The sequence below is a fragment of the Pseudomonas sp. 2822-17 genome, assembly GCF_002742485.1.
In the GTDB taxonomy this organism is placed as follows: domain Bacteria; phylum Pseudomonadota; class Gammaproteobacteria; order Pseudomonadales; family Pseudomonadaceae; genus Aquipseudomonas; species Aquipseudomonas cyclaminis.
On record NZ_LJRZ01000250.1, the window covers coordinates 1 to 57,671 of the forward strand.

Consider the following 57,671-nt stretch of genomic DNA (forward strand, 5'->3'; position numbering starts at 1 on the left):
AGAAAGCCTCCTCAGGAAAAGTGAGAACCTCAGTAGTTTAGACCTGAGGTTCTCGCCGGGCTGACCATCTCATTAGGTCTTCGCCCCACCACTCGGTGCCTCGCCTAGGCTCGGCATGCCCGGAATCCGACATTGATTTGGGGGGCCGCCGCCACGCGCCATCCATGGCGCAGGGCGGCTAAACCGGCATCCCTGCCGGTTTACCCCCCAAATCAATATCGAATTCCGGCCAGCGTGGTTGACGGGGCGATTCCCGATCAAAAGCAAGAGCGCGGCGGCCTTAGAGCCGACCGGGTTTTTAAGTCGAACTCCGTCTAAATGTGGGAGGGAGCTTGCTCCCGATAGCAATGTGTCAGTCACAGATGCAATCAGCTGACACTCCCTCATCGGGGGCAAGCCCCCTCCCACATTTCGATCTCCATATATCAGATAGATCTCAGCCTGCTTTGGATCTGCTTTTGATCTGGCTCTTACATCCTTTTCGCTGACGAAGTCAGCGGTCTTTTGATCTGCGCTTTTGATCTTGATCTTAGGCGCCCCGTTAAACACGCTGGCCGAACGCAGGCTTGAATCCGTGGGTAACCCGGCAGGACGCCGGGTTAGCCGCGCTGGGCCAAGGATGGCCCATCGCGGCGGCCCACGGATTCAAGCCGGAGTGAGGGCACACCGAGCCTAGGCGAGGTGCCGAGTGTTGGGGCAAGAGCCCTTTGGTTACTTTGGGGCTCTTTTCCAAAGTGACCCGCCGTAAGGGCGGAACCAATATCAGCCATTACTCAAATAACGGATATGTCCCCAACCCAACCCAACCCAACCCAGCCCGACTACCGGCTCTTGTAAGAAATTTCCCACAAGAGTACAAATGTACTCCATGACAACCCTGACCCCCCGCCGCACCGCCATCCTGACCTTCATCCGCGACCGCATCGCGCAACAAGGCCAGCCCCCCAGCCTCGCCGAGATCGCCGAGGCGTTCGGCTTCGCCTCCCGCAGCGTCGCGCGTAAACACGTCGTAGCCCTGACCGAAGCCGGCTTCATCGAGGTCAACCCCAACCAGGCGCGCGGTATTCGCCTGCTCAACCAACCCGCGCGCCCAGAATGGCTGGACGTGCCTGTGCTCGGCCGAGTCGCCGCCGGCCTGCCCATCGGCGCCGATGCCGAAGTGCACAGCCGCTTGCAACTCGACCCAGGCACCTTCGCGAAAACCCCCGATTACCTGCTGCGCGTGCAGGGCGATTCGATGATCGAAGACGGTATCCTCGACGGCGACCTGGTCGGCGTACGCCGCGGTGCCGAGGCGTTGAACGGGCAGATCGTGGTGGCGCGCCTGGATGGCGAAGTCACCATCAAGCGTTTCGAACGCAGTGGCGACCGCGTGCGCCTGCTGCCGCGCAACCCCGCGTATCAACCCATCGTGGTGGGCCCTGACCAGGACCTGGCCATCGAAGGGGTGTTCTGCGGCCTGGTGAGGCAAGGCTGATGGGTGCCGTCGTTGCCCTGGATGCGCTGTTCAATGGCGGCCGCGTCTGGAAGGGCCGGCCGGTCGCGCCTGCGGCCAGTGTTCATCCCACCGGGCTGGCTGCGCTGGATGCGGTGCTGCCCAGCGGCGGCTGGCCGGAATCGGCCTTGAGTGAAATCCTTATGGCCAAGGAGGGCATCGGCGAACTGCAACTGGTGCTGCCGACCCTGGCACGCTTGTCAAAAGCGGGGGAGCGGATTGTGCTGGTGGCGCCGCCCTACACGCCGTATCCCCACGCGTGGCAGAACGCCGGCGTGGATGTGCGTCAGCTCTCGGTGATCCAGGCCGAGGAGCGCGATGCGCTGTGGGCCGTGGAGCAGTGCCTGCGCTCCGGCAGTTGCGGCGCGGTGCTGTGCTGGCCGCGCAAGGCCGATGACCGGGCGTTGCGGCGCTTGCAGGTGGCGGCGGAAACCGGCCAGACCCTGGCGTTTGCCTGGCGCGCCTTGAGTGAGGCGATCAACGCATCACCTGCGGCCCTGCGTCTGGCGGTCGAGGCAAAACCCGCGCAAGTGCGGGTGATCAAGTGCCGTGGCGGCTTGGCCCATCCGGCGCCGATTGCGCTGGCCGGGCATTGAGGTTGCCATGCGCTGGGTGTGTATTGTCTTCCCGCAATTGGCGCTGGACGGGGTGCAGCGTGTGCACCCCGAGCCCGACCAACCCCTCGCACTGCTGGCCGGTACGCCGCAGCGGCGCGTGCTGCAAACCGTCAACGAGGCTGCCCGCGCCTTGGGCCTGCGTCCGGGCCTTTCCCTGACGGCGGCCCATGCCCTGGCCAAGACCTTTGCCAGCGCCGAATACGACCCCGTGGAAATCGAACGCTGGCAGCAGTTCCTGGCAGCCTGGGCCTATCGCTTCAGCTCCCAGGTCAGTGTGCATTACCCGCGTGCGTTGCTGTTCGAGATCGAATCGAGCCTGGGCCTGTTCGGGCCCTGGCCGCAGTTTGAAGCGCGCTTGCGCAAGGAGTTGACCGAACTGGGCTTTCGTCACCGCATCGTCGCCGCGCCCAACCCGGCGGCGGCGCGGGTGCTGGCCAATATCTACGATGGCATGGCCATCGACGATGAGGCGTTGATGCAGGCCCTGGCACCGCTGCCCATCGACCGCGCCGGCCTTGAACCTCAGGCCGCTATCGCCTTGTCACGCATGGGCCTGCGTACCCTGGCCCAAGTGCAAGCCTTGCCCCGGCACACCCTGGCGCGACGGTTTGATGCCGGCCTGCTCAAACACCTGGATGCATTGACGGGGCAACGCCCGCTGGCCCTGGGGTTTTACCAGCCGCCGGACCAGTTCGATGCGCGCATCGAATTGAATTTCGACGTGCAGTCCCACCAGGCGCTGCTGTTCCCGCTGCGACGCTTGACCGGTGATCTATCCGCCTTCCTCTGCGGACGCGACAGTGGTGTGCAGCGTTTCGACCTGCACCTGGAACACGCCCAGATCCCCGACAGCGTGATCAAGGTCGGCCTGCTCAGCGCCGAGCGCGAACCGGCGATGCTGTTCGAACTGGCCCGTGGGCGCCTGGAGCAGGTGCAAGTCAGCGCACCGGTGCGCGGCTTTCGCCTGGTGGCCCAGGACCTGCCGGTGTTTGTGCCGCAGCGCCAGGACCTGTTCGACGACCGCCCGCAACAGACCCTGCCCTGGGAGCAACTGCGCGAACGCCTGCGCGCACGCTTGGGGGATGAGGCCGTGCAAGGCCTGCGTTTTCATGCCGACCACCGCCCCGAGTGCGCCTGGCAAGCCACCGCTGACAGTCGCCCATGCCCGACCTTGAACAAGGCGCAACGCCCCGGCTGGCTGCTCAGCGCACCCACCTTGCTGGCCGAGCAGGGCGTGCAGATCCTGATGGGCCCGGAACGTATCGAGTCCGGCTGGTGGGACGGCGCCGATATCCGCCGCGACTATTACCTGATCCAGACCCGCGCCGGCCAGCGTGGCTGGGCCTATCGCAGCGTGGGGCAGGGCGATGGCTTGTGGCTGCAAGGCTGGTTTGCATGAGCTACGCCGAGCTGCATTGCCTGTCCAACTTCAGTTTTCAGCGCGGCGCGTCCAGTGCGCTGGAGTTGTTCGAGCGGGCCAAACGCCAGGGCTACAGCGCGTTGGCGATCACCGATGAATGCACCTTGTCGGGCATCGTGCGGGCCTGGCAGGCGGCGAAGGCGGTGGAGTTACCGCTGATTATCGGCAGCGAAGTGCGCATCGAAAACGGCCCGAAACTGGTGCTGCTGGTGGAAAACCTCAGCGGCTACCAGCAACTATGCCGCTTGATCACCCTGGCGCGACGGCGTGCCGAAAAAGGCCACTATCGCCTGCTGCACGAGGACTTCGATCAACCCCTCAATGGCCTGCTGGCGCTCTGGGTCGCCGACGACAGCGACACCCAGGCCTCGATTCAATGGCTGCGCCGCACCTTCGCCGAGCGCCTGTGGCTGGCGGTGCACCTGCATTGCGGCCAGGACGATGCGCGCTATCTGGAGCAGCGCCTGCGCCTGGCCGCCAGCCTGGATATCCCGGCAGTGGCCTGCGGCGATGTGCATATGCATGCGCGCGGCCGCCGCGCCCTGCAAGACACCATGACCGCCATCCGCCATCACGTCCCGGTGGCCGAAGCCGGTACGCGCCTGCACCCCAATGGCGAGCGGCATCTGCGCAGTCTTGAGGCCCTGAGTGCGCTGTACCCCCAAGCCTTGCTTGATGAAACCCTGGCCATCGCCCGCCGCTGCACCTTCGACCTCGGCCAGTTGCGTTATCACTACCCGCGAGAGCTGGTGCCCGCAGGGCATGACGCCAAATCCTGGCTGCGCGCCGTTACCGAAGAAGGCATCGTCCTGCGCTGGCCTCACGGTATCGACGCCAAGACCTTGCAGCAGATCAACAACGAACTGGAACTGATCAGCGAGCTGGGCTACGAAAGCTACTTCCTCACGGTGCATGACATTGTGCGTTACGCCCGCAGCCGCTCGATCCTGTGCCAGGGCCGTGGTTCGGCGGCCAACTCGGCGGTGTGTTTTGCCTTGGGCATCACCGAGATCAACCCGAGCCTGACGAATATGTTGTTCGAGCGCTTCCTGTCCCGCGAGCGCAACGAGCCGCCGGATATCGACGTGGACTTCGAACACGAACGCCGCGAAGAAGTGTTGCAGTACGTGTTCCAGCGCTATGGCCGCACCCGTGCGGCGCTGACGGCGGTGGTCAGCAGCTACCACGCCGCCGGCGCAGTGCGCGATGTGGCCAAGGCCCTCGGGTTGCCGCCGGACCAGATCAACGCGCTGGCCGACTGCTGCGGGCGCTGGAGTGACGATGCGCCGCCGCTGGAACGCCTGCGTGAAGGCGGCTTCGACCCGGACAGCCCGATCCTGCGCCGGGTGCTCACGCTCACCCGGCAACTGATCGGCTTTCCCCGGCACCTGTCCCAGCACCCTGGCGGTTTCGTGATTTCCGAATACCCGCTGGACACCCTGGTGCCGGTGGAAAACGCGGCCATGGCCGAGCGCACCATCATTCAATGGGACAAGGACGATCTGGATGCCGTGGGCCTGCTCAAGGTGGATATCCTCGCCTTGGGCATGCTCAGTGCGCTCCGCCGCTGCTTCGATCTGCTGCGCCGCCATCGCAACCTCGACCTGGCGCTGGCGACAATCCCCAAGGAAGACCCGGCCACCTACGCGATGATCAGCAAGGCCGACACCATCGGCGTGTTCCAGATCGAGTCGCGGGCGCAGATGTCGATGTTGCCCCGGCTCAAGCCGCAGACTTTTTATGATCTGGTGATCGAGGTCGCTATCGTCCGGCCTGGGCCGATCCAGGGCGGCATGGTGCATCCGTATCTACGACGGCGTAACAAGGAAGAGCCCACCACTTATCCATCGCCGGAATTGAAAACGGTGCTGGAGCGCACCTTGGGCATTCCATTGTTCCAGGAACAAGTGATGCAGATCGCCATGGTCGCCGCCGATTACGGTCCTGGCGAGGCCGACCAGCTGCGCCGTTCCATGGCCGCGTGGAAACGTCACGGCGGCCTGGAGCCGCATCAGGCGCGCTTGCGCACCGGCATGCTGAAAAACGGCTACACCGAAGAGTTTGCCGCGCAGATTTTCGAGCAGATCAAGGGTTTTGGCAGCTATGGCTTTCCCGAGTCCCACGCGGCCAGTTTCGCCTTGCTGACCTACGCCAGTTGCTGGCTCAAATGCCACGAGCCCGCGGCATTTGCCTGTGCGCTGATCAACAGTTGGCCCATGGGGTTCTACAGCCCGGACCAGATCCTGCAGGACGCACGGCGCCATCGCTTGCAGATTCGCCCGGTGGATGTGCAGGCCAGCGACTGGGATTGCAGCCTGGAACCCATCGACGGCCAGCAACCGGCGATCCGCATGGGCTTGCGCATGATCGCGGGGTTTCGTGAGGAGGATGGGCGACGCATCGAGGCTGCGCGCCAACGCCAGCAGTTCAGCGATATTGCCGACCTGGACGAGCGCGCCGGGTTGGATGCCCGCGCCCAGGCCTTGCTGGCCGACGCCGGCGCCTTGCGCGCCTTGGCCGGCAACCGGCACCAGGCGCGCTGGGACGTGGCGGGGGTGCACAAACAGTTGGGGCTGTTCGCCGGGCTGCCCAGCCCTGACGAAGCTGTGGTCGCGTTGCCCGCGCCGACGGTCGGCGAAGACGTGCAGGCCGATTACGCCACCGTCGGTACCACCCTCGGCCCACATCCGCTGGCGTTGTTGCGCGAGGAATTGCGCCAGCGGCGTTGTCGCAGTTCCCGCGAGCTGATGGCGGTGGAGCATGGGCGCAATGTGAGTGTCGCGGGGTTGGTCACGGGGCGGCAGCGCCCAGGTACCGCCAGCGGTGTGACCTTTGTGACCCTGGAGGACGAGTTCGGCAACCTCAACGTGGTGGTCTGGCGCGACCTGGCCGAACGTCAGCGCCAGGCGCTGGTGGGGTCACGGCTGCTCAAGGTGGACGGGCGCTGGGAAGCGGTCGGCGAAGTGCGGCACCTGATTGCCGGGCGTCTCACCGACCTCACGCCATTGCTGGACGGCATGCACGTGCGCAGCCGGGATTTTCACTGAGGTGCTCCCAAATTTATACCAGATGAAACCATCTGCGCCGTGTAAGCTCCAAAAATGGCGACTGTCCTCTCTTCTGCACTGAGCCGAACCATGCAATTTCTATCCAACCCCCATGGCTGTGACGGTTGGGCCGGTGAAATGGCCCAGCGTATTCGTACGTTCGATTGGTCGACCACCGACCTTGGCCCCATTGACCAGTGGTCCACCAGCCTGGCCTGCACCGTGCAGATGATGCTCGCGTCGCCGGTACCCATGGTGATGTTGTGGGGGCGGGCCGGTTACATGATTTACAACGACAGCTATTCGGCGTTTGCCGGTGGCCGGCACCCGTACCTGCTGGGCACGCCGGTGGAGCTGGGCTGGCCGGAAGTGGCCGACTTCAACCGCCACGTGGTGGACACCTGCCTGGCCGGCGGCACTCTGTCGTTCAATAACAAAGACCTGGTGCTGCTGCGCAATGGCCAGCCGGAAACGGTGTGGCTGGACTTGTATTACAGCCCCGTCGCCGGCGATAACCAGCAACCGGCCGGGGTGCTGGCGATTGTGGTCGAGACCACCGAACTGGTGAAGTCTGAACAGGTGCGCCAGGAACTTACCCATAACCTCGAACAACGGGTGGTCGCTGAAGTGCAGGCCCGCTCCGCTGCCGAGGACCAGTTGCGCCAATCGCAAAAACTCGAAGCCATCGGCGGCCTCACCGGCGGCGTGGCCCACGACTTCAATAACCTGCTGCAAGTGATCGCCGGCAACCTGCACCTGCTGGCTCGCCATGAGCCGGACAACGCCCAGGTGCAGCGCCGCGTCAGCGCGGCCATTGCGGCGGTGGAGCGCGGGGCCAAATTGTCGGCGCAGTTGCTGGCCTTTGCCCGGCGCCAGCCGTTGTCGCCGGCGGTGTACAACCCGCAACGCATCTATGCTGGCCTTGGCGAACTGTTGCAGCGTGCGCTGGGTGAAACCATTCATATCGATGTGCAATTGCCCCAGGATTCCTGGCACATCAACGTCGACCGCAACCAGTTGGAAAATGCGCTGCTCAACCTGGCGATCAATGCCCGCGATGCCATGAAAGGCGAGGGCGTGATCCGCATCAGTGGCGAAAACATCATCCTTAACCCTGGCGATTGCATCGGCAAAAGCATCAGCCCCGGCGAATATGTGCGCCTGGCGGTCACCGATACCGGCGTGGGCATGCCGCCGTCGATCCAGGCCAAGGTGTTCGAGCCGTTCTTCACCACCAAGCGCGACGGCCACGGCACCGGCCTGGGCTTGAGCATGGTGTTCGGTTTTGTGCGCCAAAGCGGTGGCCATGTCGATGTCCGCAGCGAAGAAGGCCAGGGCACCGTGGTGCAGTTGTACTTCCCGCGCTGCCTGGGCGAGGAATGCCTTGAGGCGTCAGTCGAGCCGGTCGAATCGGTCGGCGGCCAGGAAACCATCCTGGTGGTCGAAGACAACGAAGGCGTGCGCCTGACCGTGGTGGATGTGCTCGAACAATCGGGCTATACGGTCATCACTGCCGAGGATGGCGACCAGGCCATGTTGAAGCTTAAAACCGGCCTGCAACCCGAGCTGATTTTTACCGACGTGGTCATGCCCGGTCGCGTTAAAAGCACCGACCTGGCCGCCTGGGCACGCGCACAAACCCCTCCAGTGCCGGTGCTGTTCACCTCCGGCCACACCCGCGACATCCTCTCCAGCAACCATCTGCTGAGCCCCGACATTCATCTGCTGAGCAAGCCCTACAGCCCCGAAGCCCTGACGCTACGGGTGCGCAGCGTGCTCACCGCACGATAAGGTTGACCATGACTTCACAGCGCAACATCCCTGCGATCACTGCCCAGCGCCCAGGCTTTGTCAGGGTGCGCGGCGCCCGCGAGCACAACCTGCAAAACGTCGACGTGGACATTCCCCGGGATGCCCTGGTGGTGTTTACCGGCGTGTCCGGTTCGGGCAAGTCGTCCCTGGCATTTTCCACGGTGTATGCCGAGGCCCAGCGGCGCTACTTTGAGTCGGTGGCGCCCTATGCGCGGCGCCTGATCGACCAGGTCGGCGTGCCCGACGTGGACAGCATCGAAGGCCTGCCACCCGCCGTGGCCCTGCAACAGCAGCGTGGCACGCCGAGTGCGCGGTCTTCGGTGGGCAGCGTCACCACCTTGTCGAGCCTGATCCGCATGCTCTACTCCCGCGCCGGCAGCTACCCGGCGGGGCAAGCGATGCTGTATGCCGAGGATTTTTCGCCGAACCTGCCCCAAGGCGCGTGCCCCGAGTGTCACGGCCTGGGCCGCGTGTATGAAGTGACCGAGGCGCTGATGGTGCCCGATCCTGCGTTGACCATCCGCCAGCGTGCGGTGGCGTCCTGGCCGCTGGCGTGGCAGGGCCAGAACCTGCGCGACATCCTGGTGACCCTGGGCTATGACGTGGATATCCCATGGCGCGACCTGCCGAAAAAACAGCGCGACTGGATCCTCTTCACTGAAGAAACCCCCACTGTGCCGGTGTATGCCGGGTTCACCCCGGAGCAAACCCGCGAGGCGCTTAAACGCAAGCTGGAGCCCAGTTACCAGGGCACGTTCAGTGGCGCACGGCGCTACATCCTGCACACCTTCAGCCACACCCAAAGCGCACTGATGAAAAAGCGCGTGTCGCAGTTCATGCAGGGCAGCGCCTGCCCTTTGTGTGAAGGCAAACGGCTGACCCAGGCGGCGCTGTCAGTGAAGTTTGCCGGGGTGGATATTGGCGAGTTATCCCAGTTGTCGTTGGCGCAGTTGGCCGACCTGCTGCGGCCGGTGGCGGCGGGGCAGGACACGATGAAGCTGTCGGTGGAGAAACGCCTGGCCGCCCAGCGTATCGCCCAGGACCTGCTGGAGCGGGTCAGCACCTTGATCGAACTGGGCTTGGGTTATCTGTCCCTGGAGCGCAGCACGCCGACCTTGTCGTCCGGGGAGTTGCAGCGTCTGCGCCTGGCCACCCAATTGGGCTCGCAGTTGTTTGGGGTGATCTATGTGCTGGATGAGCCCTCGGCGGGCTTGCATCCGGCGGATGGCGAGGCGTTGTTCAGCGCGCTTGAGCGCCTGAAGGCCGCAGGCAATTCACTGTTTGTGGTGGAACATGACCTGGAAACCATGCGCCGCGCCGACTGGCTGATCGACGTCGGCCCGGCTGCCGGTGAGCATGGCGGGCATGTGCTGTACAGCGGGCCGCCTGCGGGGTTGGCGGATGTGCAGGCGTCCCAGACCCGTGAGTATTTGTTTGCCGAGCGGCGCGCGGTAGATCCAGCTCGCCGCGAACCCAACGGCTGGTTGAAATTGGAAGGCGTGACGCGCAATAACCTCAACGACCTGAGCGTGGATTTTCCCTTGGGTTGCTTCACCTCGGTGACCGGGATTTCCGGCTCGGGCAAGTCCAGCCTGGTCAGCCAGGCGCTCCTGGAATTGGTAGGCAGTGGCCTCGGGCGCGTGGTGGAAAACGACGAAGAACCGAGCCTGGAAGATGACACGCCGCACACCAGTGGCGGGCAGATCAGCGCCGGGCTGGAACAGATCCGCCGCCTGGTGCAGGTGGATCAGAAACCCATTGGCCGCACGCCGCGCTCGAATCTCGCGACTTACACCGGGCTGTTCGACAACGTGCGCAAACTGTTCGCCGCCACGCCGGCAGCCAAGAAGCGCCAGTACGATGCGGGTCAGTTCTCCTTCAATGTTGCCAAAGGCCGCTGCCCGAACTGCGAGGGCGAAGGTTTTGTCAGCGTCGAGTTGCTGTTTATGCCCAGCGTGTACGCACCGTGCCCGACCTGCCACGGCGCACGCTACAACCCCGAGACCTTGGCGATCAAATGGCAAGGCCTGAGCATCGCTCAGGTACTGGGTTTGACCGTCGAGCAGGCCGTCGAGGTCTTTGCCGAGCAGCCAGGGGTGTTGCGCTCGTTGCAGGTGCTGCGGGATATCGGACTGGGTTACCTGAGGCTGGGCCAGCCGGCCACCGAACTGTCCGGTGGTGAGGCGCAGCGCATCAAATTGGCCACCGAGCTGCAACGCAATGCCCGTGGCGCGACCTTGTATGTGTTGGATGAGCCAACGACCGGGCTGCATCCACGGGATGTGGATCGCCTGCTCAGCCAGCTCAATCATTTGGTGGATGCAGGGCACACCGTGGTGGTGGTCGAGCATGAAATGCGCGTGGTGGCCCAGAGTGACTGGGTAATCGATATCGGGCCTGGGGCAGGGGATTTGGGCGGGCAAGTCGTTGCCAGCGGCACGCCGCAAAAAGTTGCCAAGAGCAAGAAGAGCCGGACCGCGCCGTTCCTCGCCCGCGAGTTGACCTAACCGCTATCGGGGCATAGGTATCTACACAACTCTCAAAGGCTTACACATAGCACTGTGGTGAGCGGGACAAGCCCGCTCACCACAACAGCCCATTTGCCATAGATTCAGCATCCACTGGAAGTTGTGTAGATACCTATGGCCATCGGGGGCAAGCCCCCTCCAACAGGGTGATCAGTGGCCGGCCAGGTCGATTTGTTGCTTGGCCTGGTTCACCACATGCTCAACCGTAAACCCAAACTTCTCCTGCAACTTGGCCAACGGCGCCGACGCCCCGAAGCTGTTCATCACCACCTTGGCGCCGGTCTGGCCGACATAACGGTCCCACCCCAAAGGCCCGGCCTGTTCCACCACTACCCGCGCTTTCACCGCTGGCGGCAACACGCTGTCGCGATAGGCCTGGTCCTGTTCTTCGAACAACTCCCAGCTCGGCATCGAGACCACCTGCGCGGCAATCCCGTCCTTCTTGAGTTGCTCATAAGCGGCTACTGCAAGGCTGACTTCACTGCCCGTGCCGATCAGGATCACCTGGGGTTCATCCGCCCCCGCCAGCACATAAGCGCCTTTGGCGGCTCCGCAGGCCGAGGCATAGTGCGTGCGATCCAGCGTCGGCAGCGGCTGGCGCGACAGCACCACACAGCTTGGCCGGTGGGTTTGCGCCAGGGCAACTTTCCATAGCTCCAGGGTTTCATTGGCATCGCCCGGTCGCAGGGTCAGCAACCCCGGCGTGGCCCGCAACTGCGTCAGGTGTTCGATGGGCTGGTGCGTCGGCCCATCCTCACCCACGCCGATGGAGTCGTGGGTAAACACAAACACCACCGGCAGTTCCATGATTGCCGCCAGGCGGATCGGCGGTTTCATGTAGTCGCTGAACACCAGGAAGGTCGAGGTGTACGGGCGCAGGTACGACAGTGCCATGCCATTGGCGATGGCGCCCATGGCGTGTTCGCGAATACCGAAATGCAGGTTGCGCCCGCTGTAGTCATCGGCGCTGAAACGCCCGGCGCCGTCGAAGGTCAGGTTGGTCTTGGTCGACGGTGACAAGTCCGCCGAGCCACCGAGCAGCCAGGGGATTTGCTGGGCGAAGGCATTCAGCACTTCGCCGCCCGCCGCCCGGCTGGCGACGCCCTTGGCATCGGCGGAAAAACCCGGCAGGTCAGCCTGCCAGTGCTTGGGCATCTCCCCGGCGCGCATCCGCTGCAGTTCATCGGCCAGTTGCGGGTCGAGACGCGACAGGGTCTGGTTCCACTGCTGGAACAACGGTTCGGCGCGGGCGTGCAGCGCATCCCGCAACAGCGTGCGCGCCTCATCCGGCACCAGGAAACTGGAATCCTGCGGCCAGCCATACGCGGCCTTGGTCAGGCGGATTTCCTCGTCACCCAACGGCTCGCCATGGGCGGCGGCGGTGTTGTGCTTGTGGGGCGAGCCGTAGCCGATCACGCTGTCGACCACGATCAGGGTCGGCGCGCCAGTGTTCGCCTGGAAGGTCTCCAGGGCCGCGCTCAGTGCCTGCAAGTCATTGGCGTCGGTGACGTGCAAGGTGTGCCAGCCATAGGCCTGGAAGCGCTTGATCACGTCTTCGCTGAACGCCAGTTCGGTGTGGCCTTCAATGCTGATGGTGTTGTTGTCGTAGATCCAGCAAAGGTTATCCAGCTTCAAATGCCCGGCCATCGACGCCGCTTCGCTGCTGATGCCCTCCATCATGTCGCCGTCGCCGCACAGGGTGTAGACGTTGTAGTCGAACACCACCTGATCGTCGCGGTTGAAACGCTCAGCCAGCCAGCGTTCGGCCATGGCCATGCCCACACTGTTGGCGCACCCCTGGCCGAGGGGGCCGGTGGTGGTTTCCACGCCGGTGGTCATGCGGTATTCCGGATGGCCTGGGGTCTTGGAGTCGGCCTGACGGAACTGCTTGATATCGTCCAGGCTGATTGCCGGCTGCCCGGTGCGCTGGCCATGGGCATCAATCTCCACCACACCGGCCAGGTGCAGCAGCGAATACAACAGCATCGACGCATGCCCCACCGACAACACAAACCGGTCGCGGTTGGGCCAGTCGGGATGCTCGGGGTGATAGCGTAAAAACCGGCTCCACAGGGTGTATCCCACCGGCGCCAGGCCCATGGGCGTGCCTGGGTGGCCGGAGTTGGCCTTCTGCACGGCGTCCATCGCCAGGGTGCGCAGGGTGTTGATGCATAGGGTGTCGACGGTGGTTGCGGCATGAGTCATGAAACCGGTCTCCCTCAAGTGACGATCTACAGTGGAGGGCAGTGCGTGGCGAAGGTTTGATCCTATTGCCGTTGCCGCGACGAACGGGGATGGATTGAGCGCAAACATGACAAGACCTGCCGGAATGGGCTAGCGTCTGGTACGTAGGCCATTGATCAACTTGCGGAGGTACGTCATGCCAGTGAAACACGACCTGTATCAGGATCTGGGTTTGAGCAAGGAAGCCGTTCACGAACGCAGGGCGAGTGATAAACGTCTGGACTCGCTGCTCACGCAATATGCAGCTGCCGACGAGCATGTGCTTGAGGCGGAGTCGAGCAAGGCCGACGACAGGGAGGTGGAGCTGCTGAAGAAGAAACGTCTGTTGATCAAAGACAAGATTGTGCAGCGATTGGGTTAAGCCCGGACCGAGCCCCGTGCGGGAGCGGGCAAGCTCGCTCCCGCCGTGGTTTACGCCAGCAATGCCTGGGTGCATGCATCCATCGACCGCTGCTGCGTCTCGCCGTACAACTGCAATTCATCGATAGTCCTGCGCCCCAATGCCTCCTCGAATTGCGCCTGGTTTGATTGGGCTGCGTAGTGACTCTGCGCGGCATCCCCCAGGTTCGATTGAAATATCCCCGCCGCACTCACCGGCAGAAAATCCTCATACACCAACGGCTCCACATCCACATGACCGGCGGCGATCAGCGCTTGCAGTGTGCGTGGTTGATCGGCGTGGCCGCGTGCTGCCAGGCCTTTTGGCGTGGCGAAGTAGCGGAAGTACGCCAGGCCTTGTTCACGCATCTGGTCGTGGTTGTCCGGGAAGGCCTGGAAGTGCTGTTCCATCAAGTGCATGTAGTGAGCGGCGTTGGATTCGTTGGGGAACGCGCCCAACTCGTCGCGGGCGGCGTTCAGCAACTGGTCGTAGAGGGCACGGCCCTTGGGCGTGAGGGCAACGCCGCGTTGTTCGATTTCACCGAAGCGCGCGCTGTGACTGCCTTGGGCGTCGGTAAAGGCGATGGCTTCGTCGAGGGCCTTGAAGCTGGTCTGGCGCAGCAGGATCGGGCACTGGCGGCGCGGTGGGCCTTCGATCACGGCCTTGGGGGTGATGCCCTTGCCGGGCATGGCGGCCTGCACCTGGTCGATGTCCAGGGTGCGTGGGGTGAGGTGGTTGATGTGCGGGCCCTTGAAAGCCACCACGTCGGCGATCAGGCGGTGCTGGTCGCTGAGTTGCTGGTATTGCGCGGCGGTGACGGTAGCGGTGTGGTGCCAGCGGAAGGTTTCCAGGGCCTGGCGGATAAATTCGTCGGCTTGGTCGGCGTTGAGGCCGCCTTGTGTTTGCGCCTGTTCGATCAACGCCAAGACGCCGGTGGTGAAGATCGAACGTTTGGCCAGTGCGCTTTCGGCGAAGGCGCGTAGCTCGGGGTTCTCAATCAGTTCCAGGCGCAGCAGTGAAGTGAACACTCGAAACGGGCTGGCTTGCAGCGCGTGTTCGTGCACCGCGCGAAACGCCGTGGAGTGCACCGGCACGCCGGCTGGCGTGAGGTCGTAGTAGCCCACCGGCTGCATGCCCATCACCGCAAACAGGCGGCTGATCGTGGCCAGTTCGGCCGCCGTGCCCAGGCGGATGGCGCCGTGGCGCTCCATGTCCAGGCGCTGGATTTCGCCGGTGCGTTGCAGCTGTTGCGCCAGGCCCGGCTGGCTGTCGAGCACGCGGCCGTTAGTCTCGGCCACCAGTTCCATCAGCGCCCCATACAAGGGGACTTCGTCCCGGTACATATCGGACATGGCCTTGGAAAAGCCCTTGCGGATCTCGTCGGGGCTGACATGTGCGGCACTGGGCATAGAAAATTTCCTGATGACGATGAAGAGGGCGATGGCCTTTTACTGGATTTTGTTGGGCTCCATGAGCGCTTGCAAACGAAGAATCCTCTGGACTTCATTCTGCAAATGAATGAATGGCAGGCTCTGCCAAGTCTTCATGTGCATCCGGGCGCCGATGGGTTCTACACTGCTCCTCACCTTGTAGGCGATGGAGGACCCCATGACGGCCACGCCCGTTACCCAAACGACTGAAGGCCAACGCTTGGCCACCGAAGACGCCGAGCGCTGGCGCGAATGGGGCCCGTACCTGAGTGAACGCCAATGGGGCACGGTGCGTGAAGACTACAGTGCCGACGGCGATGCCTGGACCTACTTTCCCCATGAACACGCGCGCAGCCGCGCCTACCGTTGGGGCGAGGACGGCCTGGCCGGTTTCAGCGACAAGGCCCAACGCTGGTGCCTGGGCCTGGCGCTGTGGAACGAGCGCGACGCGATCCTCAAGGAGCGGCTGTTCGGCCTCAATAACGCCGAGGGCAACCATGGGGAGGACGTCAAGGAACTGTACTTTTTCGTTGATGGCGTACCGAGTCATGCCTACATGCGCATGCTCTACAAATACCCCCATGGCGCCTTTCCCTACACCGACCTGATTACCGAAAACGCCCGTCGCGGGCTGGATGATGCCGAGTATGAAATCCTCGATACCGGCGTGTTTGAGGACAACCGCTATTGCGATGTCAGCGTCGAGTACGCCAAGCAGCAGCCTGACGATATTTTCATGCGTGTCACTGTGCATAACCGCTCGGAGCAGCCGACACGCTTGCAGGTATTGCCTCAGGCGTGGGCGCGTAACGACTGGAGCTGGACCTTTGATGCGCCCAAGCCGCAGTTGTCTATCGACGGCGAGCGAGTATTGGCCCGTCATCATGAATTGCCGGATCGTCATCTGACTGCCTGGGGCCAGGATGGCGTGGAGTGGTTGTTCTGCGAAAACGAAAGCAACGTCGTCAAACTGGACGGGCAAGTGGCGTCGGGGCCGTTCAAGGATGGCATCAATGACTACGTGGTGAGTGGCGCTCAATCCACGATTCGCCGGGACACCGGCACCAAGGTCGCGGCGCGCTTCATCCTTGAGCTGGCGGCGGACGAAAGCAAAACCCTGTACCTGCGTTTTGCCCCGGTTGATGCGCCTGCGGTCAATGCGCGCAAGTTGTTTGAACAGCGTCGCCAGGAAGCCGATGACTTCTACGCGGCCCTGCAACACGGCATCGCCGATGCTGATGCGCGCAACGTGCAGCGTCAGGCCCTGGCCGGTTTGCTGTGGTCCAAGCAACTCTATTATTTCGACGTGAACCAATGGCTCGACGGCGACCCGGCGCAACCCGCGCCGCCGCCTGAGCGCCTGCATATCCGCAACACCCATTGGCGGCACCTGTCCAACTTCGACATCCTCTCCATGCCCGACACCTGGGAGTACCCGTGGTACGCCTCGTGGGACCAAGGCTTCCAGGCGGTGGCGATGGCGCTGATCGATCCGGGATACGCCAAGCAACAGCTATTGTTGCTGGTGAAGGACCGCTTCATGCACCCCAACGGCCAATTGCCAGCCTATGAATGGCGCTTCGACGACGCCAATCCGCCGGTGCATGCCTGGGCCAGTTGGCGGGTGTACCTGCAGGACAAGGCGTTGACCGGTGTAGGCGATATGGATTTTCTGGAGCGGATTTTCCATAAGCTGCTGTTGAATTTTTCCTGGTGGGTCAACCGCAAGGACGCCGAGGGCCGCAACCTGTTCCAGGGCGGTTTCCTGGGGCTGGATAACATTGCGCTGTTCGACCGCTCGGCGGCATTGCCGGCGGGGTATCAGTTGGACCAGGCCGACGGCACGGCGTGGGTGGCCGCGTATGCGCTGGACTTGATGCGCATCGGCCTGGAACTGGCCAAGCGCAATGCCGTGTACGTGGATATTGCGGTGAAGTTTTTCGAACATTTCCTGTATATCGCCGGCGCCATCAACCGGGTCGACGACAGCGCCGAAGGCCTGTGGGATGAGCAGGACCTGTTCTTCTACGACGTGCTGCACCGCCCCGACGGGCAGAGCGAACCGGTGCGCTTGCGCTCCATCGTCGGCCTGATGCCGTTGTTCGCCGTGTTGGTGCTGGAGCAGCGCGAACATGAAGCGCTGGAGGGGTTGCGCGAGCGATTGCTGGGTTTTATGAAACATCGACCGGATCTGGCCAGGTTGGTCTCACGCTGGAATGAGCCGGGGCAGGGCAATCGCCTGCTGCTGGCGTTGTTGCGCGGTGAACGTACCAAAGACTTGCTGCGGCGCATGCTTGATGACAAGGAGTTCCTCTCGGCCTTTGGCGTGCGCTCCCTGTCCAAGGCGTTCGCCGAGCAGCCGCTGGCGCTGAAGATGAATGGCGACACCCTGTGTGCCCGCTACCAGCCTGGCGAATCAGATTCACGCTTGTATGGCGGCAACTCGAATTGGCGGGGGCCCGTGTGGATGCCGGTCAACTACATGCTGATTGAATCGCTGCGTGAGTTTCATCGCTACTACGCGGATAACTTCTCGGTGGAGTACCCGTCTGGGAGCGGTTATTTGTCATCCCTGGAGGAAGTGGCTGACAGTCTCAGTCAGCGGCTGACCGGATTGTTTCTACGGGATGAAAATGGCTGTCGACCGTCGATGGCGGGGTATTCGCAGTTGGAAGCGGATCCCCTCAGCCGTGACCTGGTGCTGTTCCACGAGTATTTCCATGGCGAGACCGGGCGCGGGTTGGGCGCATCACACCAGACCGGCTGGAGTGCGTTGGTGGCGTTGTTGCTGCAGCCCAAAAACTGAATGCCACCGACCCAATGCAGGAGGGGGCTTGCCCCCGATAGCGGTGGATCAGTCAACTCAGAATCGACTGAAAACCGCTGTCGGGAGCAAGCCCCCTCTCACAGTGATTCAAGGTTGCCCGTGAATCAGGAAGGAAACAGTTCGCTCAGCTTCATGGCCAGCATCATGTCGCCTTCGGCGCGCAGCTTGCCGCCCATAAAGGCCTGCATGCCGTCAGTCGAGCCGTCGACGATGCCTTCCAGGGTTTCGCTGTCCATGACCAGGGTCACTTGTGCGTCTGGGTTTTCGCCTTCCTGCAGTTCGCAGGTCTTGTCTTTGACGATCAGGGAAAAGTTCTTGGTGTCGTCGATACGGAAACCAAACACCAGGTCCAGGCCTTCGGCTGCGGCTGGGTTGAACTTGGCTTTCATTGCTTCTACAGCTTTGGCTACTTCAGTCATGGTTTCGATCCTTTAGGGTAGAGTCCAGTGACCTTGGGGTCACGGTTGGCCGCACTTCATCGAAAGGTGATGAGTTGCGGCGCCTTCAACAGTTGCAAGTGGGTATGCCCGTTGAAGGAAGCCAGTGCCACCTCGCGACCGCGGAATTTCAGCTGGTTGAGCGAGGTGTTAACAATTTGCCAGTTCAGTTCGAACGCCTGGGCGGCAGGCATTCGGGTAATCAGGTGGAGCAGGGCGGTGATGGTGCCGCCGGAGGTGAACACGGCGATTTTCTGTGTGTTGTCCGCGGCTTCAAGAATGCGTTGCAAGCCCCCCTGGACGCGTTCGACAAACCCCAACCAGCTTTCGAGCCCCGGCGTGTCATAAGTGCCGGCCAGCCAGCGCTCGATGATCAGGGCGAAGATGCGCTGGAATTCACTGCGGTTCTGCGCGGCGTTGCGCAGGATGTCCAGGGCGTCGGGTTCGGTGGTGAGCAGGTCGGGGAGCAGGGCGCGGATGATTGCGTCGGCATCGAATTCGTTAAAGGCGCTGTCGGTTTCCAGGACCGGAACCGGCAGGCCGAGGGCACGGTATTGATCGAAGGCAGCCGTGGCAGTGTGCTGCTGGCGGCGCAGGTCGCCCGCCACGCAGCGGTCGAACACCAGGCCCATGTCCGCCAGGTGGCGACCGAGCACTTGCGCCTGCTCCACGCCGACGGGCGACAGGACGTCATAGTCGTCTGCACCGAAGGAGGCCTGGCCATGTCGAATCAGATAGATGCTGCCCACGTCCGTTTTCCCGGTACGTTGAAGTCTGGCGAGGTTATGAGGATGCCAGGGAGCTGTCAATGAAAAAACATACGCTTGTTTTAAAAGCGCATTGGAGGCTGTGCTTGCTGGCGGTTTGATCACTGGCCCGGAGGCGGTGCCGCCGGTATGCTGGGGCAATCCGCGCCGCGCGCACTGCACTTGTAAGGAGCAACATGGATTTTTTGGCCGAATATGCCAGCTTCCTGGCGAAGACTGTCACCCTGGTGGTCGCTATTCTGGTGGTACTGATCAGCTTCGCCGCACTGCGCAGCAAAGGTCGTCGCAAATCCGCCGGCCAACTGCAGGTCAGCAAGCTCAACGATTTCTACAAAGGCCTGCGTGAGCGCCTGGAGTCGAGCCTGCTCGACAAGGACCAGCTCAAAGCCCTGCGCAAGTCCGAAAGCAAAACCGAAAAGAAGAACAGCAAGAAAAAACCCGAGGCCAAGCCACGGGTATTCGTGCTGGACTTTGACGGTGACATCAAGGCCTCGGCCACCGAGAGCCTGCGCCATGAAATCACCGCGCTGCTGAGCCTGGCCACGCCCAAGGACGAAGTGGTGCTGCGCCTGGAAAGCGGCGGCGGCATGGTGCACAGCTACGGCCTGGCCTCGTCGCAATTGGCGCGTATCCGCCAGGCGGGTGTGCCGTTGACCGTGTGCATCGACAAGGTCGCGGCCAGCGGCGGCTACATGATGGCGTGCATCGGCGAGAAGATCATCAGCGCGCCGTTTGCCATCCTGGGCTCCATCGGCGTGGTGGCGCAGTTGCCCAACGTCAACCGCCTACTCAAAAAACACGACATCGACTTTGAAGTGCTGACCGCCGGCGAATACAAACGCACCCTCACAGTGTTTGGCGAAAACACCGAGAAGGGTCGCGAGAAGTTCCAGGAAGACCTGGATATCACCCATCAACTGTTCAAGAACTTCGTATCGCGTTATCGCCCGCAGTTGGCGATTGATGACGTGGCCACCGGGGAAGTGTGGCTCGGCGTTGCAGCCCTGGACAAACAACTGGTCGACGAACTGCAAACCAGCGACGAATACCTCGCCACTAAGGCCGCGACCGCCGAGGTGTTCCACCTGCATTATGCCGAGCGCAAAAGCCTGCAAGAGCGCGTGGGCCTGGCGGCCAGCGGTTCGGTGGACCGTGTGTTGCTGACGTGGTGGAGCCGCTTGACCCAGCAGCGGTTCTGGTAAGAGGCAGGTAATCCCCTGTAGGAGCGGGCTTGCTCGCGAGGGCGGTGTATCAGTCAAACATGGACCGACTGGCACTCCACTTTCGCAAGCAAGCCCGCGCCCACATTAGTCCAGCGGAGACTGTGGGAATACAGATCTTGTAATAGTTTTGCGTTGTAGGAAAATTACCTTTCGGCTGTACGATTCAAGTCCTTTTGTCATCGCAGGATTTGCATGAACACCCTCTCGGAGCCCCCCAGTCGTCTTTCCCCAAGACACCTACTGCTGCCGTTCCCGCTGAAACATCCCGTATTCCGACTGCTAACCTTGTCCCGGTCTCCTGACCGCGTCTTGCCGTGTCCGGCATTCTGAAACCTAGATAGAGACAGATATTAATGGAATGGTTAGCGGATCCAACGGCCTGGCTCGGCCTGTTGACCTTGATTGTGCTGGAACTGGTGCTGGGTATCGACAACCTGGTGTTTATCGCGATCCTGGCAGACAAACTGCCGCCGGAGCAGCGTGACCGCGCGCGGCTGATCGGTTTGTCCCTGGCGTTGCTGATGCGCCTGGGCCTGCTGGCCAGTATTTCGTGGTTGGTAACCCTCACGCAGCCGCTGTTCGAAGTGTTCGACAAGAGCTTCTCCGGCCGTGACTTGATCATGCTGTTTGGTGGTGTGTTCCTGCTGTTCAAGGCCACCATGGAATTGCACGAGCGCCTTGAAGGGCACGTGGCCCAGCGTACGGGCAATGTGGCTTATGCGATGTTCTGGCCAATCGTGGCGCAGATCGTGGTGCTCGACGCGGTGTTCTCCCTGGATGCGGTGATTACCGCCGTGGGCATGGTCGATGAGCTGGCGGTGATGATGATCGCGGTGATCATTTCCATCGGCCTGATGATCGTGGCGAGCAAGCCGCTGACGCGCTTCGTCAACGCCCACCCTACCGTGATCATGCTGTGCCTGGGCTTTTTGATGATGATCGGTTTTGCCCTGACCGCCGAAGGCCTGGGCTTCCATATTCCGAAGGGTTACCTGTACGCGGCGATTGGTTTTTCGATCCTGATCGAGGTGTTCAACCAGATCGCCCGTGCTCGTCGCAAGAAATCGGCGCAGGGCGTGTTGCCGGTGCGTGAGCGTACCGCCCACGCGGTAATGCGCTTGCTCGGCGGTCGCAGCCTGGCAGTGGAAGAAGTGGGCGAAGAAGTGGCCGACTTGCTGGGTGAGCCGGATACCGCCCAAGGCCCGCTGTTCGACCGCCGCGAACGGGTAATGATCAGCGGCGTGCTGCAATTGGCCGAGCGGCCGATCCGCAGCCTGATGACGCCACGAGCCAAGGTCGACTTTATCGACCTGGCGGACGATGCCGAGACGATTCGCCTGAAGCTGATGCATTCGTCCTACTCACGCCTGCCGTTGATCCGTAATGGCGCGGTGGATGAACCCTTGGGCTTCGTGCACAAGAAGGAACTGCTCAAGGAATACCTGGCCGGTAACGAGCCGAACCTGGAGCACCTGGCGCGTCGGGCAATCAACCTGCTGGAGAGTTTTTCGATCCTCAATGCCCTGGAGCAGATGCGCCAGGAGTCGACCCATATTGCGTTCGTGATCAACGAATTCGGTGATTTTATGGGTGTGTTGAGCATGACCGACATCCTCGAATCCATCGCCGGTGAATTGCCGGATGCCAGTGAGATCGAAGGGCCGGACATTGTCGAGGAGGCTGACGGCTTTCGCGCCAATGGCGCCTTGAACCTCACCCAGGTTCGTCGGCGCACTGGCTTCAAGGCAAGCGCTACCGAGGATTACCAGACCCTGGCCGGCCTGGTGATGAGTCTGCTCGACCGTCTGCCGGTGGTGGGCGATAGCCTGGAGCATGAGGGTTGGCGGTTGACGGTGGTTGCGGTCGAAGAGCGGCGGGTGACGCAGGTGCTTTTGCGCCCTTGCGGTCGGCATAGCGCTTGAATGTGGTCTCGATTAACTGCGCCTGTTCGTCCTCTGGGCCGAACCCTTTGAGCTTCTCCATCAGTGTGCCGTTGAGATAAATCAGCAGCGTCGGGGTGCCGGTGACTTCCGGGTGCCCTGGTGTCTGCGCGCAATCAAGCACCAGGCTCACCACTGAAAGGTGCTTGTTGGCGATCACCTGGAACAACGGTCCGGATACCTTGCAGGGCCCGCAGTGTTCTGACACAAACAGCATGAACACGGGTTGTGGTGTGCTGAGTGCGCGGCTGTAGTCCTCGGCATTGGCAATAGTCGCAGTGGCAATCCCCATACGGTTCTCCCTGTAGTCCATGCGGGTGTTTGCCAACGCTAGTCCTGGGGATCACTGCCGTCTACTGTCAACCTTCACAGGTCGGCATCGCGCTCCAAGCGCTCCCGCGCCTTGCGCGCCTGGTTCGCGCACTTGCGGTATTCCTCGTTGTCGCTGGACGCCTTCGCACGGCGATAGTCGTGATGATTCTGGTTGCTGTAGTTGATGTCGAAGGATTCTTTGAGCTTGCGCAGCTCTTCTTTGCATTCGCGGCGGTCGTTACTGGCCGACGCACTGCCGGCTGCCAGAAGGGCGAGCAACATCAGGGTAAGACGGAGCTTCATCGGAGCGCGATCCTTGTCATCGGGGATGTGCCAAAGGCTAGTCCAGCTCAGGAATTTTTCCACGGTGAGGGGGTGCGCAGTAACGGGGCGGAACGCACTCCCATGGCGCTGTCACCGCTGCGTGAGGCCTTGGGTAGCAGTCCGAATCAGGGTGCTGGCGCAATGCCTCATCTCAATAGCTTATTTATCTGTCTGAATTTAAAAGACTTTATTGACATCATATTTTTCCGTTGAGGGGTATGGCACACTTTCTGCTGTCTATTCCGTTGTTACATACCAAGTTCCGGTATAGCGGAATACACAACTCCTGGAGTGCTTGTCATGCATCACCGACCTTCCGTGTTCAACGCGTGTGTTTTTCTCTTCGCCGCATCGGCTTCCCTCGCAGGCATTGTGCAAGCGGCGGACAGCAAGCTCGATAACGTGCTCAAACGTGGGCATTTGATCGTGGGTACAGGCAGTACCAATGCGCCGTGGCACTTCCAGGGAGCGGATGGCAAGTTGCAGGGGTTTGATATCGACATTGGCCGCATCGTGGCCAAGGGGCTGTTCAATGATCCGACCAAGGTCGAGTTCGTGGTGCAGTCTTCCGATGCGCGGATTCCCAATCTGCTGACCGACAAGGTCGACATGAGCTGCCAGTTCATCACCGTCACCGCCAGCCGTGCGCAGCAGGTGGCGTTCACCTTGCCGTATTACCGCGAAGGCGTGGGCCTGCTGCTGCCAAACAACAGCAAGTACAAAGAGATTGAAGACCTGCAGGCGGCGGGTGATGGCGTCACCGTGGCCGTGCTGCAAAACGTCTACGCCGAAGAGCTGGTGCACCAGGCGCTGCCCAAGGCCAAGGTCGACCAGTACGACAGTGTCGACCTGATGTACCAGGCCGTGAACTCCGGGCGCGCCGATGCTGCCGCCACCGACCAGTCCTCGGTCAAGTACCTGATGGTGCAGAACCCCGGCCGCTACCGCAGCCCGGCCTACGCCTGGAGCCCGCAAACCTATGCATGCGCGGTCAAACGTGGCGACCAGGACTGGCTGAACTTCGTCAACACCGCCCTGCATGAAGCCATGACGGGTGTGGAATTCCCGACCTACAAGGCCTCGTTCAAGCAGTGGTTCGGCGTGGACCTGCCTGAGCCGGCAATTGGTTTCCCTGTTGAATTCAAGTGATCCGGAATAACCGGGGTGCCTGTCAAGGCGCCCCAACCAGGTACTGTTGACCATGAACTATCAGTTGAACTTTGCCGCCGTGTGGCGCGACTTCGACACCTTGCTGGCGGGGCTCGGCCTGGGCCTGCAACTGGCATTGCTGTCGATCGCCATCGGCTGCGTGATCGGCCTGCTGATGGCGTTTGCCATGCTGTCCAAACACCGTGCGTTGCGCGTCTTCGCCTCGGTGTACGTGACGGTGATCCGCAACACGCCAATCCTGGTGCTGATCCTGTTGATCTACTTTGCCTTGCCGAGCCTGGGCATCCGGCTGGACAAGGTTCCCTCGTTCATCATCACGTTGTCGTTGTACGCCGGTGCCTACCTGACCGAAGTGTTCCGCGCCGGGCTGTTGAATATTCCCAAGGGGCTGCGTGAAGCCGGGCTTGCCATCGGCCTCGGCGAGTGGCGTATCCGTGCGTATATCACCGTGCCGGTGATGTTGCGCAATGTGCTGCCGGCGCTCTCGAACAACTTCATCTCACTGTTCAAGGACACCTCGCTGGCCGCTGCGATTGCAGTGCCCGAGCTGACCTATTACGCCCGCAAGATCAACGTCGAAAGCTACCGGGTGATTGAAACCTGGATGGTCACGACCGCGCTCTACGTGGCTGCCTGTTACCTCATTGCCATGCTGCTCCGCTACCTGGAACAGCGTCTGGCGATCCGTCGTTAAGGAGGGTTTCCATGTACGAATCCCCCAGTTGGCTGCATGAATTGTGGATCGCCCGGGACACCCTGTGGGCCGGGTTCCAGACCAGTATCTATTGCTCGGCGCTGGCGATTATCTTCGGCACCCTGATCGGCATCTTCGCCGGGCTGGTGCTGACCTACGGCAAATTCTGGATGCGGGCGCCGTTTCGCCTGTATGTGGATCTGATCCGCGGCACGCCAGTGTTTGTGTTGGTGCTCGCGTGTTTCTACATGCTGCCGGCGCTCGGTTGGCAGATCAGCGCGTTCCAGGCCGGTGCCGTCGGGCTCACCTTGTTCTGCGGCTCCCATGTGTCGGAAATCGTGCGTGGTGCCCTGCAAGCCATTCCCCGTGGACAGTTGGAAGCAGGCAAGGCGATTGGCCTGACGTTTTATCAGTCCCTGGCCTACGTGCTGCTGCCCCAGGCACTGCGGCAGATCCTGCCGACCTGGGTCAATTCCTCCACGGAAATCGTCAAGGCCTCGACCTTGCTGTCGGTGATCGGCGTGGCCGAGTTGCTGCTCAGTACCCAGCAAGTCATCGCACGTACCTTCATGACCCTGGAGTTCTACCTGTTCGCCGGGTTTATGTTCTTTGTCATCAACTACGCCATCGAGTTATTTGGGCGCTACATTGAAAAGCGGGTGGCCTTGCCATGAACCAACCTCAAACAACCGAGCCACTGCTGAACATCCGCGGCCTGCGCAAGCAATACGGCGAGGTGGAAGTGCTCAAGGGCGTCGACCTGTCCATGCAGCGCGGCAACGTCGTGACCTTGATCGGCTCCAGCGGCTCAGGCAAGACCACGCTGTTGCGCTGCGTCAACCTGCTGGAAGAGTTCCAGGGCGGCCAGATCACCCTGGACGGCGAGTCCATCGGCTACAGCGACGTCGGCGGCAAGCGTGTGCGCCACCCCGAGCGGGTGATCGCCCAGCACCGGGCGATGACCGGCATGGCCTTCCAGCAGTTCAACTTGTTTCCCCATTTGAGCGCCTTGCAGAACGTGACCTTGGGTTTGTTGAAAGTTAAGAAAATGCCTAAGGACGAGGCCGTTGCACTCGCGGAAAAATGGCTCGACCGCGTAGGACTTCTGGAGCGCCGCAATCACTTTCCCGGCCAGTTGTCCGGCGGCCAGCAACAGCGTGTGGCGATTGCCCGTGCGATTGCGATGAACCCCAGCCTGATGTTGTTCGACGAAGTCACCTCGGCCCTCGACCCGGAGTTGGTGGGCGAAGTGCTCAGCGTGATCAAGGGCCTGGCGGAAGAGGGCATGACCATGTTGCTGGTCACCCATGAAATGCGCTTTGCCTATGAAGTCTCGGACAAGATCGTATTTATGAACCAGGGGCGGATCGAGGAGCAGGGCTCGGCCAAAGATATTTTCGAGCGCCCGCAGTCACCGCGCCTGGCGGAATTTCTGAAGAACATTCGTTTTTAATCAGGAGCACATGTATGAGCATTACTCGTTACGGCGCCGGCAGCACCGCCGGTGGCGGCCAACCCCGTCCTTTTGCACGCGCCGTAGAAGCGGACGGCTGGCTCTACGTCTCGGGCCAGGTGCCGGCGGTGGACGGTGAAATCATCACCGGCGGCATCATCGAGCAGACCCGGCAGACCATGCGCAACGTGGTGGCGATCCTCGAAGAAGCCGGCTACGAACTCCAGGACGTGGTGCGCGTCGGCGTGTGGCTGGAAGACCCGCGGGATTTCTGGAGTTTCAACAAGGTCTTCGGCGAATACTTCACCCCGGAACACGCCCCGGCGCGGGCCTGTGTGCAGGCCAATATGATGGTGGATTGCAAGGTCGAGATTGATTGCGTGGCCTACAAGAAAAAGGGCTAAATTGCCCCGTTCTTGAACCCACAGCAAATCCCCTGTGGGAGGGGGCTTGCCCCCGATGGCGGAGTGCCAGTCGACACATCTGTTGCTGACACACCGCCATCGGGGGCAAGCCCCCTCCCACAGGGATCTCTGCCAGACCCTAGCATTTTGACGGGACCTACCACCGCCATGACCGAAGACACCATCAAACGCCGCGCCAAAGGCCTGGACCGTGCATTCGATATCCTCGATTTCCTCAAGGAAGTCGGCCAGCCCCTGCGCCCGAATGATATCGCCAGCGGTATCGGCAGCCCCAAGTCCACCGTCTACGAATTGGTCGCGTCCCTGCTGGAACGGCGCATTCTTGAAACTGTGGGCAAGGACGGTCACGTCTACCTCGGTCGCCAGTTGTACTTCCTCGGCCAGGCGCACCTGCGCCACTTCGACCTGACCCGCGAGGCCGATCACGCCTTGCAGGAGATCGTCAGCCAGACCCACGAAACTGCACAGATGTGCCTGCTCAATGGGCGCAAATACACGGTAGCGCTGATGCGCGAAGGCGAGCGGCATTTCCGGATTTCTTCGGACATCGGCGAAAACGCGCCAATCCCCTGGACCGCCTCCGGGCGCCTGTTGCTGGGGCACCTGAGCGACCAGCAGATCGTCGACCTGATCGACCATGACGATTTCATCCTGCCGGACGGTCAGCGCCTGCCGCTGGAAACGTTCCTTGCGCAGATCCGCCAGGCCACCCTTGATGGGTTCTTTTCCTTCGACAGTGTGGCCGACACCTTTACCCATTGCTTTGCCGCCCCGGTGCGGGACGCGCAAGGCATCAGCATTGCGACGCTGTGCATCGTCGCCCCACGGGCCGATGCGCAAAAAAACTACAACGACTATCGCCGGGTGTTGATCGACAGCGCCAACCACCTGGCCCGTCGCATCAACGAATAGGAGTTTTCATGTCTGCCATCAACGCCGTTGAAAAAGGCGCCGCCGCCGTCGGTGCCCACCTGGTCCGTGACGTCAGTTTGCCGGCCCTGGTCCTGCACCGCGACGCCCTGGAACACAACATCCGTTGGATGCAGGACTTTGTCAGCAACAGCGGCGCCGAACTCGCGCCCCATGGCAAGACCAGCATGATGCCGGCGCTGTTTCAGCGTCAGATCGCCCAAGGCGCCTGGGGCATTACCCTGGCCAACGCCGTACAGACCCGCGCCGCGTATGCCGGCGGCGTGCGCCGCGTGTTGATGGCCAACCAATTGGTGGGCGCGCCGAACATGGCGTTGATCGCCGACCTGCTGGCCGACAAGAATTTTGACTTCCACTGCATGGTCGACCACCCGGACAACGTCGCCGACCTGGGCCTGTTCTTCGCCGCCCGTGGCCTGCGCTTGAATGTGATGATCGAATACGGCGTGGTCGGCGGCCGCTGCGGTTGCCGCAGCGAGCAGCAAGTGCGCGACCTGGCCAAGGCGATCAAGGCCCAACCGGCGCTGGCCCTCACGGGTATCGAGGGTTATGAAGGCGTGATCCATGGCGAGCACGCCATCAGCGGTATCCGCGAATTTGCCGCCAGCCTGGTGCGTCTGGCGGTGGACCTGCAAAACAGCGGCGCTTTCGATTTGGCCAAGCCAATCGTCACCGCTTCGGGCTCAGCCTGGTATGACCTGATCGCCGAGTCCTTTGAACAACAGAACGCCGCCGGGCGCTTCCTCAGCGTGCTGCGCCCTGGCAGCTATGTAGCCCACGACCATGGCATCTACAAAGAGGCGCAGTGCTGCGTGCTCGACCGTCGTAGCGACCTCAATGAAGGCCTGCGTCCGGCGCTGGAAGTCTGGGCCCATGTGCAGTCGTTGCCTGAGCCGGGTTTTGCAGTCATTGCCCTGGGTAAGCGTGACGTGGCCTACGACGCCGGGTTGCCGGTACCGCTCAAGCGCTACAAGGCCGGCATCGTACCGGCGCAAGGCGATGATGTGAGCACCTGCAAGGTTACGGCAGTGATGGACCAGCATGCCTTCATGGTCGTGGCGCCCGGGGTTGAACTGCGCATTGGCGACATCATTTCCTTTGGTACGTCCCACCCATGCCTGACCTTCGACAAATGGCAGGTGGGTTGCCTGGTGGATGAGCAACTGCAGGTAGTCGAGTCCCTGCACACTTGCTTCTAGACCGCGTCGTTCCTATCGGGGCCCTCAGCCCCACCGAGACAGCAGCCATGACCACCCAACCCCGCATCGCCCTGATCGGCGAGTGCATGATCGAACTGCAACACCGCGCCGACGGCAGCCTGCAACAAAGCTTCGGCGGCGACACCCTGAACACGGCGGTGTACCTGCGCCGCGAGCTGGGCGATATCGGCGCGGTGGACTACGTCACTGCCTTGGGCGACGACAGCTTCAGCGACGCCATGTGCCAACAATGGACCGACGAAGGCCTGGGGCTGGGCTTGGTCCAGCGTCTGCCGGGGCGATTGCCGGGCTTGTATTGCATCCAGACCGACGCCCACGGCGAGCGTAAATTCCTCTACTGGCGCAACGAAGCCGCCGTGCGCGACTGTTTCACCACGCCGGCAGCCGAGCCGGTCCTGGCGGCTTTGCCCAGCTATGACGTGGTGTATTTCAGCGGCATTACCCTGGCGGTACTGGGCGAGGTCGGGCGTGAGCGTTTGCTGCAAGCGCTGGTCGAAGCCCGCCGCCGTGGCGCCAAGGTGGTGTTCGACAACAACTACCGGCCGCGCTTGTGGGCCAGTATCGAGGCGGCGCGTGCGGCGTATCGCAACGTGTTGGCTGAGGTGGATATCGCCTTGCTCACCGAAGATGACGAGCGCGCGTTATTTGGTTATGCCGACAGCGAGCAGGTGTTTGCGGCGTACCCGGCGATTGCGGAAGTGGTGCTCAAGCGAGGGGCGGATGCGTGTTTGATCCGCTGCTATGGCGAGCGCTTTGTCGTGCCGGCGTTGAAAGTCGAGAAAGTGGTGGATACGACGGCGGCGGGGGATTCGTTCAGTGCGGCGTACCTGGCCAGCCGGCTCAGGGGTGGGGCGCCGGAAGAGGCTGCGTTGGCTGGGCATCGGTTGGCGAGCCGGGTGATTCAGGTTCATGGTGCGCTGATGTGAATGGCCGCCTGCGGCGGATCGGGGGCAAGCCCACCTCCCACAGGAGACCGCATTTCTACAGCCGAAATGGGGGCAACTGTGGGAGGGGGCTTGCCCCCGATAGCGATCTGAAGCCAACCACTCAATCCCGGTAAAACACCTGCACCAAGTGATACCCAAACTTGCTCTTGATCGGCCCGTGAACCACCTTCACCGGTTTCTTGAAAATCACCGCATCGATCGCCCCGACCATCTGCCCCGGCCGCACTTCACCCAGGTCACCGCCGCGCTTGCCCGATGGGCAAGTGGAGTACTTTTTGGCCAGCACATCAAAGGCTTCGCCCTTGGCGATGCGCTGCTTGAGTTGTTCGGCTTCTTCGCTGGTTTTCACCAGGATATGACGGGCTTGGGCTTTCATTGATCTCTACCAGGTGTGCGACGGCGCGCGATTATGCCTGAACTCATTCGACCACGCTGATCATGCTGCGGATTTTAGTCGCCAGCAGGTCGATGGAAAACGGCTTGGCCACCATGTCCATGCCGTCCTCCAGGAAACCCTGGCGCTCGGCGGCTTTTTCGGCGTAACCGGTCATGAATAGCACCCGCAACCCTGGACGGTGCTGGCGCGCGATTTCCGCCAGTTGCCGACCATTCATGCCCGGCAGGCCGACGTCGGTCACCAGCAGGTCCACGCGCAGGTCCGATTCCAGCAGTGGCAACGCGGTGCGTGAATCCGCCGCCTGATGCGCGGTATAGCCCAATTCATCCAGCACATTCACCACCAGCATGCGCACCGCCGGGTCGTCCTCGACCACCACCACGGCTTCCCCGGCCAGGGCCACCGGCGCTTCGCCGAGGCTGGTGGGCAGGTTGCTTTCCAGCGCAGTGCCGTGCAGGCGCGGCAGGTACAGGCGCACACAGGTGCCCTGGCCGGGTTCGCTCTGGATCGTGACGTGGCCGCCGGACTGCTGGGCAAACCCGTAGATCATCGACAACCCCAGGCCGGTGCCCTGGCCGATGGGTTTGGTGGTGAAGAACGGGTCGAACGCCTTGGCGAGGATTTTCGGCGCCATGCCAGTGCCGTTGTCGCACACGCCGAGCATCACGTAGTCGCCGGCCTTGACCGGTTCGAGGGTGGTGATGTCGGTGCCGTCCAGGTAGCTGTTGGCGGTTTCGATCAGCAATTCGCCGCCATCGGGCATGGCGTCGCGGGCGTTGATCACCAGGTTGAGCAGGGCGTTTTCCAGTTGGCTGGCGTCGGTGTTGACCGGCCAGATGTCGTGGCCCAGTTGCACCTTGAGCGCGATATGCGCGCCCTTGGTGCGCTGGAACAAGTCCTCCAGGGACGCCACCAATTGGTTGGGGTCGGTGGGGCGGCGGTCCAGTGACTGGCGTCGCGAAAACGCCAACAAGCGGTGGGTGAGGGCGGCAGCGCGATGGGCCGACGACACGGCGGCATCGGTAAAGCGCCCGATCTCCTCGCTGCGCCCGGCGGCGATGTAACGCTGCATCAGGTCCAGGCTGCCGATGATCCCGGTGAGCATGTTGTTGAAGTCATGGGCAATGCCGCCAGTCAGTTGGCCCACCGCTTCCATTTTCTGCGCGTGGCGCAGCGCATCTTCGGCGCGCTCACGTTCGAACATCTCGTTTTGCAGGCGCTGGTTGGCCTCGGCCAGGGCCTGGGTGCGCTGGGCCACGCGCTCTTCGAGGTTGTCGTTGAGGTGGCGCAGGGCTTCTTCGGTGAGTTTGCGTTCGGTTTCGTCGATCACAAAGATGTAGAAACCGTTCACCGAGCCGTCATTGCTGAAACGCGGCAAGTACTTCATCAGTGCATGACGCGGGCGCCCGTCGCGGTGGGGCGTGATGGTCATGAAGCTGCAGGCCTTGCCCTTGAGCGCGGCGGCGATCTTGTCTTCGCGCCCTGCGTACACCTCGTCGCCGAGCACTTCGCGGATGGTCTTGCCGTACAGCTCCTGGGGCGTCATGCCGTACCACTCAAGGTAGGCACTGTTGTTCAGGCGAAAGCGCTGCTCGTGGTCGACGTAGCCGATCAGCACCGGCATCGCGTTGATGATCAGCTGCAACTCGGTCTGGCTTTGGCGCAGGGCCTGCTCGGTGTGCTTGCGCTCGGTCAGGTCCAGTGCGGCGCCGAGGAAACGCGCCGGGCGGCCATTGTGATCCTTGTAACACCGACCTCGGGCAAATACCCAGCGCACCTGGCCGTCGGCTTGTTGCAGGCGGTATTCCTCGGCGTATTCGGTGCCGTGGGTGATGCAGTGCTTGATGCTGCGCGCCACCGTGCCACGGTCTTCCGGGTGCACGCCATGCAGGTATTCGCTGATGGGCAGCAGGCCAGCGTCGCTGGGGTCGACACCGTGCAGGTAGGCGAAGTGGGCGTCGGCGATAAAGTGGTCCTCGCCGATGTCCCAATCCCAGGTGCCTACGGCGTCGGTCGCCGCCAGTGCAAGCTGCAGGCGTTGCTCGGTGTTGTGCTGGGCTTTGCGGCGCTCATTGGTTTCAATGGCAGTGACGAGGATACCGGCCACATTGGCGCTTTCATCGCGGATCGGGCTGTAGGTCAGGTCCAGCCAGATTTCCGTGTCGCGATTGTTGCGTTGCAGGACGAAGCGCTGCTCGCTGAAAGTGCGCACCTGGCCACTGAGCACGGCGTCGTAGACCGGGCCGGTAAAGCCTTCCAGCTCTGGCCATGTCTGGTGCGCCGGTTGGCCCATGGCCTCGGGGTGTTTATTGCCGGCCAGCGCCGCGAAGCCGTCGTTGTAGAGTTGGGTGAGCTGGCTGCCCCACAGCAGGAGCATCGGCATCGGCGAATGGACGACGATATCGACCGCTGTGCGCAGGCTTTGCGGCCAGTCATTGGCCTCACCGAGCGGGCTTCGTGCCCAGTCCAGCCGCGCAATCAATGCAGCGGCTTCGCTACCGGTGGATGTTCCTTTCATATAAAGCCCTGAGCGTAACGCTTTGAAAAATGACAACACCCATTATCCCGTGAGCCGGGAATGGGTGACTACTCCCGAAAAATAGCACGCATTCGGGGTTTGTCTTCAAATGAGTGCCTCAGGGCTGAAACCTTTCATCTTTACGCCAGTTCCGGGCGGTCGCGAAACTGCTCCAGTGCCTGCGGGTTGGCCAGGGCGTCGGTGTTCTTTACCGGCTCGCCATGCACCACGTTGCGCACCGCCAATTCAACGATCTTGCCGCTGATGGTGCGAGGGATATCGGTAACAGCCAGGATTTTGGCCGGCACATGGCGCGGGGTAGTGTTGGCGCGGATGACCTGGCGGATCTGCTGCTGCAGGGCCTCATCCAACTCGACGCCCTCATCGAGGCGCACAAACAGCACCACGCGCACGTCGTCCTGCCAGCGTTGGCCGATGGCGAGGCTCTCCAGCACCTGCGGGATTTTTTCAACTTGGCGATAAATTTCCGCTGTGCCGATGCGCACGCCGCCGGGGTTGAGCACGGCGTCGGAGCGGCCATGGATCAGCAGGCTGCCATTCGCGCGTTGCTCGGCGTAGTCGCCCTGGGCCCACACGCCGGGGAACTGGCTGAAATACGACGCGCGCAGCTTCTTCTGGTCCGGGTCGTTCCACAAACCGATGGGCATGGCCGGGAAGTGCCGGGTGCACACCAACTCGCCTTTTTCGCCGATCAACGGCTGGCCCTGGTCGTCCCACACCTCGATGGCCATCGCCAGGCTCTTGCACTGCATTTCGCCACGGCGCACCGGCAGCACCGGGTTGCCGATCACAAAGCAGGACACGATATCAGTGCCGCCGGACATCGACGACAGGCACAACTCGCCCTTGATCTCGCGGTAAACGTAGTCGTAGCTCTGGGGCGACAGCGGCGAACCGGTCGAGATCAACCCCTTGAGGCTGCCCAGGTCATGGCTCAGGCGCGGTTGCAGGCCGGCCTTTTCGAGGGTGGCGAGGAACTTGGGGCTGGTACCGAATACGCTGATTTTTTCGGCATCAATCAGGTCGATCAAGCGCTCCGGGCCTGGATGAAAGGGCGAACCGTCGTACAGCACCGCCGTCGCGCCGATGGCCAGCACTGATACCAGCCAGTTCCACATCATCCAGCCGCAGGTGGTGTAGTAGAACAGGCAGTCCTCGCGGGACAGGTCGGCATGCAGGCCGTGTTCCTTGAGGTGCGTGAGCAACACGCCGCCGGTGCTGTGGATGATGCATTTGGGCACGCCGGTGGTGCCGCTGGAATAGAGGATGTACAGCGGATGGTCGAACGGCACCGCGACAAATTCGGGCTCGCCGCCGGGTTGGTAGAAGTCATTCCACAGCGCAACGTTTGCCGGGGTGCGGTAGTCCTCGACCTGCGCCTCGGGCCGCGCATACGGCACCACAATCAACTGCTCCAGGGACGGCAGCCGTTCGAGGATTTCATTGAGCTTGGCGCTCTGGTCGATGGTCTTGCCGGCGTACTGGTAACCGGCGCAGGTGATCAGCACCTTGGGCTCGATCTGCCCAAAGCGATCGATCACGCCTTGGGTGCCGAAGTCCGGTGAGGAGCACGACCAGATCGCGCCCAGGCTGGTGGTGGCGAGCATGCCCACCAGGGTTTGCCAGGTGTTGGGCATGCACGCGGCAACGCGGTCACCCTGGCGGATACCGGCGGCGTGCAGGTTTTTTTGCAGGCCGGCGACGTGTGCGGCCAGTTCGGCATAGGTGAGTTGTTCGCGCTGGCCGTCTTCGCTGATGGCGACGACCGCTGGATGAGCGTCACGACGGCGCAGCAAGTGCTCGGCAAAGTTCAGCGTCGCGCCGGGGAACCACTGGGCGCTGGGCATCTCGGTGTTTTCGATCAGCGTGGTGCCGGGCGGGCTGCGAAACTGCACGTCGAAGAAGGCGACGATGGCCTGCCAGAAGTCCGGGCGCTGGTCGATGCTCCATTGGTGCAGCGCGGGGTAGTCGGCCAGTTGCAAGGCGTGGCGGTCGTTAATGAAACGGCGGAACCCGTCCATCCGCGTATGGCGGATGCGTTCGGGGGAGGGTTGCCAGAGGATCTCGGACATCAGCAAGGTCTCTTGTTCTTATAAATGTGTCTGGGGTTATTGGGCCAGCCAGCCGCCATCGATGTTCCAGGCGGCACCACGCACCTGCGCGCCCGCTTCGCTGCACAGGAACAACACCAACTCACCCAACTGCGGCGGCGTCACGAATTCCAGCGAGGGTTGCTTCTCGGCGAGCAGATCATGCTGCGCCTGTTGCGGGTCCACGCCTTTGGCCACGCGATCATCAATCTGCTTTTGCACCAACGGCGTCAGCACCCAACCTGGGCAAATCGCATTGCAGGTCACGTTGCTGGTGGCCGTCTCCAGGCCCACCACTTTGGTCAAACCGATCACGCCGTGCTTGGCTGCCACATAGGCCGCCTTGCCCACCGACCCGACCTGGCCATGCACCGAGGCGATATTGACGATGCGTCCCCAGCCCTTGGCCTTCATGCCCGGCAGGCTGAGGCGCGTGCTGTGGAACACCGACGACAGGTTGATGGCAATGATCGAGTCCCAGCGTTCAGCCGGGAAGTCTTCCACGGCTGCCACGTGCTGGATGCCGGCGTTATTGACCAGGATGTCCACGCCGCCGAATTCACGTTCGGCGTAGGCGAGCATGTCGGTGATTTGCGCCGGGTCGCTCACGTCCGCCGGGTGATGGCCGACCTCGCCGCCAAATGCCTGGACCTGGGCGACCACCGCACTGGCGTCGCCGAAGCCGTTGAGAATCAGGTTGGCGCCCGCCTTGGCCAGGCTCAATGCGATCCCCAGGCCGATGCCGCTGGTAGAGCCGGTGACCAGGGCGGTCTTGCCATTCAAAGTCGTCATGAAAACCTCACACAATGCCGGTGGCGTAGAAAGTACCGATCACCACGAACACCGCGAGGGTCTTGATGATCGTAATGCCGAAAATGTCCTTGTAGGCTTCGCGGTGGGTCAGCCCGGTGACCGCCAGCAGCGTGATCACCGCGCCGTTGTGGGGCAGGGTGTCCATCCCGCCGCTGGCCATGGCCGCGACCCGGTGTAGCACTTCAAGGGGGATATTGGCCGCATGGGCCGCCGAAATGAAGCTTTCGGACATGGCCGCCAGGGCGATGCTCATGCCGCCCGACGCGGAACCGGTGATACCGGCCAGCAGGGTCACGGTAATCGCTTCGTTGACCAGCGGGTTGGGGATGCCCTTGAGCCAGTCCGCCAGTACCAGGAAGCCTGGCAGCGAGGCAATCACCGCACCAAAACCATATTCCGACGCGGTGTTCATCGCCGCCAGCAATGCGCCGCTGACCGCACTTTTACTGCCCTCGGCCAGCTTGCTTTTGATTGCCGCCCAGCCAAACACCAGCACCATGATGATCCCGACCAGCAACGCCGCCTGCACCGCCCAGATCGCGGTGAGCTTGGCGATTTCAGTGGTCACCGGCGCGCTCATCCCTGGCAGGCTGAGGCTGTGGGTCTTGCCGTACCACTGTGGGATCCAGTGGGTGAACAGCAGGTTCATCACGCCCACCAGGATCAGCGGCGACAGCGCGATCCACGGGTTGGGCAGGGTAAGGTTCTCGGCGGTTTCCGGCTCGTTGCGCAACTCGGTGCCGTAGCCTTCACCGGCGCGCTGGGCCTTGTTGCGTTGGCGCGCCAGGTACAGCATGCCGGCGCAGAACACGAAGATGGTGCCAATCAAACCCAGCCACGGCGCGGCCCAGGCGGTGGTGTTGAAGAAGGTGCTGGGGATGATGTTCTGGATCTGCGGCGTGCCCGGCAGGGCGTCCATGGTGAACGAAAACGCGCCGAGGGCGATGGTCGCCGGGATCAGGCGCTTGGGGATATTGCTCTGGCGGAACATCTCCGCCGCGAACGGGTACACCGCAAATACCACCACAAACAGCGACACGCCGCCGTAGGTGAGCAGGGCGCAGACCAGCACGATCACCAGCATCGCCTGGCGCGTGCCGAGCAGACGGATCGCAGCCGCCACGATAGAGCGCGAGAAGCCCGACAGCTCAATCAGCTTGCCGAACACCGCACCCAACAGGAACACCGGGAAATACAGTTTGATAAAGCCGACCATTTTCTCCATGAACACCCCGGTAAACGCAGGGGCGACGGCGGATGGGTCGGTGAGCAAGACAGCGCCGAGGGCGGCTATGGGGGCAAACAGGATAACGCTATAGCCACGGTAGGCAGCCAGCATCAGCAACGCGAGCGCTGCCAGGGCAATGATCACACTCATGGTGTGTCTCCATCGGATTGTTATTGTTGTGGGGTGGTGCTTTGGAAAGGGCTATAGCGAGATGCGTGCCAGATCTTCAACTCATTGAAAATAAACAATATTTAGTGAGTTTGCATGGCGGCTTGCTGGTTTTATCTCAGTATAGAGACATGCAGGAGGCAAATGTGGGAGGGGGCTTGCCCCCGATGACAGTGTGTCAGCCACTGCATCTGCCAACTGATCCAATGCCATCGGGGGCAAGCCCCCTCCCACAGGAGATTGTCTTGATAGGGAGAATGCTGTCTCTTTTTTGAGATCAGGCGATGCCCAGGGCGACCATTTTCTTGTACAGCGTCGACCTGCCCAGCCCCAAGCGCCTTGCCGCCTCGACCACATTCCCGTCACAGGCCTTGAGCGCCGCCCCTATTACCTGTCGATCGAACCGCTCCCGCGCCGCCGCGAACGTCTCACCCTCAACCGCCGCAACAGCGCCGCGCTCCACAGGGCTGAACGTACCAATCGCCGCTCGAATCTCCTCGGCATTCAGCACCAGGTCATCACTCAACAAGGCCGCCCGTTCCAGCACATTGCGCAGCTCACGGATATTCCCCGGCCACGCGTGCTGTGCCAGCAGCGCCAAGGCGTCGCGGTCCAGTTCATGTTGGCTGCGCAGCTCTTCAAGGATCGCCTCGCTCAACGCCGGAATATCCTCCAGCCGATCACGCAGGGGCGGCACCTGGATCGGCAGCACATTCAGCCGGTAATACAAATCGGCGCGAAACTCGCCGCGCTTTATGGCCGCTTCCAGGTCCATGGACGTGGCGGCAATCACCCGCACATCGCTGTGCAGCATCTCATTGGAGCCGACCGGTTCGAATTCCTTTTCCTGTAACACCCTCAGCAATTTGCTTTGCAGCGGCAGCGGCATATCGCCGATTTCATCGAGGAACAGCGTGCCGCCCTGGGCAATCTGGAATTTGCCGGGACGGCCCTTGCGATCGGCACCGGTAAAGGCACCCGGCGCGGTGCCGAAGAATTCGGCTTCCAGCAAGTCATGGGGAATCGCCGCACTGTTGATGCTCACAAACGCCTTGTGCGCCCGTGGCGAGGCACCGTGGATGGCCTGGGCCAGCAACTCCTTGCCGGTGCCGGTTTCGCCGAGCAGCAACACCGGCGACTCGGCGCTCGCGCTGCGCCGGGCACGCCGCTTGACTTCAAGGCTGGCGGCACTGGTGCCGATAAAGTGCGCGAAGTTGTACTTGCTCTGGCGTGAGCGCAGCAGCGAGCGGGTTGATGCCAATTCCTGCTGCATGCTCAGGTAGCGTTCGATCAGCGGCGAGAGGTTGCGCAGCTCATCAAACAGCGCAAAGCCAATCGCGCCGATCACCGCGCCGGCGTCGTTGTGGATCGGCAGGCGCATCACCACCAGCGGGCCTTTGGGCGTGTCCTGGATGTCCAGCAGGATCGGCTGGTCATTGCGCACCACCTGACGCAACAGGCTGTTGGAAATCACCTGCTCGCAAGGCTGGCCGATGGCTTCGTCAGCGCTTTTGAGGCCGAAGCGCTTGGCGTAGCGCTCGTTCATCCACACGATGTTGGCGTCACGGTCGACAATCACCGTGCCTTCGCTGGACTGCTCGATGATCTCGAACAGCGACTGGATCGCCAGGCCGCGAACCTGTTGGTAGTCCTTGAGGCTGGTGCTCATGTCGACAGTCCGCACGCCGCCGCCAGCAACTCCCTGGTGTACGGATGTTGCGGCGATTCGAACACATCATGGCTGGCGCCGTGCTCCACCACCTTGCCGTCCTTGATCACGATCATGTCGTGGGCCATGGCGCGCACCACGGCCAGGTCGTGGCTGATAAACAGGTAGGTCAGGCCGTATTTGTCCTGCAGTTCGCGCAGCAGCGCCACCACTTGCTTCTGCACCGTGCGGTCCAGCGCCGAGGTGGGTTCGTCCAGCAGCATCAGGGCCGGCTTGAGCACCAGGGCGCGGGCGATGGCGATGCGTTGGCGCTGGCCACCGGAAAACTCATGGGGGTAACGATGGCGGCTGGCGGGGTCGAGGCCCACGTCCTTGAGCACCTGGATCACCTGCGCGTCGCGGTCGGCGAGGCTGCACGGTGCATGGACTTCCAGGCCCTCGCTGATGATCTGCTGCACCGACATGCGCGGGCTGAGGCTGCCGTAAGGGTCCTGGAACACCACCTGCATCTGTTTGCGCCATGGACGCATTTGCTGGTGGCTCAGCGGGTCGAGGGCTTCACCCTGGAAGCGGATGCTGCCGCTGGAATCCAGCAGGCGCAGGATCGCCTGGCCCAGGGTGGATTTGCCCGAGCCGGACTCGCCGACGATCCCCAGGGTCTTGCCGCGCTGTACGCTGAGGCTGATGCCGTCCACGGCGCGCAGGTAGGTTTTGCGCCGAAACAGCCCACCGCTCAGGGGGAACTGTACGCTCAGGTCGTCGACTTCCAGCACCGTCTCGCGTGGATCGCTGCACAGCACATCGCCGGACGGCTCGGCGTCCAGCAGCAGGCGGCTGTAGGGATGTTGCGGCGCGGTGAACAAGGTCTCGCAGTCAGCCTGCTCGACAATCTCCCCGGCGCGCATCACACAGACCCGCTGGGCAATGCTGCGCACCAGGTTGAGGTCGTGGCTGATCAGCAGCAGCGACATGCCCAGGCGCTGTTGCAAGGACTTGAGCAGCAGCAGGATCTTGCGTTGTACGGTCACGTCCAGGGCGGTGGTGGGTTCGTCGGCAATCAGCAGCTCCGGCTCGCAGGCCAGGGCCATGGCGATCATCACCCGTTGACGCTGGCCGCCGGACAGTTGGTGCGGATACGCCTTGAGGCGCTCCTCGGGTTTCTGGATGCCCACCAGTTCGAGCAGTTCGAGGATGCGCGCCTGCGCCGCCTTGCCGCCCAGGCCCTTGTGCAGCAGCAAGGTTTCGCCGATCTGCTTTTCGATGCTGTGCAGCGGGTTGAGGGAGGTCATCGGCTCCTGGAAGATCATTGCGATGCGGTTGCCGCGCAGCTTCTGCAAGGTTGCCGCCGACGCGCCGATCAGTTCCTGGCCGCGATACTGAATGGAGCCTGTGGTCTCAGTGCCGGCCTCGGGGAGCAGCTGCAGGATCGAATGGGCCGTGACCGACTTGCCCGAGCCCGACTCGCCCACCAGCGCCAGGCATTCGCCGGGGCGCAGGTCCAGGCAGAGCTTGCTGACGACCGTCTGGCCGCTGAAGGCGACGCTGAGGTCGCGGATTTCGATCAGGTTCATTAGGGACTTACTCATGAACGTGGGTCGAAGGCGTCACGCAACGCCTCGCCGATAAAGACCAGCAGCGACAGGATCAGCGCCAAGGTGAAAAACGCCGTCAGGCCCAGCCACGGCGCTTGCAGGTTCTGCTTGCCCTGGGCGATCAGTTCGCCCAGCGACGCGCTGCCCGCCGGCATGCCGAAGCCGAGGAAGTCCAGGGCGCTCAAGGTGGAAATCGCCCCGGTCAAAATAAACGGCAGGTAGCTCAAAGTGGCGGTCATCGCATTGGGCAGGATATGCCGGCTGATGATCTTGCCATCGCCCAGGCCCAGCGCCCGTGCGGCCTTGACGTACTCCAGGTTGCGCCCGCGCAGGAACTCGGCGCGCACCACATCCACCAGGGCCAGCCAGGAAAACAGCGCCATGATCCCCAGCAGCCACCAGAAATTCGGTTCGACAAAGCCCGACAGGATGATCAGCAGGTACAGCACCGGCAAACCGGACCACACCTCAAGCACGCGCTGGCCGATCAAATCCACCCAGCCGCCGTAATAGCCCTGCAAGGCCCCGGCGGCAATGCCGATGGCCGCGCTGATGGCCGTGAGCGCCAAGGCAAACAGGATCGACACCCGCGCACCGAAGATCACCCGCGCCAGCACATCGCGGGACTGGTCGTCGGTGCCCAGCCAGTTCACCGCCGACGGCGGGCTGGGGGCAGGGCGGGTCAATTCGTAGTTGGGCGTGTCATCGCTGAACGGAATCGGCGGGAACAGCATCCAGCCGCCGTCCTGCTTGATCAGCTTTTGCACGTAGTCACTGCGGTAGTCGGCCTGGAACGGCAACTGGCCGCCGAACTGCTGTTCGGTGTAACGCTTGAACACCGGGAAATACAGCTCGTTCTTGTAGCTGAGCGCCAGGGGCTTGTCGTTGGCGATCAGCTCACCGCCGAGGGTCAGGATAAACAGGCCGATAAACAGCCACAGCGACCACCAGCCACGGCGGTTTTTCTTGAAACGCTCGAAGCGTCGGCGCGCCACGGGGGACAGATTAAGCATCAGGCGTTCCTCGCGGCGAAGTCGATACGCGGGTCCACCAAGGTGTAGCAGAGGTCACCGATGAGTTTTATCAGCAGGCCGAACAGGGTGAAGATAAACAGCGAGCCGAACACCACCGGGTAATCCCGTGAAACGGCCGCTTCATAGCTCATGCGACCGAGACCATCCAGAGAGAAAATCACCTCGATCAGCAACGAGCCGGCGAAAAACACGCTGATAAACGCCTGGGGAATCCCCGAGATCACCAGCAACATGGCATTGCGGAACACATGGCCGTACAGCACACGTCGTTCGCTCAAGCCTTTGGCCCGTGCAGTCACCACGTATTGGCGAGTGATTTCATTAAGGAACGAATTTTTGGTGAGAATGGTCAGGGTGGCAAAGCCGCCGATCACCAAAGACGTCACCGGCAACACCAGGTGCCAGAAGTAGTCGGCAATCTTGCCCACAGTGCTCAGTTCTTCGAAGTTTTCCGAGACCAGGCCGCGCACCGGGAACCAGTTCAGTGAGGTGCCGCCGGCGAACACCACGATGAGGAACATCGCAAACAGAAACGCCGGCATCGCATAGCCGATCACGATGGCGGTGCTGCTCCACACATCAAAGCTGCTGCCATGGCGCACCGCCTTGCGAATCCCGAGGGGGATCGACACCAGGTAGGTGATCAGCGTTGCCCACAGACCCAGCGAGATCGTCACCGGCATCTTTTCCAGAATCAGGTCAATCACCGTCGAGCCGCGAAAGAAGCTATTGCCGAAGTCCAGCTGGGCATAGCTCTTGAGCATCAGCCACAGGCGCTCCGGTGCGGACTTGTCGAAGCCGTACTGTTTTTTGATGTCCTCGATCAGCTTCGGGTCCATGCCCCGGCTGGACCGCGAGCCGCTGCTGATGCCTTCGCCGGATGAACCGCCGACGCCACCGCCGCCAATCCCCTGCAAATGGGCGATGGCCTGCTCAACCGGGCCGCCGGGCGCGGCCTGCACGATCACGAAATTCACCAGCAGGATGATCACCAGCGTCGGGATAATCAGCAGCAGGCGCCGCACGATATAGGCAAACATCAGCGCGCTCCTCCGCGTTTTTTCAGTTCGGCGTTCATCTGTTCAGTGGTCAGTGGCGTGGGGCTGATTTCCCACCAGGTTTCCAGGGCCTCGTCGTTCTTGGCCTCGATGGTCGGGCGACCGAAACGGTTCCACCACGCCGCGGACGTGCCGGGCGGGTAGTAATTGGGAATCCACAGGTAATTCCATTGCAGCACTCGGTCCAGGGCATGGGCGTAGGTGAGCATCTGCGCCTGGGTGTTGGCCTTGACCAGGCCCTTGATCAAGGCGTCGACTGCAGGATCCTTGAGCACCATGTAGTTGTTCGCGCCTGAATCGAAAGCGGCGCTGGAACCAAAGTAGTTGTACAGCTCCATGCCCGGGGAGGTCGTGACGGGGAACCCGGTGACGATCATGTCGTAATCGCGTGACATCAGCCGGTTCACGTATTGCGATGAGTCGATGCGACGGATATTCAGGGTAATACCAATCTGCGCCAGGTTGCGCTTATACGGCAGCAACAGACGCTCCAGACCGGCTTGGGCATTGAGGAAGGTGAACTCCAGCGGGTCGCCTTCGGCGTTTACCAGCTTGTCGCCGGCGGGTTTCCAGCCGGCTTCCTCAAGCAGGGCCAGGGCTTGCAGCTGCTTGTCGCGGATCATGCCGCTGCCATCGGTGACCGGAGCCTTGAACACCTGGGTAAACACCTCATCAGGGATCTGCCCGCGCAGGGGTTCGAGAATCGCCAGTTCTTCCTGGGTCGGCAGTTGGGTCGCCGCCAACGGGCTGTTGGAGAAGAAGCTCTGCTGACGGATGTACAGGTTGCGCATCATCTGCCGGTTGGCCCATTCGAAATCCCACAGCATTGCCAGGGCCTGGCGCACACGGCGGTCCTTGAAGATCGGCTTCTGCACGTTGAAGACATAGCCTTGGGCCGGTTGCGGCATGTCCTTGGCCAGGTGGGCGCGTTGCAGACGGCCGTCATCCAGCGCGGGACCGTTGTAGCCGATGGAGTAGCCGGTCGCGGAAAATTCGCGATTGAAGTCATACGCGCCGCCACGCAGCACTTGGCGGGCCACTTCGGTGTCGCCGAAGTATTCCAGGCTCAAGTGATCGAAGTTGTACAGGCCACGGCTGACGGGCAAATCCTTGCCCCACCAATTCGGGTCGCGGGTAAAGGTGATGGTATTGCCGGAGTCGATTTTGCTGACCTTGTACGGGCCGCTGCCCAGCGGGGCTTCGTAGCCACCGCCGTTGGCGAAGTCGCGAGTCTTCCACCAATGCTCGGGGAACACCGGCAGGGTGGCGATATCCAGGGGCAAGGTGCGGTTTTCATTGCTGGAAAAGTCGAAGCGTACCTGACGCTCACCTTCCACTTCGACGTGCTTGACGTCGGCGAACAGCGTGCGAAAGCGCAGGCTGCCCTGGGTCATCAATAAATCGAAGCTATAGCGTACGTCTTCGGCGGTGATGGGTTTGCCATCGGCAAAGCGCGCCTTGGGATTGAGGTAGAAGCGCAGGGACAGGCCGTCTTCGGCGCGCTCCATCTTTTCGGCGACCAGTCCGTAGACCGTATAGGGCTCGTCCAGGGAACGCAGGGCGAGGGGCGCGTAGAGCCAGCCGTCAACCTGTGACACGCCGATGCCTTTGTCGATATACGGCAACACGTGGTCGAAGCGCCCGATTTCAATGGCCGAGCGCCGCAGGCTGCCACCCTTGGGCGCGTTGGGGTTGGCGTAGTCGAAATGGCTAAAGCCGGCAGGGTACTTGGCCGGTTCGCCGTACACCGTCAGCGACGGTTGTGGCGCCGCGATCACGGCGGTGCTGGCCAGCAGCAGGGCGAGGGTGGAACGAAATAGAGTCGAAAAGGCCAATCGCATTATCAGTCTTGAGCGCCGGAAGAACAGGAATAGGGATTTGTACGCTAACGGCATCAGCGTCGCCAGTCATCACATGCACAACGGCCCACCAAAAGGCGGGCCGTTGTTTATTGCATCAGCGCGGACTGGATCAGTCCTGGCGGCTGGTGACTTCCAGCAGGTGGTAGCCGAACTGGGTTTTCACCGGGCCTTGCACGGTGTTGACCGGGGCGCTGAATACCACGGTGTCGAATTCTTTAACCATTTGGCCTGGACCGAACGAACCCAGGTCGCCGCCTTGGCGGCTGGATGGGCAGCTGGAGTTGGCTTTGGCGATTTCTGCGAAATCGGCGCCGCCTTCAATTTGGGCCTTGAGTTCGTTGCACTTGTCTTCAGTGGAAACGAGAATGTGACGGGCGGTGGCTTTGGCCATGGGGAGTAACTCCTTGAGTAAAAAGGGTGAGCCTACCGGATTCAGGCGGTTATTTCCTGGCAAAGTTCCCGGTATTTGATCGGTTGGGTTCAGGGCAGCACGATATAGTCGTTGCGCTGCAGGATTGCCCGGTGCGGCGCCTGGACGAGGTGCAGGTAGCGCCCATCCACCAGGTCGATGGGCAGGCAGTCGTCGATATCCAGCACACCATCGGTATGGGCCTGGGACCAATGCCCGCGCATCTGTTGCTTGCCCATGCCCATGGCTTGCTGTTTGTTGCGCGCGACCACCAGCAGGTAATGATGGGCCTCGCCAAAGGTGTTCGCTTCATAACCGCCCAGGTTGATGAAGTACAGGTGATGCGCGTCCGCCTGGGGTGCCAGATGGCTGAGTTCGACCTTCCAGCCGTCGACGCCATCCACGGCCATCCACGAGTCGATATGCACGCCCTTGGGGCTGCCAAACCAACCGTCGCGCAACTGCGGATAAGTGGCCTCCAGCGTGTCCGCAGCGGCGAACACCACATCGTGCACTTCAATTTTCGCCCTGGGGTGCTTGCCCCCGAGCATCACGACAAACAGCATTGCGGGTCTTTCCTCGCGACTTGGCAAAGGCCAACCATACTGCGATTGAACGCTTTTGTCCGGCCAATGCCACACTGTTAATCCGCGAACTCATCAGGAGGTTGTCATGCGTACCATTGATCTGGCGGGTGTTCCCGTCCCTGTCATCGGCCAGGGCACCTGGCGCATGGGCGAAAAGCCGGACCAGCACCGCGCCGAAGTCGCGGCGTTGCAGCTGGGAATCGACGAGGGCATGACCCTGATCGACACCGCTGAAATGTATGGCGAGGGCGGCGCCGAGACGGTGGTCGGCGAAGCCATTCGCGGCAAACGTGACCAGGTGTTCCTCGTGAGCAAGGTGTACCCGCACAATGCCAGCCACAAGGGCGTCCCGCGTGCCTGCGAGGCCAGCCTCCAGCGGCTGGGTACGGACTACATTGATCTTTACCTGCTGCACTGGCGTGGCCAATACCCGCTTGAAGAAACCGTTGAAGCGTTTGAGCGTCTGCGCGAAGCCGGCAAGATCGGCCGTTGGGGCGTCTCCAATTTCGACGTGGCAGACCTGCAGGAGCTTGCGTCCCCTGCCTGCACAACCAACCAGGTGCTCTATAACATCGAAGAGCGCGGCATCGAATTCGATCTCCTACCCTGGTGGCGGCAACATCACCTGCCGTTGATGGCGTACTGCCCAATAGCGCAGGGCGGTGAGTTGTTGTCCAGTACGACCCTCAAGCAGATCGCCCGTCGCCATGAGGTCACACCGGCCCAGGTCGCACTGGCCTGGGTGTTGCGCCAAGAGGGTGTGATCGCTATTCCCAAGGCTGTTTCGCCGGAGCACGTGCGACTGAACGCAGCCGCCGCCAACCTGCTACTCGACGAGCATGATCTCGACGCCATCGACCGTGTGTTCGGCGCGCCCAAGCGCAAGCACTCGTTGGCGATGGTTTAGCCTACTCGCAGAAACGGCGCCATCCGTGGCGGCCGTTTCTGCGTGAGACCGAGTTAACCGGCTACCGGGCTGCGCCAGTCATCCGACCCAGACGTGCCGGACACTTCGTGTGTCCACACGATCTTGCGATAGGTGAAGTACACGTCCTCCAGATGTGTGAAGTGGGCATTGTCCGGGTCTTGGCAGTTGGGCATGCGCGACTGGATGTCTACAAGGGTGGCGCCCTCCAGCTCAATGGTGAAGTAGTGTTCCTGGGTGCCGGCCGAGGACGTGCGAAACCATTCCAGCCGGCACTTGACCTCTTCACCGCTGGTCAATGCGCTGAACAGCAGTGGCGAGGACTTATCGAACACCTTGCTGACCATCAGCGGCTTGTGCACCCGCTGGCCCGTTGGCTGACCCGACTGTGGGTCGCGGGGAATGATTACCTGATGGGAAAACGCCTGCACCAGAATCTGGTCCTCATGGCCTTCCTGAAAAATATTCCCTACCGAGTCCTGGGTAAATGTGCCTGCCGTGATCAAACCTTGTTTTACACCGGTGATAGAGAGATACGCGGGTGTTGGCATGACTGGTTTCCTTGCCTGATTAAAAAGTAATTCCAATCGGCAACTGCGCCGACTGGTCAAATGCCTATAACAAGAACTGTGCCGGAAAATGCGCAAGCTAATAAAAACAAAGGGCTGTGATCGCAGTTTGCTGGATGTTGGGAGTTGTGGGCAGATTTTAGTGGTTTTATAAGAATTTAGTTGCGCATAAGTGCGCATTTGTTTGCTCATGTCTCAATGCGCTGGATATTGAGTGGGTTGAGCGGTTTATCCTGTTTTTACTGCGCAAAAACCTGCGCATTACCTGTTTTAATTGGGTTGTAGGATGTTTCTTAAGTTTGGTTCTGATGCTTGATGAATGGGCTTTGCGTAGCTAATGTTTTTGAACTTTGTAGCAGGTTTACAAAGTTTGGATGGCATTCTGATGCGACTGCTTAGTTCGCTTGGTCTGTCGATAATGTATCGATCAGTCGCATACGGTTTCAAATGGACTATTCAGAAAAGCGTTGCGCTTATTACCGTGAACTTGCCCACTTACCCTGTTCTCCAACAAGTTTTGCGGGCAGCGATATGCGCTTTTCGGCTGAATACGAAGCGCTGGAAGCCGAACTGGGAAAGGGGCAGTCCTTACATGGCGCCGGCCAACCGGATTGGCAGAAGATCCAGGAGACCAGCGAGTACCTGTTGCGCGAGCACTCCAAGGATCTGCGGGTGGCCGTCTGGCTGACCTGGGCGTTGCACCAGCGCGAATCCTTTACCGGGCTCCTGGCAGGCCTCGGTTTGCTGCGCCAGCTGTGTGAGCATCACTGGTCGGCGGTGTATCCGAAAAAACTGCGTACCCGTGGCGCTGCGTTCGGCTGGTTGGTCTTGCGCCTAGAAACACTGGCGGCGCAAAACCTATCCCTTCAAGGCCAGCAACCTGTATTCCGAGCTTTACTTGAGCAGTTGGCGCGCCTTGATGAGCTGTGGGCTGAGCATCTGACGGATGACGCGCCGTTGCTGCTGCCGATTCGCCGGCAATGGGACCAGCTGTTGGCTCGCGCCGCGCAAGGCCAAACGCCTGCCGTAGGGTTGGGCAGTGTGATTGCCCAAGTCAAACAGGCTGCGACTGAACGGCTTAAAGCCGAGCCGACGGTAAACAACGAAAAAGACGCGCATAAATGTCTGCGCGCGTTACAGGAACAGGCCCGTCCATTGTGTACCTGGTGGTTACGCCAGAGCGCCACCGACCTGCGTGCCTTGCGCTTGAACCGGACACTGGCATGGCTGGCTCTCGTCAGCTATCCGGACGCCGACAGTGAGCGGCTCACTGCGCTGCGTGGTCCTGCGCCCGACAAACTCAAGCGTTATCACGAGCGCTTTGCCCAAGGCCATCATGCCGACTTGATCCTTGAACTTGAGGCCAGTTTCTCAAGTGCGATGTTCTGGTTCGACGGCGTGCGCATGCTCTGGCAATGCCTTGAAGCCCAGCAGGCTGGCCTGGCCATGACCGAGCTGGAAGTGAGCTTCGCCCTGTTGCTGCAACGCTTGCCCGATCTGCCGGAGTTTCGCTTTTTCGATGGCGCGCCCTTTGCCGACGCCATGACCCGCGACTGGATCGCCCTGCACGTTTCTCCTCACCTGCAATCCCCGGAGGCCCCCGGCGTGGTGGTTGACGGTGAGCCATGGGAGCTCGCCTTGCAGAACGTGGCGCCCCGGTTGCGCAAAGATGGGCTCAAGGCTGCGGTACAGGAACTCAAGCAGGGCTTGCATGCCGCCCGCGGAGACCGCGCCCGATTTCATTGGCGTCTGGCTCAGGCCCGGGTGTGCGTACAGGCGGGCAAACATGAGCTGGCGAAGATTCAGCTGGAACACCTGGATCTCGAACTCCAGCGCACGGGCCTGGAGCGCTGGGAGCCGGAGCTGGCCCTTCAGGTGACCCAACTTTTGTACCGCTGTTGCGACCTGATGCCCCAAGACCACGCCGTGCGCGAGCGCAAGGAAGACACCCATCGCAGGCTGTGCCTCTTCGATCTCGAAGCGGTACTTGAATAGGCTTTCGAGCCATCCATAAAAGGAGAAATACCGTGGCCAAAGAAGGTTCGGTAGCACCCAAGGAACGCATCAATATCACCTTCAAACCCGCTATCGGTGGTGCGCAGGAAGAGGTCGAACTTCCATTGAAACTGTTGGCGCTGGGGGACTTCACCCAGCGTGAGGACGTGCGAAAGCTTGAAGATCGCAAGCCCATCGCCATCGACAAGAACACCCTTGACGAGGTGCTGGCCAAGCAGGCGCTGAGCCTGACCCTGAATGTGCCCAATCGCCTCCAGGCCGACCCCGACGTCGAAGAGTTGGCGATTCAGGTACGCATCAATTCGATGAAGGATTTCAACCCCGCGAGCCTGGTGGAACAGATCCCCGAGCTACACAAGCTCATGGCGCTGCGTGAGGCGTTGATGGCACTCAAAGGGCCGCTGGGCAACACACCGAGCTTTCGCAAGGCCATCGAGCAGGCGCTGGCCGATGACGGGGCCCGCGCGCGGGTACTGGCTGAGCTGGGGTTGAGCGACCACACCGTCTGAGCATTTTCAGTAAAAGGACACTGACACCATGACCACACAGCAAAAAACGTTGCCTGTACACACCGCTGACGAGTCCAGCATTCTCGATCACATCATTGCTCAAACGTTGCTGAGTGCTGACGACGAGGCTTACGCCATTGCCAAACGTGGCGTCTCGGCATTCATCGAAGAGCTGATCAAGCCGCAGAACAGCGCAGAACCGGTCAAGAAGCGCCTGGTCGACCGGATGATTGCTGAAATTGACGAGAAACTCAGTCAGCAAATGGATGAAATTCTTCACCATCCGCAGTTCCAGGCCCTGGAGTCATCCTGGAAGGGCCTTCAGTTGTTGGTCGACCGCACCAACTTCCGGGAAAACATCAAGATCGAACTGCTCAACGTTTCGCGCCAGGACCTGCTGGATGACTTCGAAGACTCGCCTGAGGTGACCCAGTCCGGGCTCTACAAACATATCTACAGCGCTGAGTACGGTCAGTTCGGCGGCCAGCCTGTGGGCGCAATCATTGCCAACTATTTTCTGTCTCCCAGCGCCCCCGATGTGAAGCTGATGCAATACGCCTCCAGCGTGGCATGCATGGCCCATGCGCCTTTTATCGCGTCCGCCGGGCCAGGCTTCTTCGGCTTGGAAAGCTTCACCGGCCTGCCTGACCTGAAGGATCTCAAGGACCACTTCGAAGGCCCGCAGTTTGCCAAATGGCAGAGCTTGCGCCAGAGCGAAGATGCGCGCTATCTCGGGCTGACCGTGCCGCGTTTCCTGCTGCGCACGCCGTACGATCCCCTGGAGTGCCCGGTCAAGACGTTTGCGTATCGGGAAAACGTGGTGAACAGTCACGAGCACTACCTTTGGGGCAATACCGCCTACGCCTTTGCCACGCGCCTGACCGACAGCTTCGCGCGGTTCCGCTGGTGCCCGAACATCATCGGCCCGCAAAGCGGTGGTGCAGTGGAAGACTTGCCCTTGCATCACTTTCACAGCATGGGCGAGATCGAAACCAAGATCCCCACCGAAGTACTGGTGTCCGACCGTCGTGAATACGAACTGGCGCAGGAAGGCTTCATTGCCCTGACGATGCGCAAGGGCAGCGACAATGCCGCGTTCTTCTCCGCCAGCTCCGTGCAGATGCCCAAGAGTTTCGGCATCAGTGCCGAGGGCAAGGAAGCCGAACTGAATTACCGCCTGGGCACGCAGCTGCCCTACATGATGGTGGTCAACCGTCTGGCCCATTACCTCAAGGTCCTGCAACGGGAGCAGTTGGGTTCGTGGAAGGAGCGCACCGATCTGGAGCTGGAGCTCAACAAGTGGATTCGCCAATACGTTGCCGACCAGGAAAACCCCAGCGCAGAAGTGCGTGGGCGACGGCCATTACGCGCCGCGCGCATCGTGGTCAGTGACGTCGAGGGCGAGCCGGGTTGGTATCGCGTCAACCTGAGTGTGCGACCGCATTTCAAATACATGGGGGCTGACTTCACGCTGTCCCTGGTTGGCAAGCTCGATAAAGAATGAGCAGGGGCCAAGGGATGACCCGCAACAGAAGCCTTTTCGAGCGACTTGAACAGCCTGCGGCTGACCCGGCAAACGGTGTGACATCCGTTGCGGCTCACTTGGGGAAAATGCTCAGCATCCGTGCCGGCAGCGTACAGACACTGCCGGATTACGGCATGCCGGACCTCAATGATATGCACCGCAGCCTGCATGAGTCGTTGAGCCAGTCGCGCGTGTTGATCGAGCGATTTATCCGGGCCTACGAGCCACGCTTGAAGCAGGTACGCGTGAGGGCACTGCCGCGTGGTCATGATCCTCTGGCCTTGGCATTCGCCATCGACGCCACGTTACGCATAGCCGGTGAGACGCAGCCTGTGGCGTTCACCGCGCACCTGCGTGATGCCGGGCAGGTAGAGGTGTTGCCTGATGTCCTTTAACCAGTATTACCAAAGTGAACTCAGTGCGTTGCGTCAGCTGGGCCGGCGCTTCTCTGAACGTAATCCTGCGCTTGCCCCGTTCCTTGGCGAGGCTGGTCAGGACCCCGATGTGGAGCGCCTGCTGGAAGGCTTTGCCTTTCTCACGGGTCGCCTGCGCCAGAAGCTGGATGATGAGTTACCTGAACTGACTCACTCTTTGATGCACCTGCTGTGGCCCAACTACATGCGGCCGACACCGGCGTTCAGCATCTTGCAGTTTGATCCGTTGAAGCAGGTTGGGCCGGGTGTGATGGTCCCACGGGACACCCCCGTGGAAAGCTCGGCGATCAACGGCGAGCGCTGCCGTTTTCGGACCTGCTATGCCACCCGGGTCCTGCCACTGCAACTGAGTGCACTGGATTACAGCCCCCAAGGCGAGCGGGCGCTGTTGAGCCTGCGTCTGGAGATGAGTGCCGAGGGCAATTTCAGTGAGTGGTCGTTCGATCATGTGCGCCTGCATCTGGCGGGAGACCGTTATGTCAGTCAGGGGTTGTACCTGAGTCTGTTGCGCCACGTTGACGGGATCGAGTTGCAGCCATTCGGCTGCGATGGCCTGGCAATCAAGGGGGCGGATGGCCAGGCTGTGTGCCTGCGAGTTGGCGCCGATCAGGTGAAGCCGGTGGGGTTCTGCGAGCTGCATGCGCTGATTCCCTACCCGCAGAACACCTTTCGCGGATACCGTCACCTGCAGGAATATTTCGCTTTCCCGGAAAAATACCTGTTCGTCGATGTGCAAGGGCTGGATGTGCTGCAGCAGTTGCCCCAGGACGTACTCAAGCAGATCTGCGGAGTGAAGCTGTGCTTCGGGTTACACACCCAGAGCCAGGCTACGCAGTGCCCTACGCTGGACAACGTGAAGCTGTACTGCACGCCCATCGTCAACCTGTTCCAGCATGATGCGGTGCCGATTCGCCTTGAGGGCAAGCAGGACGAATACCTGCTGATTCCCGGCGAGTATGCGCGCGCTAACGCCAGCGTGTTTTCCGTAGACAAGGTAACGGGCTGGCGCCCTGGCGGCTTGGGGTATGCGGCTTACGTACCGTTTGAGTCCTTCGAGCATGACGGCGATACGGATGCATCGGCAGCGCCCAACAGCTACAGCATTCGCCAACGCGAGTCGACACAGCACGCGGGACTCGATACCTGGCTGGGCCTGGGCAACGGCCACGGGCATGCACAGGAAACACTGTCGATCGAGCTGACCTGTACCAATCACAACCTGCCTCGGCAACTGCTGGCCGGTGAGATCAACCAACCCTGTGAGCAGACACCGGAGGGGTTGTCATTTCGCAATATCAGCGTGCCGACCGCGAGTTATGCGCCGCCCCTGGATCAGGACTTTCTCTGGCGCCTTATCAGCAACATGTCACTCAACTATCTGTCACTGAGCGATATCAAGGCGCTGAAGGTGATCCTCGAAACCTATGACCTGCCGCGTTATCACGATCGACAGGCACGCAAGGTCAGCCAGATCAGGTTAGGTGCGTTGCAGTCCATCAGCCATACCGCCGTCGACCGCTTGCACCGTGGGATGCCCTATCGGGGATTGCGGATCGACCTGACCGTTGATCCACACGGCTTCCTGGGGCCGGGCGAAGTGTTTGTGTTCGCGTCGGTGCTCAACGAGTTCTTCGCGCTTTACGCCAGCCTCAATGCCTTCCATGAACTACGCGTCATCAGCACACAAGGAGATGTGTACCTATGGCCACCCAGGATGGGCCAGCAGCCCCTGCTTTGACCGAACTGTCCCGTGTCATTCGCGAGTATTCGCTGTGTCAGGCGATTTTGCAGGTGATCAAACGTCTGCGTGATGCCCATCCGTTGCTGGATGACAACGCGCTGTATGACCGGTTGGAGTTTCAGGCCAACCCAGGTCTTGGTTTCCCCGGTCACGATATTGATCGGCTGGAGTTTTTTGTCGAGCGCGATCAGTTGCACGCGCGTCTTCGCCTGAACGTGCTGGGGTTATGCGGTGCGGGCTCTCCATTGCCCGCGTTTTATGGCGAGCAGGCATTTGCCGAAGGGGTGGGCGGTACGACGACGCGAGATTTCCTGGACCTTTTTCATCACCGCCTGCAACGACTGATGCTGCCGATCTGGCGTAAATACCGCTATCGAGCGCGGTTTCAGACGGGAGCCAGCGACGCCTTTTCCGAGCAGATGTTTGCCCTGGTGGGGTTGGGGAGCAGGCACATCCGTGATGCGACGCAGTTGGACTGCAAACGGTTGCTGCCTTACCTGGGGCTGCTGAGCCTGCGGGCTCATTCGGCGGCCCTGATCGAGACAGTCCTGCGTTACTACTTCAAGCACAGCAGCGTGTACATCGAGCAGTGGGTTGAGCGCACGGTTGGCATTGCTCTAGAGCAGCAAAACCGGCTGGGTGGTGCCAACAGTTTGCTGGGGTTGGACCAGGTATTGGGGTGCCGGGTCGCCGACCGCAGCAGCAAGTTCAGGGTGCATGTAAAGGGCCTGGACTGGCGGCGTTTTCATGGGTTTTTGCCCAATGGTCCGGAGTATCCCCAACTGTGCTCGTTGGTGCGATTGACCGCACGAGACCCACTGGAATATGACCTGCGCCTGGTGTTGGCCAGGGACGAGATCAGGCCACTGCACCTCGGCGAACACAACGTCTGTCGGCTGGGTTGGACCAGTTGGCTGGCACATGAGTGCGCTGACGGTGTGGTCATTGTGGCCAGCAATGCTCAATAGGGACTGATGATTATGATGAATGTAGACCTGCAACAACTTATCCGGACGCTGAGCCCCGGGGTTCGTCGAGACCTGGAACGCTCGGCCGAGCGTTGCGTTACCCGGGGCGGACGGGAGGTACTGGTAGAAGACTTGCTGCTGGCCCTGCTGGAGCATAGCGGTGGGCTTCTGGAACGGGCATTGGCCGATGCCGGGGTTGAAGTCGGCGAGCTGGAAGCCACCCTGCAACCCAAAGGCGAGACGAGCGCGTCGCGTAATCCGGTGTTTGCCCTGGCGCTTGTGCAATGGCTGCAACAGGCGTTGCTGGTTGCGCATTTGGAACTGCGTCAGACCGAAGTGGACCATGGCGCCCTGTTACTGGCGCTGTTGCGCCACCCACTGCAGCATGCGGGCAGTGGCTATCAGGCGTTGTTGAGCCGTTTGGACGCACAGCGCGTCCGCGATGTTGCGTTGAGCCAGGTACCCGAGATCAGGCCGGTGACCAGCGGCGAGTCATTGCTGGAACGTTTTACCCATGACCTGACGCGCCAGGCAGGTGAAGGGCGCATCGATCCGGTGTTGTGTCGCGATGCTGAGATTCGCCAGTTGATCGACATCCTTATGCGCCGGCGCAAGAACAATCCGATCCTTGTCGGTGAGGCGGGGGTGGGCAAGACCGCCGTGGTCGAAGGCCTCGCCTTGCGCATTGCCAACTCACAGGTGCCTGACCCGCTCAAGGATGTGCGGGTGCTGACCCTGGACATGGGCCTGTTGCAAGCAGGTGCCAGTATCAAAGGTGAATTCGAACGGCGCCTCAAGGGCGTGATCGATGAGGTCAACGCCTCTGCGAAGCCGGTGATTCTGTTTATCGACGAGGCACATACCCTCGTGGGTGCCGGTGCGCAGGCGGGTGCCGGCGATGCGGCCAACCTGCTCAAACCGGCGCTGGCGCGGGGCGAGTTGCGGACCATCGCGGCCACCACGTGGTCGGAATACAAGAAGTATTTCGAGAAGGACCCGGCGTTGGCCCGACGTTTCCAACCAGTGCTGGTTGGCGAGCCCAGTGTGGAGCAGGCGATCTCGATCCTGCGCGGGCTGGTTCCGGCGTATGAGACCAGTCACGGCGTGTACATCCGTGACGATGCTGTCGTCGCAGCCGCGCAGATGAGCGCCCGCTATCTCGCCGGTCGGCAACTGCCCGACAAGGCCGTGGATGTGCTGGATACCGCCTGCGCACGTGCGCGAATCAGCCAGGTAACAGCGCCCGAGGCATTGGAGCGCCTGAGTACCCAACAGGCTGAAGGCTCGCGCCAGCGCGAGGCGCTGAGTCGAGACAGGGACGCCGGGCTCCCTGTGGATGAGCAGGCCATGCACGCATTGAGCCTTCGATTGGCGGCTATCGAGAGCGAGCGTCAGCCGTTGGAACAGCGCTGGCATGAACAGCGAACTCAGGCGGAACCGGTGCGTGTGTGCCCGCGGATGGTGGCGCAGGTCATCAGCGCCTGGACGGGTATTCCGCTTGAACAGCTGTCCCTGGAACACAGTGCAGCGGTCCTCGGTTTTGCCGATGCGCTGCGTTCGCGTATTCTCGGCCAGGAACCTGCTGTACAGGCGCTGGATCGCAACCTGCGCGCGGTGGCGGCAGGGCTGAACAAGGCCGATGCTCCGGTCGGCGTGTTTCTGCTGGTGGGCCCGAGTGGTGTGGGCAAGACCGAAACCGCCTTGGCTCTGGGGGATTTGCTGTATGGCGGCGAGCGTTTTGTCACCACCCTCAACATGTCGGAGTTTCAGGAAAAGCACGCCTTGTCACGGCTGATTGGCGCACCACCCGGTTATATCGGGTACGGCGAGGGCGGGGTATTGACCGAGGCTGTGCGCCAGCGACCTTATTCGGTGGTGCTCCTCGACGAAGTCGAAAAGGCCGACCCGGAGGTGTTGAATCTGTTCTATCAGATCTTCGACAAGGGGCTGGCCAATGATGGTGAAGGACGGGAAATCGATTTTCGCAACACGCTGATCCTGATGACCTCCAACCTGGCCAGCGAGTGCATCGTCGACTTATGCGCAGGCGGCCAACGGCCTGACGCTCAAGTGCTGCAAGACTCAATCCGCCCCGTGCTGCGCGACTATTTCAAGCCAGCACTGCTCGCCCGGATGCGTGTCGTGCCTTATTACCCGGTCGCGGGTGATGTATTGCATGACCTGGCAAGGCTCAAGCTCGACCAGTTGGGGCGAAGATTGCAGTCGCGCAAGCTGGTATTCAGCTACGCAACTGAACTGCTTGCTCATATGGCCGAGCGTTGCTCCCATAGCGACAGCGGGGCACGGTATATCGACCAATGGATCGAGATCCACCTGTTGCCACAGATGGTCGATCGGCTGCTGGAAGCGATGACCATCGGTGAGTCTCTGTCGAGGGTTCATGCACGCCTGGATGGTGACGGGCAGCCGGTATGCGAGTTCAGCCGATGATGAACAGTGCATTCGCCCAATTACCCCAGCCACTGGCCTATGCCGATGCGTTGCTGGCCTGGATCACCCGGATGGGGATCGACAGTGATGAGAGTACGTTGCCGGACCTGTGCGTCGCGGCGGCTGCGCAACTGAGTCAATGTGAACTCAGCCAGTTGTATTGGCGCGATGAGGCGACGGGTCGACTCGACCTGATTGCCCAGCATTTGCCTGGAGCATTATCCCCGTGTAATCAGGCTTGCGGACCTGACTTCCAGCAAGAGCAGTTGTTGGACTATGTCCTCAGCCAGTGCCGTCCACTGAGCCTGGAAGATCTGCCTGGTAGCGTGTACCAAAGCGGGTTTTTGCCGGCAGTGGCAATGCCATGGCGGTCGTTGTGCTGCGTACCGTTGTTCGGTCGGCGCAAAACCGTTGCCGGCGTGTTGCTGTGCGCCAGCCAGCATCCGGTGTCCTTGCAGGAATATGCCTCTTCGTTGGGCCAGTTGGGCAGCTTCGCCTTGAGCCAGCTTGCCTTGTTGCGGCGTATGCGCCCCGCGCCCGGCGGCGCCCAGGTTTGCATGCCGATACCGCGTACGGTGTATGGGCTGATCGGCAAGAGCGCGGCCATGGATGAAACCTGCCGCTTGATCGGCAAGGTACTGAACACACCCTATACCGTGCTCCTGCGCGGCGAGACGGGCACCGGCAAGGAGGTGGTGGCGCGGGCCATCCATGGGGCAGGGCCGCGCAAAAACAAAGCCTTTGTGGTGCAAAACTGTGCCGCCTTTCCCGAAGGCCTGCTGGAAAGTGAGTTGTTCGGCTACCGCAAAGGCGCCTTCACTGGCGCCGAGCGCAACCACGCCGGGCTATTCGATACGGCGGACGGAGGCACGTTGCTCCTTGATGAAATCGGCGACATGCCGCTGTCGCTGCAGGCCAAGCTGCTGCGGGTTTTGCAGGAAGGAGAAATCCGTCCGTTGGGCGCCAGCGCTGCGCATAAGGTCGATGTGCGCATTATCGCGGCGACCCACCGTGACCTTGCGGCGATGGTGGCCGAAGGCAGTTTTCGCCAGGACCTGTATTACCGGTTGGCCCAATTCCCTATCGAGCTTCCGGCCTTGCGTGAACGGGAGGGCGACGTGTTGCTGTTGGCGCGACATTTCGCGCAAATCGCCTGTACCGCGCTGGGCCGTACTGCGGTGGAGTGGTCCAGCGCAGCCCTGGATCAACTGTCGAGTCACGCCTTCCCAGGCAATGTCCGCGAACTTAAATGCCTGGTGGAGCGCGCTGTATTGCTTTGTGACGACAGCGTGATCTTGCCGGTACATCTATCTCTCGCGCCAGTGCCTGAGGCTACGGCGGCGGATGCAACGTTGCGTCAGCGGCTGGAGCGAGTTGAACGGGTGTTCCTGATCGATTGCCTGCGCAAAAACCGTGGCAATCGAACCCGTACCGCCCACGAACTGG

General features: G+C 61.6%; 45 protein-coding genes and 1 pseudogene (1 of these 46 running past the window's edge). 27 read left to right on the forward strand and 19 right to left on the reverse strand.

Features of this window, described 5'->3' with window-relative positions; genetic code table 11:
• Positions 1–859 precede the first annotated feature (859 nt).
• The 6 genes from lexA to uvrA all read left to right on the forward strand — a co-directional run bounded on the left by lexA (position 860) and on the right by uvrA (position 10,898).
• Positions 860–1,477, forward strand: coding sequence for a transcriptional repressor LexA (lexA, locus tag AOA60_RS03235; protein WP_099583174.1), 618 nt, complete (start codon positions 860–862; stop codon positions 1,475–1,477).
• The gene (imuA, locus tag AOA60_RS03240; protein ID WP_099583175.1) at positions 1,477–2,091 is read left to right on the forward strand and encodes a translesion DNA synthesis-associated protein ImuA; all 615 of its coding nucleotides are present in this window, start codon (positions 1,477–1,479) and stop codon (positions 2,089–2,091) included. Before lexA ends, imuA begins: the two co-directional genes overlap by 1 nt.
• A gap of 7 nt (positions 2,092–2,098) precedes the next feature.
• Positions 2,099–3,511: a DNA polymerase Y family protein gene (locus AOA60_RS03245; protein WP_099583176.1), complete on the forward strand. Its 1,413-nt coding sequence runs from the start codon at positions 2,099–2,101 to the stop codon at positions 3,509–3,511.
• Positions 3,487–6,579 (forward strand): error-prone DNA polymerase, encoded by a 3,093-nt coding sequence (locus tag AOA60_RS03250; RefSeq protein WP_218240542.1) that lies wholly within the window; start codon positions 3,487–3,489, stop codon positions 6,577–6,579. Before AOA60_RS03245 ends, AOA60_RS03250 begins: the two co-directional genes overlap by 25 nt.
• A gap of 90 nt (positions 6,580–6,669) precedes the next feature.
• Complete coding sequence (locus tag AOA60_RS03255) at positions 6,670–8,370, forward strand: ATP-binding protein (protein WP_099583178.1); 1,701 nt, start codon at positions 6,670–6,672, stop codon at positions 8,368–8,370.
• A gap of 8 nt (positions 8,371–8,378) precedes the next feature.
• Positions 8,379–10,898 carry an excinuclease ABC subunit UvrA gene (uvrA, locus tag AOA60_RS03260; RefSeq protein WP_099583179.1) on the forward strand — a complete coding sequence of 840 codons (2,520 nt, stop codon included), beginning with the start codon at positions 8,379–8,381 and terminating at the stop codon, positions 10,896–10,898.
• Between the two features lie 171 nt (positions 10,899–11,069).
• Here the strand turns inward: uvrA and tkt are convergent, their stop codons facing one another.
• On the reverse strand, positions 11,070–13,124 hold the full coding sequence (tkt, locus tag AOA60_RS03265) for a transketolase (RefSeq protein WP_099583180.1): 2,055 nt from the start codon (positions 13,122–13,124) through the stop codon (positions 11,070–11,072).
• Positions 13,125–13,299: 175 nt separating this feature from the next.
• Here tkt and AOA60_RS03270 point away from each other — a divergent pair, with 175 nt between their 5' ends.
• Positions 13,300–13,524, forward strand: a complete 225-nt coding sequence (locus tag AOA60_RS03270) for a DUF465 domain-containing protein (RefSeq protein WP_099583181.1) — start codon at positions 13,300–13,302, stop codon at positions 13,522–13,524.
• A 50-nt stretch (positions 13,525–13,574) separates the two neighbouring features.
• Here AOA60_RS03270 and AOA60_RS03275 read toward each other — a convergent pair whose 3' ends face one another.
• Positions 13,575–14,951, reverse strand: coding sequence for a VOC family protein (locus tag AOA60_RS03275; RefSeq protein ID WP_099583182.1), 1,377 nt, complete (start codon positions 14,949–14,951; stop codon positions 13,575–13,577).
• A gap of 199 nt (positions 14,952–15,150) precedes the next feature.
• On the opposite strand from AOA60_RS03275, the gene AOA60_RS03280 reads away from it, so the two are divergent.
• Positions 15,151–17,778 (forward strand): glucosidase, encoded by a 2,628-nt coding sequence (locus tag AOA60_RS03280; protein ID WP_178075314.1) that lies wholly within the window; start codon positions 15,151–15,153, stop codon positions 17,776–17,778.
• A gap of 125 nt (positions 17,779–17,903) precedes the next feature.
• Here AOA60_RS03280 and AOA60_RS03285 read toward each other — a convergent pair whose 3' ends face one another.
• Complete coding sequence (locus AOA60_RS03285) at positions 17,904–18,218, reverse strand: SCP2 sterol-binding domain-containing protein (RefSeq protein WP_099583184.1); 315 nt, start codon at positions 18,216–18,218, stop codon at positions 17,904–17,906.
• Positions 18,219–18,274: 56 nt separating this feature from the next.
• Positions 18,275–18,985, reverse strand: coding sequence for a histidine phosphatase family protein (locus tag AOA60_RS03290; RefSeq protein ID WP_099583185.1), 711 nt, complete (start codon positions 18,983–18,985; stop codon positions 18,275–18,277).
• 194 nt (positions 18,986–19,179) lie between these two features.
• On the opposite strand from AOA60_RS03290, the gene sohB reads away from it, so the two are divergent.
• Positions 19,180–20,205: a protease SohB gene (gene sohB, locus AOA60_RS03295; RefSeq protein WP_099583186.1), complete on the forward strand. Its 1,026-nt coding sequence runs from the start codon at positions 19,180–19,182 to the stop codon at positions 20,203–20,205.
• 374 nt (positions 20,206–20,579) lie between these two features.
• On the forward strand, positions 20,580–22,148 hold the full coding sequence (locus tag AOA60_RS03300; protein ID WP_099583187.1) for a TerC family protein: 1,569 nt from the start codon (positions 20,580–20,582) through the stop codon (positions 22,146–22,148).
• 22 nt (positions 22,149–22,170) lie between these two features.
• Here the strand turns inward: AOA60_RS03300 and AOA60_RS03305 are convergent.
• Positions 22,171–22,479, reverse strand: a pseudogene (locus AOA60_RS03305) (thioredoxin family protein); the annotation flags it as partial.
• Positions 22,480–22,532: 53 nt separating this feature from the next.
• Entirely contained in the window at positions 22,533–22,781 is a 249-nt protein-coding gene (locus tag AOA60_RS03310) for a hypothetical protein (protein WP_099583188.1), read from the reverse strand.
• Positions 22,782–23,102: 321 nt separating this feature from the next.
• Between AOA60_RS03310 and AOA60_RS03315 the strand changes: the two genes are divergently transcribed.
• From AOA60_RS03315 to AOA60_RS03350, 8 genes are all read left to right on the forward strand, one after another.
• The gene (locus tag AOA60_RS03315; RefSeq protein ID WP_099583189.1) at positions 23,103–23,951 is read left to right on the forward strand and encodes a transporter substrate-binding domain-containing protein; all 849 of its coding nucleotides are present in this window, start codon (positions 23,103–23,105) and stop codon (positions 23,949–23,951) included.
• A 52-nt stretch (positions 23,952–24,003) separates the two neighbouring features.
• Positions 24,004–24,666 (forward strand): amino acid ABC transporter permease, encoded by a 663-nt coding sequence (locus tag AOA60_RS03320; RefSeq protein WP_099583190.1) that lies wholly within the window; start codon positions 24,004–24,006, stop codon positions 24,664–24,666.
• Between the two features lie 11 nt (positions 24,667–24,677).
• Complete coding sequence (locus AOA60_RS03325) at positions 24,678–25,340, forward strand: amino acid ABC transporter permease (RefSeq protein ID WP_099583191.1); 663 nt, start codon at positions 24,678–24,680, stop codon at positions 25,338–25,340.
• Complete coding sequence (locus AOA60_RS03330) at positions 25,337–26,119, forward strand: amino acid ABC transporter ATP-binding protein (protein ID WP_099583192.1); 783 nt, start codon at positions 25,337–25,339, stop codon at positions 26,117–26,119. The genes AOA60_RS03325 and AOA60_RS03330 overlap by 4 nt, the downstream gene beginning before the upstream one ends.
• Positions 26,120–26,133: 14 nt before the next feature.
• Positions 26,134–26,523: a RidA family protein gene (locus AOA60_RS03335; protein WP_099583193.1), complete on the forward strand. Its 390-nt coding sequence runs from the start codon at positions 26,134–26,136 to the stop codon at positions 26,521–26,523.
• A gap of 168 nt (positions 26,524–26,691) precedes the next feature.
• The gene (locus AOA60_RS03340; RefSeq protein WP_032886547.1) at positions 26,692–27,456 is read left to right on the forward strand and encodes an IclR family transcriptional regulator; all 765 of its coding nucleotides are present in this window, start codon (positions 26,692–26,694) and stop codon (positions 27,454–27,456) included.
• 8 nt (positions 27,457–27,464) lie between these two features.
• On the forward strand, positions 27,465–28,673 hold the full coding sequence (locus AOA60_RS03345) for an amino acid deaminase (protein WP_099583194.1): 1,209 nt from the start codon (positions 27,465–27,467) through the stop codon (positions 28,671–28,673).
• Positions 28,674–28,720: 47 nt separating this feature from the next.
• Positions 28,721–29,620 (forward strand): sugar kinase, encoded by a 900-nt coding sequence (locus tag AOA60_RS03350; RefSeq protein ID WP_099583195.1) that lies wholly within the window; start codon positions 28,721–28,723, stop codon positions 29,618–29,620.
• Positions 29,621–29,741: 121 nt separating this feature from the next.
• Here the strand turns inward: AOA60_RS03350 and AOA60_RS03355 are convergent, their stop codons facing one another.
• The 12 genes from AOA60_RS03355 to AOA60_RS03410 all read right to left on the reverse strand — a co-directional run bounded on the left by AOA60_RS03355 (position 29,742) and on the right by AOA60_RS03410 (position 45,066).
• Positions 29,742–30,017: a peptidylprolyl isomerase gene (locus AOA60_RS03355; RefSeq protein ID WP_003174397.1), complete on the reverse strand. Its 276-nt coding sequence runs from the start codon at positions 30,015–30,017 to the stop codon at positions 29,742–29,744.
• Between the two features lie 43 nt (positions 30,018–30,060).
• Positions 30,061–32,556, reverse strand: a complete 2,496-nt coding sequence (locus AOA60_RS03360) for a PAS domain-containing sensor histidine kinase (protein WP_099583196.1) — start codon at positions 32,554–32,556, stop codon at positions 30,061–30,063.
• A gap of 140 nt (positions 32,557–32,696) precedes the next feature.
• A complete protein-coding gene (locus AOA60_RS03365) occupies positions 32,697–34,649 on the reverse strand; it encodes an acetoacetate--CoA ligase (RefSeq protein WP_099583197.1) in 1,953 nt (650 codons plus the stop codon).
• A gap of 36 nt (positions 34,650–34,685) precedes the next feature.
• On the reverse strand, positions 34,686–35,459 hold the full coding sequence (locus AOA60_RS03370) for a 3-hydroxybutyrate dehydrogenase (RefSeq protein ID WP_099583198.1): 774 nt from the start codon (positions 35,457–35,459) through the stop codon (positions 34,686–34,688).
• A gap of 7 nt (positions 35,460–35,466) precedes the next feature.
• Positions 35,467–36,858, reverse strand: a complete 1,392-nt coding sequence (locus AOA60_RS03375) for a GntP family permease (protein ID WP_099583199.1) — start codon at positions 36,856–36,858, stop codon at positions 35,467–35,469.
• Positions 36,859–37,153: 295 nt separating this feature from the next.
• Positions 37,154–38,545: a sigma-54-dependent Fis family transcriptional regulator gene (locus AOA60_RS03380; RefSeq protein WP_099583200.1), complete on the reverse strand. Its 1,392-nt coding sequence runs from the start codon at positions 38,543–38,545 to the stop codon at positions 37,154–37,156.
• On the reverse strand, positions 38,542–40,116 hold the full coding sequence (locus AOA60_RS03385; RefSeq protein WP_099583201.1) for an ABC transporter ATP-binding protein: 1,575 nt from the start codon (positions 40,114–40,116) through the stop codon (positions 38,542–38,544). Before AOA60_RS03385 ends, AOA60_RS03380 begins: the two co-directional genes overlap by 4 nt.
• Before the next feature lie 11 nt (positions 40,117–40,127).
• Positions 40,128–41,150: an ABC transporter permease gene (locus tag AOA60_RS03390; protein WP_160385023.1), complete on the reverse strand. Its 1,023-nt coding sequence runs from the start codon at positions 41,148–41,150 to the stop codon at positions 40,128–40,130.
• Entirely contained in the window at positions 41,150–42,211 is a 1,062-nt protein-coding gene (locus AOA60_RS03395) for a microcin C ABC transporter permease YejB (protein ID WP_099583203.1), read from the reverse strand. Before AOA60_RS03395 ends, AOA60_RS03390 begins: the two co-directional genes overlap by 1 nt.
• Positions 42,211–44,070, reverse strand: a complete 1,860-nt coding sequence (locus AOA60_RS03400) for an extracellular solute-binding protein (RefSeq protein WP_099583204.1) — start codon at positions 44,068–44,070, stop codon at positions 42,211–42,213. The genes AOA60_RS03395 and AOA60_RS03400 overlap by 1 nt, the downstream gene beginning before the upstream one ends.
• Before the next feature lie 130 nt (positions 44,071–44,200).
• Positions 44,201–44,482: a peptidylprolyl isomerase gene (locus AOA60_RS03405; RefSeq protein ID WP_005788801.1), complete on the reverse strand. Its 282-nt coding sequence runs from the start codon at positions 44,480–44,482 to the stop codon at positions 44,201–44,203.
• Positions 44,483–44,571: 89 nt separating this feature from the next.
• Positions 44,572–45,066: a DUF1543 domain-containing protein gene (locus AOA60_RS03410; RefSeq protein WP_099583205.1), complete on the reverse strand. Its 495-nt coding sequence runs from the start codon at positions 45,064–45,066 to the stop codon at positions 44,572–44,574.
• 106 nt (positions 45,067–45,172) lie between these two features.
• Between AOA60_RS03410 and AOA60_RS03415 the strand changes: the two genes are divergently transcribed.
• Positions 45,173–45,994, forward strand: coding sequence for an aldo/keto reductase (locus AOA60_RS03415; RefSeq protein WP_099583206.1), 822 nt, complete (start codon positions 45,173–45,175; stop codon positions 45,992–45,994).
• A 53-nt stretch (positions 45,995–46,047) separates the two neighbouring features.
• On the opposite strand, the gene AOA60_RS03420 is transcribed toward AOA60_RS03415, so the two are convergent.
• Complete coding sequence (locus AOA60_RS03420) at positions 46,048–46,563, reverse strand: Hcp family type VI secretion system effector (protein WP_099583207.1); 516 nt, start codon at positions 46,561–46,563, stop codon at positions 46,048–46,050.
• A 465-nt stretch (positions 46,564–47,028) separates the two neighbouring features.
• On the opposite strand from AOA60_RS03420, the gene tssA reads away from it, so the two are divergent.
• The 8 genes in view from tssA to AOA60_RS03460 are tightly spaced (at most 32 nt apart) and all read left to right on the forward strand, a layout consistent with a single transcriptional unit that may run on beyond the window.
• A complete protein-coding gene (gene tssA, locus AOA60_RS03425) occupies positions 47,029–48,576 on the forward strand; it encodes a type VI secretion system protein TssA (protein ID WP_099583208.1) in 1,548 nt (515 codons plus the stop codon).
• Positions 48,577–48,608: 32 nt separating this feature from the next.
• Positions 48,609–49,106, forward strand: a complete 498-nt coding sequence (gene tssB, locus AOA60_RS03430) for a type VI secretion system contractile sheath small subunit (RefSeq protein ID WP_099583209.1) — start codon at positions 48,609–48,611, stop codon at positions 49,104–49,106.
• A 28-nt stretch (positions 49,107–49,134) separates the two neighbouring features.
• Complete coding sequence (gene tssC / locus AOA60_RS03435) at positions 49,135–50,610, forward strand: type VI secretion system contractile sheath large subunit (protein WP_099583210.1); 1,476 nt, start codon at positions 49,135–49,137, stop codon at positions 50,608–50,610.
• Between the two features lie 14 nt (positions 50,611–50,624).
• Complete coding sequence (gene tssE / locus AOA60_RS03440; RefSeq protein WP_099583211.1) at positions 50,625–51,026, forward strand: type VI secretion system baseplate subunit TssE; 402 nt, start codon at positions 50,625–50,627, stop codon at positions 51,024–51,026.
• Positions 51,016–52,803, forward strand: coding sequence for a type VI secretion system baseplate subunit TssF (gene tssF / locus AOA60_RS03445; protein WP_099583212.1), 1,788 nt, complete (start codon positions 51,016–51,018; stop codon positions 52,801–52,803). The genes tssE and tssF overlap by 11 nt, the downstream gene beginning before the upstream one ends.
• Positions 52,767–53,774 carry a type VI secretion system baseplate subunit TssG gene (tssG, locus tag AOA60_RS03450; RefSeq protein WP_099583213.1) on the forward strand — a complete coding sequence of 336 codons (1,008 nt, stop codon included), beginning with the start codon at positions 52,767–52,769 and terminating at the stop codon, positions 53,772–53,774. Before tssF ends, tssG begins: the two co-directional genes overlap by 37 nt.
• A gap of 12 nt (positions 53,775–53,786) precedes the next feature.
• Entirely contained in the window at positions 53,787–56,225 is a 2,439-nt protein-coding gene (locus AOA60_RS03455) for an AAA family ATPase (RefSeq protein ID WP_099583214.1), read from the forward strand.
• Positions 56,222–57,671: the 5' portion of a sigma-54-dependent Fis family transcriptional regulator gene (locus AOA60_RS03460; protein ID WP_099583215.1), read on the forward strand. The gene runs 77 nt beyond the window's last position; 1,450 of the gene's 1,527 nt are visible here — the first part of the coding sequence; the start codon lies at positions 56,222–56,224; the stop codon falls past the right edge of the window. Before AOA60_RS03455 ends, AOA60_RS03460 begins: the two co-directional genes overlap by 4 nt.

Excerpts from the sequence above, each read along its gene's own strand:
- lexA (WP_099583174.1), top strand. The coding sequence starts at position 860 with ATGTACTCCATGACAACCCTGACCCCCCGCCGCACCGCCATCCTGACC.
- imuA (WP_099583175.1), top strand. The coding sequence starts at position 1,477 with ATGGGTGCCGTCGTTGCCCTGGATGCGCTGTTCAATGGCGGCCGCGTC.
- AOA60_RS03245 (WP_099583176.1), top strand. The coding sequence starts at position 2,099 with ATGCGCTGGGTGTGTATTGTCTTCCCGCAATTGGCGCTGGACGGGGTG.
- AOA60_RS03255 (WP_099583178.1), top strand. The coding sequence starts at position 6,670 with ATGCAATTTCTATCCAACCCCCATGGCTGTGACGGTTGGGCCGGTGAA.
- uvrA (WP_099583179.1), top strand. The coding sequence starts at position 8,379 with ATGACTTCACAGCGCAACATCCCTGCGATCACTGCCCAGCGCCCAGGC.
- tkt (WP_099583180.1), bottom strand. The coding sequence starts at position 13,124 with ATGACTCATGCCGCAACCACCGTCGACACCCTATGCATCAACACCCTG.
- AOA60_RS03270 (WP_099583181.1), top strand. The coding sequence starts at position 13,300 with ATGCCAGTGAAACACGACCTGTATCAGGATCTGGGTTTGAGCAAGGAA.
- AOA60_RS03275 (WP_099583182.1), bottom strand. The coding sequence starts at position 14,951 with ATGCCCAGTGCCGCACATGTCAGCCCCGACGAGATCCGCAAGGGCTTT.
- AOA60_RS03280 (WP_178075314.1), top strand. The coding sequence starts at position 15,151 with ATGACGGCCACGCCCGTTACCCAAACGACTGAAGGCCAACGCTTGGCC.
- AOA60_RS03285 (WP_099583184.1), bottom strand. The coding sequence starts at position 18,218 with ATGACTGAAGTAGCCAAAGCTGTAGAAGCAATGAAAGCCAAGTTCAAC.
- sohB (WP_099583186.1), top strand. The coding sequence starts at position 19,180 with ATGGATTTTTTGGCCGAATATGCCAGCTTCCTGGCGAAGACTGTCACC.
- AOA60_RS03300 (WP_099583187.1), top strand. The coding sequence starts at position 20,580 with ATGGAATGGTTAGCGGATCCAACGGCCTGGCTCGGCCTGTTGACCTTG.
- AOA60_RS03310 (WP_099583188.1), bottom strand. The coding sequence starts at position 22,781 with ATGAAGCTCCGTCTTACCCTGATGTTGCTCGCCCTTCTGGCAGCCGGC.
- AOA60_RS03315 (WP_099583189.1), top strand. The coding sequence starts at position 23,103 with ATGCATCACCGACCTTCCGTGTTCAACGCGTGTGTTTTTCTCTTCGCC.
- AOA60_RS03320 (WP_099583190.1), top strand. The coding sequence starts at position 24,004 with ATGAACTATCAGTTGAACTTTGCCGCCGTGTGGCGCGACTTCGACACC.
- AOA60_RS03325 (WP_099583191.1), top strand. The coding sequence starts at position 24,678 with ATGTACGAATCCCCCAGTTGGCTGCATGAATTGTGGATCGCCCGGGAC.
- AOA60_RS03330 (WP_099583192.1), top strand. The coding sequence starts at position 25,337 with ATGAACCAACCTCAAACAACCGAGCCACTGCTGAACATCCGCGGCCTG.
- AOA60_RS03335 (WP_099583193.1), top strand. The coding sequence starts at position 26,134 with ATGAGCATTACTCGTTACGGCGCCGGCAGCACCGCCGGTGGCGGCCAA.
- AOA60_RS03340 (WP_032886547.1), top strand. The coding sequence starts at position 26,692 with ATGACCGAAGACACCATCAAACGCCGCGCCAAAGGCCTGGACCGTGCA.
- AOA60_RS03345 (WP_099583194.1), top strand. The coding sequence starts at position 27,465 with ATGTCTGCCATCAACGCCGTTGAAAAAGGCGCCGCCGCCGTCGGTGCC.
- AOA60_RS03350 (WP_099583195.1), top strand. The coding sequence starts at position 28,721 with ATGACCACCCAACCCCGCATCGCCCTGATCGGCGAGTGCATGATCGAA.
- AOA60_RS03355 (WP_003174397.1), bottom strand. The coding sequence starts at position 30,017 with ATGAAAGCCCAAGCCCGTCATATCCTGGTGAAAACCAGCGAAGAAGCC.
- AOA60_RS03360 (WP_099583196.1), bottom strand. The coding sequence starts at position 32,556 with ATGAAAGGAACATCCACCGGTAGCGAAGCCGCTGCATTGATTGCGCGG.
- AOA60_RS03365 (WP_099583197.1), bottom strand. The coding sequence starts at position 34,649 with ATGTCCGAGATCCTCTGGCAACCCTCCCCCGAACGCATCCGCCATACG.
- AOA60_RS03370 (WP_099583198.1), bottom strand. The coding sequence starts at position 35,459 with ATGACGACTTTGAATGGCAAGACCGCCCTGGTCACCGGCTCTACCAGC.
- AOA60_RS03375 (WP_099583199.1), bottom strand. The coding sequence starts at position 36,858 with ATGAGTGTGATCATTGCCCTGGCAGCGCTCGCGTTGCTGATGCTGGCT.
- AOA60_RS03380 (WP_099583200.1), bottom strand. The coding sequence starts at position 38,545 with ATGAGCACCAGCCTCAAGGACTACCAACAGGTTCGCGGCCTGGCGATC.
- AOA60_RS03385 (WP_099583201.1), bottom strand. The coding sequence starts at position 40,116 with ATGAACCTGATCGAAATCCGCGACCTCAGCGTCGCCTTCAGCGGCCAG.
- AOA60_RS03390 (WP_160385023.1), bottom strand. The coding sequence starts at position 41,150 with ATGCTTAATCTGTCCCCCGTGGCGCGCCGACGCTTCGAGCGTTTCAAG.
- AOA60_RS03395 (WP_099583203.1), bottom strand. The coding sequence starts at position 42,211 with ATGTTTGCCTATATCGTGCGGCGCCTGCTGCTGATTATCCCGACGCTG.
- AOA60_RS03400 (WP_099583204.1), bottom strand. The coding sequence starts at position 44,070 with ATGCGATTGGCCTTTTCGACTCTATTTCGTTCCACCCTCGCCCTGCTG.
- AOA60_RS03405 (WP_005788801.1), bottom strand. The coding sequence starts at position 44,482 with ATGGCCAAAGCCACCGCCCGTCACATTCTCGTTTCCACTGAAGACAAG.
- AOA60_RS03410 (WP_099583205.1), bottom strand. The coding sequence starts at position 45,066 with ATGCTGTTTGTCGTGATGCTCGGGGGCAAGCACCCCAGGGCGAAAATT.
- AOA60_RS03415 (WP_099583206.1), top strand. The coding sequence starts at position 45,173 with ATGCGTACCATTGATCTGGCGGGTGTTCCCGTCCCTGTCATCGGCCAG.
- AOA60_RS03420 (WP_099583207.1), bottom strand. The coding sequence starts at position 46,563 with ATGCCAACACCCGCGTATCTCTCTATCACCGGTGTAAAACAAGGTTTG.
- tssA (WP_099583208.1), top strand. The coding sequence starts at position 47,029 with ATGGACTATTCAGAAAAGCGTTGCGCTTATTACCGTGAACTTGCCCAC.
- tssC (WP_099583210.1), top strand. The coding sequence starts at position 49,135 with ATGACCACACAGCAAAAAACGTTGCCTGTACACACCGCTGACGAGTCC.
- tssE (WP_099583211.1), top strand. The coding sequence starts at position 50,625 with ATGACCCGCAACAGAAGCCTTTTCGAGCGACTTGAACAGCCTGCGGCT.
- tssF (WP_099583212.1), top strand. The coding sequence starts at position 51,016 with ATGTCCTTTAACCAGTATTACCAAAGTGAACTCAGTGCGTTGCGTCAG.
- tssG (WP_099583213.1), top strand. The coding sequence starts at position 52,767 with ATGGCCACCCAGGATGGGCCAGCAGCCCCTGCTTTGACCGAACTGTCC.
- AOA60_RS03455 (WP_099583214.1), top strand. The coding sequence starts at position 53,787 with ATGATGAATGTAGACCTGCAACAACTTATCCGGACGCTGAGCCCCGGG.